Annotated in this window: 49 protein-coding genes, 1 other RNA gene and 1 pseudogene; 27 read left to right on the top strand and 24 right to left on the bottom strand. The window is 42.4% G+C overall.

Annotated features, from left to right (window positions below; genetic code table 11):
- Positions 1 to 119 precede the first annotated feature (119 nt).
- Both UYI_RS0108855 and UYI_RS0108850 read right to left on the bottom strand, forming a co-directional pair.
- Positions 120 to 980: a 3'(2'),5'-bisphosphate nucleotidase CysQ family protein gene (locus UYI_RS0108855; RefSeq protein ID WP_016866316.1), complete on the bottom strand. Its 861-nt coding sequence runs from the start codon at positions 978 to 980 to the stop codon at positions 120 to 122.
- A 292-nt stretch (positions 981 to 1,272) separates the two neighbouring features.
- On the bottom strand, positions 1,273 to 2,160 hold the full coding sequence (locus UYI_RS0108850) for a sugar kinase (RefSeq protein ID WP_016866315.1): 888 nt from the start codon (positions 2,158 to 2,160) through the stop codon (positions 1,273 to 1,275).
- A 144-nt stretch (positions 2,161 to 2,304) separates the two neighbouring features.
- On the opposite strand from UYI_RS0108850, the gene rsmI reads away from it, so the two are divergent.
- Both rsmI and rpsU read left to right on the top strand, forming a co-directional pair.
- Positions 2,305 to 3,159, top strand: coding sequence for a 16S rRNA (cytidine(1402)-2'-O)-methyltransferase (rsmI, locus tag UYI_RS0108845; RefSeq protein ID WP_026085834.1), 855 nt, complete (start codon positions 2,305 to 2,307; stop codon positions 3,157 to 3,159).
- 190 nt (positions 3,160 to 3,349) lie between these two features.
- On the top strand, positions 3,350 to 3,529 hold the full coding sequence (gene rpsU / locus UYI_RS0108840) for a 30S ribosomal protein S21 (protein WP_009459242.1): 180 nt from the start codon (positions 3,350 to 3,352) through the stop codon (positions 3,527 to 3,529).
- A gap of 323 nt (positions 3,530 to 3,852) precedes the next feature.
- Here rpsU and pth read toward each other — a convergent pair whose 3' ends face one another.
- The 3 genes from pth to psbH form a co-directional block, all read right to left on the bottom strand.
- Positions 3,853 to 4,503, bottom strand: coding sequence for an aminoacyl-tRNA hydrolase (gene pth / locus UYI_RS0108835; protein WP_016866313.1), 651 nt, complete (start codon positions 4,501 to 4,503; stop codon positions 3,853 to 3,855).
- A 79-nt stretch (positions 4,504 to 4,582) separates the two neighbouring features.
- Positions 4,583 to 4,831 carry a TatA/E family twin arginine-targeting protein translocase gene (locus UYI_RS0108830; protein WP_016866312.1) on the bottom strand — a complete coding sequence of 83 codons (249 nt, stop codon included), beginning with the start codon at positions 4,829 to 4,831 and terminating at the stop codon, positions 4,583 to 4,585.
- A 240-nt stretch (positions 4,832 to 5,071) separates the two neighbouring features.
- A complete protein-coding gene (gene psbH, locus UYI_RS0108825) occupies positions 5,072 to 5,275 on the bottom strand; it encodes a photosystem II reaction center phosphoprotein PsbH (RefSeq protein ID WP_009459237.1) in 204 nt (67 codons plus the stop codon).
- Between the two features lie 85 nt (positions 5,276 to 5,360).
- Here psbH and psbN point away from each other — a divergent pair, with 85 nt between their 5' ends.
- The gene (gene psbN / locus UYI_RS34660; protein WP_016871838.1) at positions 5,361 to 5,492 is read left to right on the top strand and encodes a photosystem II reaction center protein PsbN; all 132 of its coding nucleotides are present in this window, start codon (positions 5,361 to 5,363) and stop codon (positions 5,490 to 5,492) included.
- A 262-nt stretch (positions 5,493 to 5,754) separates the two neighbouring features.
- Here the strand turns inward: psbN and UYI_RS0108820 are convergent, their stop codons facing one another.
- Together UYI_RS0108820 and UYI_RS0108815 are read right to left on the bottom strand one after the other, a co-directional pair.
- The gene (locus UYI_RS0108820) at positions 5,755 to 6,504 is read right to left on the bottom strand and encodes an SDR family oxidoreductase (protein ID WP_016866311.1); all 750 of its coding nucleotides are present in this window, start codon (positions 6,502 to 6,504) and stop codon (positions 5,755 to 5,757) included.
- 131 nt (positions 6,505 to 6,635) lie between these two features.
- On the bottom strand, positions 6,636 to 9,965 hold the full coding sequence (locus UYI_RS0108815) for an alpha-mannosidase (protein WP_016866310.1): 3,330 nt from the start codon (positions 9,963 to 9,965) through the stop codon (positions 6,636 to 6,638).
- Between the two features lie 359 nt (positions 9,966 to 10,324).
- Here UYI_RS0108815 and UYI_RS0108810 point away from each other — a divergent pair, with 359 nt between their 5' ends.
- Together UYI_RS0108810 and UYI_RS0108805 are read left to right on the top strand one after the other, a co-directional pair.
- On the top strand, positions 10,325 to 11,917 hold the full coding sequence (locus UYI_RS0108810) for a hypothetical protein (protein WP_016866309.1): 1,593 nt from the start codon (positions 10,325 to 10,327) through the stop codon (positions 11,915 to 11,917).
- Positions 11,918 to 12,118: 201 nt separating this feature from the next.
- Positions 12,119 to 12,616 (top strand): DUF427 domain-containing protein, encoded by a 498-nt coding sequence (locus UYI_RS0108805; RefSeq protein ID WP_026085833.1) that lies wholly within the window; start codon positions 12,119 to 12,121, stop codon positions 12,614 to 12,616.
- Between the two features lie 312 nt (positions 12,617 to 12,928).
- Here UYI_RS0108805 and UYI_RS0108800 read toward each other — a convergent pair whose 3' ends face one another.
- The 5 genes from UYI_RS0108800 to UYI_RS0108775 all read right to left on the bottom strand — a co-directional run bounded on the left by UYI_RS0108800 (position 12,929) and on the right by UYI_RS0108775 (position 18,178).
- On the bottom strand, positions 12,929 to 13,942 hold the full coding sequence (locus UYI_RS0108800) for a metal ABC transporter solute-binding protein, Zn/Mn family (RefSeq protein WP_016866307.1): 1,014 nt from the start codon (positions 13,940 to 13,942) through the stop codon (positions 12,929 to 12,931).
- Positions 13,943 to 14,435: 493 nt separating this feature from the next.
- Positions 14,436 to 14,678: a hypothetical protein gene (locus UYI_RS0108795; protein WP_016866306.1), complete on the bottom strand. Its 243-nt coding sequence runs from the start codon at positions 14,676 to 14,678 to the stop codon at positions 14,436 to 14,438.
- A 184-nt stretch (positions 14,679 to 14,862) separates the two neighbouring features.
- Positions 14,863 to 15,402 (bottom strand): phosphate-starvation-inducible PsiE family protein, encoded by a 540-nt coding sequence (locus UYI_RS0108785; RefSeq protein WP_016866304.1) that lies wholly within the window; start codon positions 15,400 to 15,402, stop codon positions 14,863 to 14,865.
- A gap of 192 nt (positions 15,403 to 15,594) precedes the next feature.
- Positions 15,595 to 17,346, bottom strand: a complete 1,752-nt coding sequence (locus UYI_RS0108780) for an ABC transporter ATP-binding protein (protein ID WP_016866303.1) — start codon at positions 17,344 to 17,346, stop codon at positions 15,595 to 15,597.
- A 181-nt stretch (positions 17,347 to 17,527) separates the two neighbouring features.
- Positions 17,528 to 18,178, bottom strand: coding sequence for a hypothetical protein (locus UYI_RS0108775; protein WP_016866302.1), 651 nt, complete (start codon positions 18,176 to 18,178; stop codon positions 17,528 to 17,530).
- Between the two features lie 302 nt (positions 18,179 to 18,480).
- Here UYI_RS0108775 and galE point away from each other — a divergent pair, with 302 nt between their 5' ends.
- Positions 18,481 to 19,479: a UDP-glucose 4-epimerase GalE gene (galE, locus tag UYI_RS0108770; protein ID WP_016866301.1), complete on the top strand. Its 999-nt coding sequence runs from the start codon at positions 18,481 to 18,483 to the stop codon at positions 19,477 to 19,479.
- Positions 19,480 to 19,727: 248 nt separating this feature from the next.
- Here the strand turns inward: galE and UYI_RS0108760 are convergent, their stop codons facing one another.
- Together UYI_RS0108760 and UYI_RS0108755 are read right to left on the bottom strand one after the other, a co-directional pair.
- A complete protein-coding gene (locus tag UYI_RS0108760; RefSeq protein WP_016866299.1) occupies positions 19,728 to 20,318 on the bottom strand; it encodes a hypothetical protein in 591 nt (196 codons plus the stop codon).
- A gap of 78 nt (positions 20,319 to 20,396) precedes the next feature.
- Positions 20,397 to 21,590 (bottom strand): FtsW/RodA/SpoVE family cell cycle protein, encoded by a 1,194-nt coding sequence (locus UYI_RS0108755; protein WP_026085832.1) that lies wholly within the window; start codon positions 21,588 to 21,590, stop codon positions 20,397 to 20,399.
- A gap of 809 nt (positions 21,591 to 22,399) precedes the next feature.
- Between UYI_RS0108755 and UYI_RS0108750 the strand changes: the two genes are divergently transcribed.
- The 3 genes from UYI_RS0108750 (at position 22,400) to UYI_RS0108740 (ending at position 28,699) form a co-directional block, all read left to right on the top strand.
- On the top strand, positions 22,400 to 23,020 hold the full coding sequence (locus UYI_RS0108750; protein ID WP_016866297.1) for a cysteine hydrolase family protein: 621 nt from the start codon (positions 22,400 to 22,402) through the stop codon (positions 23,018 to 23,020).
- 291 nt (positions 23,021 to 23,311) lie between these two features.
- Positions 23,312 to 24,775 (top strand): PAS domain-containing sensor histidine kinase, encoded by a 1,464-nt coding sequence (locus UYI_RS0108745; RefSeq protein ID WP_016866296.1) that lies wholly within the window; start codon positions 23,312 to 23,314, stop codon positions 24,773 to 24,775.
- 135 nt (positions 24,776 to 24,910) lie between these two features.
- Complete coding sequence (locus UYI_RS0108740; protein ID WP_016866295.1) at positions 24,911 to 28,699, top strand: carbamoyltransferase C-terminal domain-containing protein; 3,789 nt, start codon at positions 24,911 to 24,913, stop codon at positions 28,697 to 28,699.
- Positions 28,700 to 28,877: 178 nt separating this feature from the next.
- Here the strand turns inward: UYI_RS0108740 and UYI_RS0108735 are convergent, their stop codons facing one another.
- The 4 genes from UYI_RS0108735 to UYI_RS0108720 all read right to left on the bottom strand — a co-directional run bounded on the left by UYI_RS0108735 (position 28,878) and on the right by UYI_RS0108720 (position 34,259).
- Complete coding sequence (locus UYI_RS0108735) at positions 28,878 to 29,081, bottom strand: phycobilisome linker polypeptide (RefSeq protein WP_009457010.1); 204 nt, start codon at positions 29,079 to 29,081, stop codon at positions 28,878 to 28,880.
- 226 nt (positions 29,082 to 29,307) lie between these two features.
- The gene (gene apcB / locus UYI_RS0108730) at positions 29,308 to 29,793 is read right to left on the bottom strand and encodes an allophycocyanin subunit beta (RefSeq protein ID WP_016866293.1); all 486 of its coding nucleotides are present in this window, start codon (positions 29,791 to 29,793) and stop codon (positions 29,308 to 29,310) included.
- A 65-nt stretch (positions 29,794 to 29,858) separates the two neighbouring features.
- Positions 29,859 to 30,344 carry an allophycocyanin subunit alpha gene (gene apcA / locus UYI_RS0108725; protein ID WP_016866292.1) on the bottom strand — a complete coding sequence of 162 codons (486 nt, stop codon included), beginning with the start codon at positions 30,342 to 30,344 and terminating at the stop codon, positions 29,859 to 29,861.
- 501 nt (positions 30,345 to 30,845) lie between these two features.
- Entirely contained in the window at positions 30,846 to 34,259 is a 3,414-nt protein-coding gene (locus UYI_RS0108720; protein ID WP_016866291.1) for a phycobilisome rod-core linker polypeptide, read from the bottom strand.
- A 581-nt stretch (positions 34,260 to 34,840) separates the two neighbouring features.
- Between UYI_RS0108720 and UYI_RS0108715 the strand changes: the two genes are divergently transcribed.
- The 11 genes from UYI_RS0108715 (at position 34,841) to ssrA (ending at position 42,979) form a co-directional block, all read left to right on the top strand.
- Positions 34,841 to 36,031, top strand: coding sequence for a class I SAM-dependent methyltransferase (locus UYI_RS0108715; RefSeq protein ID WP_016866290.1), 1,191 nt, complete (start codon positions 34,841 to 34,843; stop codon positions 36,029 to 36,031).
- 179 nt (positions 36,032 to 36,210) lie between these two features.
- The gene (locus UYI_RS0108710; RefSeq protein ID WP_016866289.1) at positions 36,211 to 36,669 is read left to right on the top strand and encodes an ATP synthase subunit I; all 459 of its coding nucleotides are present in this window, start codon (positions 36,211 to 36,213) and stop codon (positions 36,667 to 36,669) included.
- 98 nt (positions 36,670 to 36,767) lie between these two features.
- A complete protein-coding gene (gene atpB, locus UYI_RS0108705; RefSeq protein ID WP_016866288.1) occupies positions 36,768 to 37,523 on the top strand; it encodes a F0F1 ATP synthase subunit A in 756 nt (251 codons plus the stop codon).
- Positions 37,524 to 37,638: 115 nt separating this feature from the next.
- A complete protein-coding gene (gene atpE / locus UYI_RS0108700; RefSeq protein WP_009457001.1) occupies positions 37,639 to 37,884 on the top strand; it encodes an ATP synthase F0 subunit C in 246 nt (81 codons plus the stop codon).
- A gap of 34 nt (positions 37,885 to 37,918) precedes the next feature.
- On the top strand, positions 37,919 to 38,089 hold the full coding sequence (locus UYI_RS36675) for a hypothetical protein (RefSeq protein ID WP_016866287.1): 171 nt from the start codon (positions 37,919 to 37,921) through the stop codon (positions 38,087 to 38,089).
- Positions 38,082 to 38,513, top strand: a complete 432-nt coding sequence (locus tag UYI_RS0108690; protein ID WP_009457000.1) for a F0F1 ATP synthase subunit B' — start codon at positions 38,082 to 38,084, stop codon at positions 38,511 to 38,513. Before UYI_RS36675 ends, UYI_RS0108690 begins: the two co-directional genes overlap by 8 nt.
- A gap of 156 nt (positions 38,514 to 38,669) precedes the next feature.
- The gene (locus UYI_RS0108685) at positions 38,670 to 39,221 is read left to right on the top strand and encodes a F0F1 ATP synthase subunit B (protein ID WP_016866286.1); all 552 of its coding nucleotides are present in this window, start codon (positions 38,670 to 38,672) and stop codon (positions 39,219 to 39,221) included.
- Positions 39,218 to 39,772 carry an ATP synthase F1 subunit delta gene (atpH, locus tag UYI_RS0108680; RefSeq protein WP_016866285.1) on the top strand — a complete coding sequence of 185 codons (555 nt, stop codon included), beginning with the start codon at positions 39,218 to 39,220 and terminating at the stop codon, positions 39,770 to 39,772. The genes UYI_RS0108685 and atpH overlap by 4 nt, the downstream gene beginning before the upstream one ends.
- Positions 39,773 to 39,879: 107 nt before the next feature.
- Positions 39,880 to 41,400, top strand: coding sequence for a F0F1 ATP synthase subunit alpha (atpA, locus tag UYI_RS0108675; RefSeq protein ID WP_016866284.1), 1,521 nt, complete (start codon positions 39,880 to 39,882; stop codon positions 41,398 to 41,400).
- 100 nt (positions 41,401 to 41,500) lie between these two features.
- Complete coding sequence (locus UYI_RS0108670; protein ID WP_026085831.1) at positions 41,501 to 42,448, top strand: F0F1 ATP synthase subunit gamma; 948 nt, start codon at positions 41,501 to 41,503, stop codon at positions 42,446 to 42,448.
- 142 nt (positions 42,449 to 42,590) lie between these two features.
- Positions 42,591 to 42,979, top strand: a transfer-messenger RNA (tmRNA) gene (ssrA, locus tag UYI_RS34650).
- A gap of 241 nt (positions 42,980 to 43,220) precedes the next feature.
- On the opposite strand, the gene UYI_RS0108665 is transcribed toward ssrA, so the two are convergent.
- From UYI_RS0108665 to petB, 3 genes are all read right to left on the bottom strand, one after another.
- Positions 43,221 to 43,664 carry an ATP-binding protein gene (locus UYI_RS0108665; protein ID WP_016866282.1) on the bottom strand — a complete coding sequence of 148 codons (444 nt, stop codon included), beginning with the start codon at positions 43,662 to 43,664 and terminating at the stop codon, positions 43,221 to 43,223.
- A gap of 635 nt (positions 43,665 to 44,299) precedes the next feature.
- The gene (gene petD / locus UYI_RS0108660) at positions 44,300 to 44,782 is read right to left on the bottom strand and encodes a cytochrome b6-f complex subunit IV (RefSeq protein WP_016866281.1); all 483 of its coding nucleotides are present in this window, start codon (positions 44,780 to 44,782) and stop codon (positions 44,300 to 44,302) included.
- Positions 44,783 to 45,054: 272 nt separating this feature from the next.
- Entirely contained in the window at positions 45,055 to 45,702 is a 648-nt protein-coding gene (gene petB, locus UYI_RS0108655) for a cytochrome b6 (protein ID WP_009456992.1), read from the bottom strand.
- A gap of 545 nt (positions 45,703 to 46,247) precedes the next feature.
- Between petB and ctpA the strand changes: the two genes are divergently transcribed.
- On the top strand, positions 46,248 to 47,495 hold the full coding sequence (ctpA, locus tag UYI_RS0108650) for a carboxyl-terminal processing protease CtpA (protein ID WP_016866280.1): 1,248 nt from the start codon (positions 46,248 to 46,250) through the stop codon (positions 47,493 to 47,495).
- Positions 47,496 to 47,605: 110 nt separating this feature from the next.
- Here the strand turns inward: ctpA and UYI_RS0108645 are convergent, their stop codons facing one another.
- Complete coding sequence (locus UYI_RS0108645) at positions 47,606 to 48,292, bottom strand: MBL fold metallo-hydrolase (protein WP_016866279.1); 687 nt, start codon at positions 48,290 to 48,292, stop codon at positions 47,606 to 47,608.
- Positions 48,293 to 48,446: 154 nt separating this feature from the next.
- On the opposite strand from UYI_RS0108645, the gene UYI_RS0108640 reads away from it, so the two are divergent.
- On the top strand, positions 48,447 to 49,937 hold the full coding sequence (locus tag UYI_RS0108640; protein ID WP_016866278.1) for a site-2 protease family protein: 1,491 nt from the start codon (positions 48,447 to 48,449) through the stop codon (positions 49,935 to 49,937).
- Positions 49,938 to 49,963: 26 nt separating this feature from the next.
- On the top strand, positions 49,964 to 50,305 hold the full coding sequence (locus UYI_RS34645) for an HIT family protein (RefSeq protein WP_235147924.1): 342 nt from the start codon (positions 49,964 to 49,966) through the stop codon (positions 50,303 to 50,305).
- On the opposite strand, the gene UYI_RS0108635 is transcribed toward UYI_RS34645, so the two are convergent.
- A complete protein-coding gene (locus tag UYI_RS0108635) occupies positions 50,254 to 51,213 on the bottom strand; it encodes a hypothetical protein (RefSeq protein WP_016866277.1) in 960 nt (319 codons plus the stop codon). The two genes, UYI_RS34645 and UYI_RS0108635, sit on opposite strands and share 52 nt — an antisense overlap.
- 186 nt (positions 51,214 to 51,399) lie before the next feature.
- Here UYI_RS0108635 and UYI_RS0108630 point away from each other — a divergent pair, with 186 nt between their 5' ends.
- Together UYI_RS0108630 and UYI_RS38810 are read left to right on the top strand one after the other, a co-directional pair.
- Positions 51,400 to 51,885: a gluconokinase gene (locus UYI_RS0108630; protein ID WP_016866276.1), complete on the top strand. Its 486-nt coding sequence runs from the start codon at positions 51,400 to 51,402 to the stop codon at positions 51,883 to 51,885.
- A 110-nt stretch (positions 51,886 to 51,995) separates the two neighbouring features.
- Positions 51,996 to 52,091, top strand: a pseudogene (locus UYI_RS38810) (DNA-binding protein); the annotation flags it as partial.
- 273 nt (positions 52,092 to 52,364) lie between these two features.
- Here the strand turns inward: UYI_RS38810 and UYI_RS0108615 are convergent.
- A complete protein-coding gene (locus tag UYI_RS0108615; RefSeq protein WP_016866273.1) occupies positions 52,365 to 53,345 on the bottom strand; it encodes a carbohydrate kinase family protein in 981 nt (326 codons plus the stop codon).
- Between the two features lie 456 nt (positions 53,346 to 53,801).
- Here UYI_RS0108615 and pedR point away from each other — a divergent pair, with 456 nt between their 5' ends.
- Positions 53,802 to 54,068: a photosynthetic electron transport-dependent transcriptional regulator PedR gene (gene pedR / locus UYI_RS0108610; RefSeq protein WP_016866272.1), complete on the top strand. Its 267-nt coding sequence runs from the start codon at positions 53,802 to 53,804 to the stop codon at positions 54,066 to 54,068.
- An 804-nt stretch (positions 54,069 to 54,872) separates the two neighbouring features.
- Positions 54,873 to 55,529: a DUF6391 domain-containing protein gene (locus tag UYI_RS0108605; protein ID WP_016866271.1), complete on the top strand. Its 657-nt coding sequence runs from the start codon at positions 54,873 to 54,875 to the stop codon at positions 55,527 to 55,529.
- Positions 55,530 to 55,553: the final 24 nt, after the last annotated feature.

Genomic DNA, 55,553 nt, shown 5'->3' with positions numbered 1-55,553 from the left:
CGTCCAAGACTGCGACTCCCTCACCGCTGTTGCGTCTACACACTCTCCATCTCCCCATTGCCCCCCAACCCCACAAAGTGGGGACCCCTAGCCCCCCATCTCCCCACCTCCCCATTACCCTAACTCTTGACTCTATCCCACTCTGCTAAAATCCTTTCTCCTTCCCGACAAAGTATTTCATGAAATTGACCGTTACTAGCTAATAAACCACCCCACTGATTAATATCTCCGGTGTTGTATTGTAATGGTCTGCCATCGAAGTGGGTGAATTGACCACCAGCTTCTGTTAGGATTAATTCAGGTGCGGCCATATCCCAATCTTTGGGTGCAGATTTACCAGAAAGAGAAATATAAATATCTGCTTGTTGTTCAACAATAGTGGAAATTTTACAGCCGACACTGCCAACAGCTTTTTGATTTTGGCAAGGTAGATGTTGCAGCAAATATTCAAGTCTATCGTTGCGGTGGGAACGACTGACAACGAGGGTTAAATCTTCAATGCGTTCTCGTGATGATACTTTTATGGGAGTAGTTTGGCGATCGCGAGTTTCTACAAATGCCCCGCCACCTTTAGTTGCATAGTACAATTTATCTGCCTCGGGAACTGCGACCACAGCTAACACTGGACGATGTTCCTGTACTAGGGCAAGGTGAATGGCATACTCACCAGTTTTTTCGATAAAATCCCGTGTACCATCTAGAGGATCAATGATCCATGACCATTGACAACTTGGATGCTTGGCTTGTTCTTCTTTATAAGTTTCTTCACTAATGTAAGCAAAGTCTTCATGACCCAAAGCTGCTTGCAATTTCTCCAAAATATAGTGATTGACAGCTAAATCAGCAGCCGTAACAGGGTCATTATCTTTATACTGGACGTCGAGATTTTTTTGAGTTCCATTGTAGTATGATTGCAGTATCTCTGCTGCACCCCAACCAACAGAACGAGTGAGTTCGAGAATGTTTTGTAAGTCTGGCATTAATTTTGTCCTATATTCTACTAGTTTGAAAAGAAGGCAGAGGGCAGATGGCAGATGGCAGAAGGGGTAATAATTTTCATGGCAAGGTTGTGTACCAACGTTCATGAATAGCTAGCTTGAAAATGGGTGTGGGGGTTTAAGGGTGTAGGGGTGTAGGAAGATTGATATTTTCATAGCCAGGTTCGTGGGATTTTCCCATGATTGACTGTCTTGAAAATAAAAATTGGGGATTAACTTAACAGCCAACCCATAATCCATCGCCTTGCACGGTGTTCATCTGTGTTCGTTTCCTTTAACTTTTTCCCGGACTTCTCATCCAACGACGTGTGCCAAAAAATTGACAGGAAAAAGCAGCTATTTTTGCTGCTGATGCTAGTGCATCAAGAAAATTTTCCCGTAATACGTAATGACAAAAAGCACCATGGAAAATATCTCCGGCCCCCAGTGTATCAACAGCAGTAGTTTTTGGCACGTCTACAAAGCCACTTGCACCCGTTTCCTGTATGAGATACTTAATCGGTTTTTCACCGTGGGTAATGGCGATGTGAGGAATACCAAATTCACTGAGATAGGTAAAGACTTGTTCCTGAGTCTGGCAATTGGGAGGATGGAAATTGGCAGAACAAATGGCGTAATCTACAAAAGGTAAAAGTTGATCAAAACCAGGTTTCCAGCTACCACCATCTATGACTACTGGGATATTATTTGCTTTTGCTGTTTGGGCTATTTCTATCCCTACTGTCATTTGATGTCCGTCTATTAAGACAATATCAACATTTTGTAAAATGTCTGGTGGGATAGCCTGGCTATTGGCTTGAGTTTTGACAGCATTGATGGAAATGACTGCCCGTTCGCCACTGGCTTGGGTAACAATAATAGAAGAAACTGGCGGTGGATTGGTTGTAGCGGGATCAAGGTCAGTAATTTCTACTTGATATTTTTCTAAGTCTCCACGAATTAACTGTGTCATCGGGTGAGAACCTACAACACCTAATAACCTAGAGACGCGCCGTGGCGCGTCTCTACAAGACAAATGGCTAAAAGCAACAGCAGCATTGGTAGCAGGGCCACCAGCGGCAACAGTATAGTCAGCAGCAACTATTTTTTGATTGTTTCTCGGGGGAGATTGGGCGAGGTAAATTAGATCGAGGGTTACTAAACCGACAAATAAGCCTTTCATTAGTTGTTAGTTGTTGGTTGTTAGGTGTTAGGTGTTAGGTGTTAGGTGTTTGTTGTTTGTTCCAAGCAACCACCAAGCATCAACAATCAACCATCAACAATCAACCACCAACCATCAACCACCAACCACCAACAAAGTCCTTTCATGCAAACTGATCCAAAACCAGGAATACTTTACATCGTCGCTACACCAATTGGGAATCTGGAAGATATGACTTTCCGGGGAGTGCGAATTTTACAAACGGTGGATCTGATTGCGGCGGAAGACACACGTCATACGGGTAAGTTGCTACAGCATTTTCAAATCAAGACTCCACAAATTAGCTACCACGAACATAATCGTAACAGTCGTATTCCAGAATTATTAGAGCAGTTGGGTGAGGGTAAAGCGATCGCTTTGGTAACAGATGCGGGTATGCCAGGTATTTCTGATCCTGGCTATGAATTAGTGAAAGCGTGTGTTGCAGCAGAAATTTCTGTAGTGCCAATTCCTGGTGCGAATGCTGCAATCACGGCATTGAGTGCAGCAGGATTACCAACGGATCGGTTTGTGTTTGAAGGATTTTTACCAGCGAAAACTCAAGGGCGACGAGAACATTTAGAATTTTTGAAGACAGAACCCCGTACATTAATTTTCTACGAATCTCCCCACCGTTTACCAGAGACTTTACAAGATTTAGCAGATATTTTTGGCAGCGATCGCCAAATTGTGTTGGCACGAGAGTTAACTAAATTGTATGAGGAATTCTGGCGGGGAACCCTTGCACAGGCGCTTGCTTATTGTAGTGATAAGGAACCTCAAGGAGAATACACGTTAGTTGTGGCAGGAAGTCCACCCACCCAACTAGTGCTATCGGAAGTAGAATTAAAAGCTGAGTTAACAAAACTCATTACTCAGGGAATGTCGCGATCGCAAGCCAGTAGAGAGTTAGCAAAAGTAACTTCCCTACCCCGCCGCCAACTTTATCAACTGGCTCTTAGTATAGAGATTGGGGATTAGAAGGGAGATGGGGCAATGGGGACGATGGGGGGAGTGTGAGGAGAATAAATAGTGACCAATGATAAATGACAAATGACAACTAACCACTAACTACTAACAATTGACAATTGACAATTGACCAATACCCTATCCTGATACCCAATACCCAATACCCATTACAATGGATCATAACTGATAATGAGGACAAAGAATGACCCAGGTGGTTTTAGGAGAGAATGAAGGAATAGAGTCAGCTCTGCGGCGCTTTAAGCGTCAGGTTTCTAAAGCTGGCATTTTAGCTGATGTTAAGTATCATCGGCATTTTGAAACACCATTAGAAAAGCGCAAACGCAAAGCAGTGGCTGCTAGACGGAAGCGGCGTTTTAAATAAAAAATCGGCACTGACGTTGCTTGACAAGATTAATGTTAAAACAGCTACAGAGCCTCCGTTATCATTTTGAAAAAAAAATAAGCAAGAAGAACCACCCCTCAAATAGGGGTGTAAAATAATTGCCTTGCCAAGTTACGGAGCGCGCCGAGTGTCCGATCATGGTTAGATGGAGCAAGCTAAATTGCTGCCCATCAACCTAATTATAAAAAAAGACAGAAAAAGACTGTGTTTAGCACAGTCGAATATTTTTAAAATTAATTAAAAATTTTCGGTCTTGTTGTGGACAAATACGTAAAAAATAAGTAACATTATTTACGTAATTCTTATTTGATAGTCCCAGGCTCAGGATAGACAAGACCATTGCTATTACAACGATTCATTGCTTTTTCAACTCCTTGCTTGAGGCATAATTCTACGCATTCGCAGACAAACTTTAATACCTCAGAGACAAACTGAGTTTCGGTTGCCGAAAACTTTCCCAGCACATAAGACACAGTATTTTCTTCACCATTACTAGCACCTTTAGGTCTACCAATACCGATACGTAGGCGAGGAAAATTTTGTGTTCCCAAATGTGCGATCGCGCTTTTCATACCATTGTGTCCACCAGCCGAACCAGACAAGCGCAGACGAGTTTTCCCAAGAGGCAAATCCATCTCATCATAAATAACTAATACAGATTCGGGCGGTAATTTATACCAATTAGTGACAGCTTGTATAGCTTGTCCGGAGCGATTCATATAAGTGAGTGGTTTGAGCAGACGAATTTTATCGTTGGTAGGTGCAATACCTTCACCATACTCACCTTGAAATTTGCGATTTTCTGCCAGAGGAATCTGCCAAGAACGGGATAGAACATCCAAAGCGGCAAAACCAATATTATGGCGTGTTTGATCATACTTTGGTTCTGGATTCCCCAACCCAACAATTAATTGGGGAATCACCAAAGTTGTTTTGGCAGTAGCTTCTGTCATTTGAAGTATGAAGTGTAAAATGAGCAAATAGTAAACAGTTATAAACTGATAACTGATAACTGGTAACTAATAACTGACTTCACACTTCTTCCTTTTTAGGTGCTTCTAATTGCTTTGGTTCCAGTTCAGCAGTAGTTTTTACAGCTGCTTCTATCTGAGCTGCTTCTTTTTGAAACTCATTTTGAAATTCCTTAGAAGCATCTTGAAAACCGCGAATTGCTTTTCCCATGCTCCGACCAATTTCTGGCAATTTCTTCGGGCCAAATATTAACAGTGCCACTATCATAATTAAAGCCATTTCCGGCAGACCAATACCAAATACGTTCATTCGTCCTGTCTCCTGTCAACTCAAAAACTGCTACACAAACCCATAAATTTAGTTTAGACATAAGTTACTGGTTGGTGGTTGATAGTTCTTTGTTGGTTGTTCATGGTTGTAAGAATAACCAACAACAAACAACCAACAACAAACAACTAACAACAAACAACTAACAACAAACTTAACAAAAAAACCCGGATTGACCGGGTGGGGAAGCGTTTTGACAAAAGCGTAAAACTTCTTTCTCAATTAACGTCCTAAACTCCGCCAATCCACACTAACGTCCTGGATAATTATTGACTTGTTATAGAGTTGCAGAATAATCAGCAGAAACACGAAAAATAGGCCCATAAAAACAGCCATCAGGGGAGTAGTACCCCAACCTGGGGCAACTTTACCATATTCAGAGTTCAGGGGTCTGAGGATATCTCCTAACCGCGTCCGTTGTGCCATATCTCACCTTAAGATAGTTGCCAAAGCATTTTTTAATCTTCTGTAATATTCTATAAGAATAGCACTCATAATCTATCCTTTTATGATGGAACCCGCAACAGTTCTTAGCATTTCCGTTGGCGCGATTGTGATCGTCATCACGGCGCTATCTATCTATACTGCTTTTGGCCCTCCTTCTAAGCAATTGAGCGATCCTTTTGAAGACCATGAGGATTAGACAAAAAATAGGGACTAGAAACTAGGGGTTAGAGGTGAGTGACTAGGGGTTACTGGCAACAGACTATTAAAAATTTTAATAACTAGTCACTTCCTATTTCTTATTACAGCTTTATGTAAAAGCGTAGCGATTTAAAACGCAAAGGGACGCAAAGGTAAACGCCGAGGAGCGCGGAGTCTTGGTGCTAAAATTCGCTATGAATTTATGCAAGTTTGTAGTTAGTTTCTAATTCAAGGGATGTTTAGGAGCAATCTTTTTTCACCTACCAAGGTACAGGCTGACCGAGATGGAAAAAGCCACCACTTACACCATCATCGGGAAGGGTTGCTAACTGCACACCTGTTTTTGCTCCCTCGGTAATGTCCATCATTGCGCCTTCACCTCCCAATTCGGTTTTCACCCAACCGGGATGGGCGCTATTCACCTTCACAGGTGTATTCCGTAACGCATGGGCGAGATGAACGGTAAAGGAATTGACAGCAGCTTTAGACGCATTATAAGCAAAGGGTTTGGAATCATAAATAAAAGAGTTTGGATCAGCATGAAGCGCTAATGACCCTTCAATACTTGCCATATTGACAATCCGACCACTTTGGCTCTTCAAAATCAACGGCAATAATGCCTGAGTCACTTCAACCAAGGCAAAAAAATTAGTGTCAAAGGTCTTGCGAAGGGTGTCCATGGAAACGGAACTCGCATTACTAATTGCCCATTCGCCATCAAGCATCACCCCAGCATTATTGATCAAAACATCCAGCTTGCCAAACTGATCGCCAATTTCTTGAGCAGCTGCCTGAATTTGAGCGCTGTCGTTCACATCAAGTGCGATCGCTTGAGCTTGCAATCCTTCATTTTGGAGCGTTGTTGCAGCTTCTTCTGCGGCTTGCAGTTTGCGGGCTGCAATCAGAACCATTAATCCATGTTGTGCAAGTTGGCGGCTCATTTCAAATCCGAGTCCTTTGTTTGCACCTGTAATCAAGGCAACTTTGCCGTTCGATTCGCCGTTGACCATTGATTTGCTCTCCTTTTGGTTAGGATTTTTACAACACTAGCAAATCTACCACGACACCAACCCTAGAAAATTGGCTAGTTTCTTACTTACTGTGCGATCGCTATTCATCTAATCTAGAAATTGAGTTGCAATCAAGCAGTTACAGAATCACTCACTTGCAACTTCAAATTAACAATTTTCCAGGGTTGAACATTAAATTTTTGCTCAATAGCTGTAGATGAGAATTCAGAAGTAGATAAAGGACGCTCCAACAAATCCACAGATTCCTCAAAACTCAGTCCCAGATTATTCTGCAAAGACGACTCGGCTGTTTCTCCGTGACATTCATAACAACGCAAAATCCACTTTTGGGGGTCATCTTCTGCTTGTTTAAATGCCATTAAGATTAAATTTTCTGCTGATAAATTTAAGAAACTCACCCCTAACCCATCTTCTTCAATCGAGAAGGAAAAATTGGATGATTTATGATAGTTAACCGGACACACCATTACTTGCAAAGGTACATTTAATTCATACCCACGTCGGACTGTGTGGGCTGATTTCCAATCACCAGCATGGGGATACAAAGCGTAGGTGAATTCATGTACACCTCTATCTGCTTGCTGATCGGGCCATTTAGGACTTCTTAAAAGTGTTAGCCGTAGTTGATTTGGTTGAGCATCATAACCGTACTTACAGTCATTTAGTAAACTTACACCGTAAGGATTTTGGATTTTGGATTGGGGATTGGTAAAAAGTTCTCCCTTGTCTGGTTTGTCCCCCATTTCTTCCGTCAAATCTGCCCAACGCAAAGCGGGGACTTCCCATTTTGCCTTTTCTGCTGGGGTTTGGGGTTTGGTTGGACGACGAATTGCACCACAGGGAATTTCGTAAGTAGCAAAGTCCGCTTCAAGATTAAGAGGAAAGGCTGCTTTCACCAATACATGCTCTTGTTGCCAATCTACCTTCATGGCAATTTTCAGCATAGGTGAAGTTGTTGACAGAATGTATTCACAGCAAAACTCTGATTCACCAAGTTGCTGCACCACACGCAAGCGATGTTGTACTGGCCCTTGTTCTAGCCATTGGATAGATTTCAGAGTAGCTGGTGGTAGAGGGTGCTGGGCATAATTAGGATCAATATTCCATGCATCCCAATATTGACCAATATCTTGAAAAGCTTGTAATAGATTTCCACCTGCTTGATTGAGAACTTCTCTATTATTAACCTTGTCAAAAACACTAGATAAATTACCAGTTTGCTCCTCAATAATGACTCGCAAAAATTCATTTTCCCAAGTCAATCTTTCTCGGGAAAATTGTTCTTGCTTTTGCAAACCCAAATTGGTATAATCAGACTGGGTTAAGTTATGTCCATTTTTAGGCAGAGAAGAACACAGCCAAAAAATACGGTAGCCAACAGGCGGAATATCCCTAGCCAAAAACAGCAGTGTAGAAGCTTCACCTAACTGGGAAACAATTTGGTTGCCAGAGTTATCGTAAATCTGCCATGCCTGATTAAGTGCAGTCGTAGAGGGTAAAGGAACAGTAACGACCTCAGAACGCTGCCAGTTCAGAGAATTGAAGACAACCACAGGTAAACTATCCGACTGTGGCGGTGTTGGGAAAGAAATTTGAGCTGCGATCGCTCGCAACGACTCCTCCAATATTTCCGTACCAACCTTTTCCACTTCCTGCCACTGTGGTAAGGCATCCTCATAAACTTCAGTAATAGAGGAACCAGGCAAAATATCATGAAACTGGTTAAATAAAACTTGCTTCCAAGCAGCTTCCAATTCCCCCTTTGGATAGCTTACCCCGCATCTGATAGTGGCGATCGCTGCAAACAATTCCGCTTGGTACAACAAATTCTCACAACGACGATTCCAACGTTTTTGATCACCGTGGGTAGTATAGCAACCGCGATGGAATTCGAGGTAGAGTTCGTCATCCCAGGTGGGGAGGGGGGAGTGTGGGGAGGTGTGAGGAGTGGGAGGGGTGTGAGAATTAATAGTTGATCGAAGGTGTTGGAGGTACTTTTCAGCAGTCGTAAATTCTAACTCTGGGAAGAGAGGCGATTTTTGCCAGCGTTGGGCAGTTTCTAACATATCACGGGTGGGGCCGCCGCCGTGGTCGCCGACACCAGGAAGCCAAAGCGAGTCCGTCAATCCAGTTTGAGTTTGCCATTCAATAGCATAATCAGCCATTTTCACCGGATCGATACCTTCACCCACAGGCGCAGACATTAAACTCAATATTTTACTGCCATCCGGAGAACGCCACCAAAACGCACTGTAAGGAAACTTTGTTGTATCATTCCAACGTAACTTCTGCGTGACAAAATACTCAATTCCTCCTTGCCCCATAAACTGCGGCAAACTCGCGCAAAAACCAAAAGTATCAGGAACCCAAACTACACTCGCCAGCTTGCCAAACTTTTCTTGCACATAACGCTGACCATACAGTAACTGCCGCACAATCGATTCACCAGCAATCAAATTTAATTCCGGTTCCACCCAAAAACCACCAACAACCTCCCAACTTCCCGCCGCTACTTTTTCTTGAATAGCCCTAAATAAATCCGGGCGATTTTCCTCCACCCAAGCATACAAAGCCGGCGTCGAATGACAAAAAACTAACTCCGAAAAATCTGCCTGTAACTGCAAAACCGACTCAAAAGTACTCTGCGCCGCCTCCCAAGTTTCACTTACACGCCACAGCCAGGCCATATCCAAATGAGCATGACCCAACAAATAAATTTTGGATTTTGGATTTTGGATTTTGGATTGAATTAAACTATCCCGTAATGACACCAGAGAATTCTCAACCCCTCCCCTCTCTTCCTCTGTGTCCTCTGCGCCTCTGCGGTTCATTACTTCTTCTACCACCGCCGCCAAACTATCCAACCTCTCAGGCGCAAACCTTTCCAAAAAACGCTGCGTCACAGCCAACTCATCAGCCACAAAACCAGGATCAGGACACTGCTCATCATTGGATTCATAAATTAAAAGCGATCGCATCAACGCCCCATCACAATGTCCCGGACTCACTAAACGTATAGCTATGAAAAATTCTTCCCCTGGCGTTACCGCTTGACTAACTAAAATCCGAGGCGAACAATCAAACAAATCTCCTTCACCCACTAACTCACCATTCACATAAATTTTTGCAGAATTCGCCCACCAAACCAACGCCAGTCGTAAAGACAACCCCTGTAGTGCATAACCTTGTAAATCTTGGGGAATCACCAATTTCTGCGCTAACCACAAAACTTTTTGTCCCCCAGCCCAAGCAATATTTCCCATAGCATTGATTTGAACAGATGCCCACTCAGACAACGAAGATGTACTGACATCAGTCACAGCCAAATCACCTGCAAAACAGCGCCAATCTGGGAGAATATTCGCTTGACAAAAAGAGCGCAATTTCTCAATTGCCGCTAAGATAATTTTGGTATTAGATGGCGATACGGGAGAGGTCATTCGATTTTAGATTTTGGATTTTGGATTTTGCGAAAAGTTTGAGCTAGGGCTTGGGACGTACTCTACCTTGAAGCCGCCCTACGGGCGTCTACAAAGCAACGTCCCGGAGGGAACTTCAAAGCTTTTCAAGACGGATTGACTCCACAGATAAATCTGGAGGCTTGTACCATCAAAAATGTATCTGTCATATTTTCGCTATTCTATTATTGATAGCGTAAATATAATGTATTTCTCTTGTAATGTTACCTGTAAGGTTAATGGATAATAGTAGTTAGTGGTCAATTACTAACTACTGTACAGGCGAAGCATTTGGATTACCAACAACCAACAAACAACAACCAACAACTAAATTCACTACCATGCCTTCTGCTTTCTCTGAACGCTATCAAAGCAGACTTTTTAACTTCGTTCACAAACAATCTCGACGTTGGAGTGAAGGAGTAGGACGCACCTTTCGTCATCTACAGGTTGCTGCTAGTTGGTCTTTAGAAGCACTAGTCTACCCCGTATTTATGCTGGTTCAAAAAGCGCGAGAGTCAGCTGGAAAACAACTACACACCAGTAGACAGCCAACACAAAATCCACAATTACAGGCAAATTATACCGATTTCCAACCAGAAGCACCACCAGTAGCCGATATCCCCATTCAGCGAGTGCTAAAGGTTGTAGAGAGTCTAAGCATCAACCCCTCACACTCCCAGACGCGCCATGGCGCGTCTCTACATTACTCCTCACACTCCACCCTCCGGGAAGGCGCGCAAAGCGCGTCTACACCCCCCCACCTATCACCAAACATCCGGGGAATTGCCTCCCAGCTATGCGATCGCCAACTGGTACTCGTCAGTTCCAAAAATGAAATTTTGGATATATTAACACCTCAGCAAAAGCACAAATTAGAAGATCGAATTATCACAGAAATTGCTAATTATTGGCATCAATGGCGCTTATCCCAATATAAGGAAGAAAAAAAGCTAGTCGGTGAAATTAATTGCTTACTGACAAAGCTAACTGGTAGTCATGGTGAAAACAAAACACCAGCACTACCATTTGGGAATACAGAGCAAAATACAGAAGAATTATCTTTACTAAATGCGAAGCGATCGCTAGCTTTGTTAGATGCAATTGTTGCAAAATTAGAGTCTAATGCTTTAGAGCCAATTTCTCATACTAGCCGTGAACTTATCCAAGCCTTGCAAACTCAGTTACAAATATTTATTTATGGAAAAGAGCAAATAGTAGCTAGTAAACAAACAACAACCACTCTTAAGAATCTCGAAAATCCAACATCAAAGATTCAAAATTTGATTTGGGCAGCACTGAATTTCTTTTTTAGAGACCACCAGAGTAAAAAATTAAATCAGTCTATATCCACAAATAAACTTTCTCCAGTTTTACCAATCACTCAAAACAAAAAACAATGCTATACACACCATAAATTACTGAAAACTTCTAAGTTAAAAAGTGAAGAATTAGTAGATTTGTGGCTGAATGAGAGTGATGTCTTTGGTGATGTTCAAGTCATAAGCAAATCTATTCATCATCCAAACAATACAAAGAAAATAATTAGCAATTCTCCAATTTCACACTCAGCTCTTCCTAGCAGTCAAACAGCAAATAATCCGTTACACAACCTAATTCATCGCTTGAGAAGTTTTACATTACAACCCCAAGGAAGATTAGTACAAAAACAAAATTTAGTTACAAATCTCACTTCTACTCAAACAATATCTGTTGCAGCAAAAACATCATTTTCTATTTCTCAGCAGCAACACTACCAAACTGCAGAAATGGAAGCAAAACCAGAATGGATTGAAACAAAAGCCAAAATCATTGGTTATGAAAAACATCCATTAGAGCAAATTTTGGCATGGTTAGATGGTGCTATGCTGTGGCTAGAAGAAATGATTGTGAGAATATTTCAATTATTACAGCGTCTATGGCGTGGAAAATAAATTTTAGTTAGTAGATATTGTTCTTTGTTGTTGGTTGTTTGTTAATTGAAAAACTTCAAACAGCCAACAACCAACAATCAACAACCAACAACCAACAACCAACAACCAACAACCAACAACCAACAATCAACAACCAACAACCAACAACCAACAATCAACAATCAACAACCAACAATCAACAATCAACAACCAACCAATAAAATGATTAAACCCCAACGTATTGAACCTGGCCCCGGACAAGAATCAGTCTGGGATTATCCCCGTCCTCCTCGCCTTGAGGAAACAAATAAGCATATTCAAATAATATTTAATAATGTCGCGATCGCTGACACTCACCACGCCAAACGTGTCTTAGAAACTAGTCATCCACCTGTCTACTACATTCCTCCAGAAGATATCAAAATGCAATACTTAATTGCATCACCACAATCTAGTTTTTGTGAATGGAAAGGGAGTGCAAGTTACTACACAGTAAGGGTAGGCGAAAAAGAAGTACAAAATGCTGCTTGGTATTATCCAAATCCCACACCTGCTTTTGCATCCCTCAAAAATCATGTAGCATTTTATGCGCATTTTATGGATGCTTGTTATGTAGATGGCGAAAAAGCACAACCACAACCAGGTAATTTTTATGGTGGCTGGATCACAAGTGATATTGTTGGGCCTTTCAAAGGTATTCCTGGTAGTTGGGGGTGGTGATACCGTTTCACTATAAGTTTGATAATTTGGCAGCCAGGGAGACAAGGAAGACAAGGAGGAGAATTTGTATCAAGATTTTTGTGAAATGGTATGAGAATACGCCCTTTGCACTACTAAAATTTGCCAAATCCAATCTTGTTTAACTTTCCGAAAACTCCTTTCTTGAATGTGAAGTAGTGATAAAGCAAAGCCAAAACACACGATTTGACTTTAATAACTACAAGTGATAGATACTAATTTTTTTTGTAGGGTCGTACAGTTGTACGCCCTTACTTATGTATTTGTATCATCAAAAAAGTGAAATTGTATAACTTAAATTTTATTTGCAAAAGCTTGCGGTTCAAATATCAGATATGTTCCCCCCAATCCTTCAACTATTGTGCGGGTATTAGCAGTTAACAACTTTTGGTAAGTATCTCCATAGTTACCTGGTTTATTCAAATTATCAGTCAAAAGTTGCCTTGCAGAAACTTTTACGTTTGCCTGTTTGGCAACTGTATCAATAACATTAGAGTTAGTTCTACTGTCTACAAAAATTGTCGGCACTTTTGATCTTCTAATTTCTCTAACTACAGCTTTAATTCTTATAGGTGTAGGCTTAGCATTAGGATTAATTCTTTCTAAAGCATTTATAGATGCAATATTGTAGGCTTTAGCATAATAAGCCATAGCATTATTAGTTGTAACTAGTCTACGATTATTAGCAGGAATACTATCAATACGTAACTTGATCCATACATCTAACTGATTTAATTCTTTTTTGATTTTTTGAGTATTCCTTCCATATAAAGTAGCATTTTCAGGTATGGCTTTACTTAAGTTTCTGCTAATTACCTCTGCCATCTTGATCCCATTTTTAGGATCGTGCCAGACATAAGGATTGGATACTAACTTACCATTCTTTTGATATTTCAATGCTTTAGGAACAGCACGTTGAGCAACTGCTATTTTTGCTGCACCGTTTTTACTAGCTTTAATTAATTTGAATAAACTTGGTTCAAAGTTATATCCATTAAAAAAAATAACTTTTGCTTGTTCTATTGCTTGACGATCTTCTGGTTTTGGTTGATAACGATCTGGATCTACACCGGGTGAAATCAAGCAAGTCAGATTAATTGTATTTTCTGCCACTTGTTTAACTAGGTCACAAAGTACACTAGTAGTAGCAACAACTTTGGGCAGATTGTTGTTTGATTCGCTTGAGGATACAGTAGTTGGAGAAGAGGGGCCTACTAAATTACCAGCATAATTACACCCAACAATTCCAACAGTGAAGGCAACAAAGATAATACGCAGAGATTGAGATAATAGCAATTTTCTTGACATACATGCTGAATGGCAGTTTATCATTGCTGACCTGAAACCAGAACTTTCAGGTAATCAGCTTAATAATATACAGTTAATATACAGTTTTGTTGTAGTGGCAAGCAGCTGTTCGCCACTACAAATAATTGTGATTTAAACAAATTAAAATTACTGTAAGCTTTTACAACAAATTTCAAAAACTGACATTAGTGGAGCGATCGCCTAGACTCAATATCTTGTAAGTAGTTCAGCAAAATTAATTTATTCGTGAAGATAGGGAACAGGCAACTAGAAGTCGCGGCTGCAACATACAAAACCCACTTGCGTGGGTTTAAAAGTCTTGATTTTGGGTTAGTCCGTGTTGGCTTTGGGGTTAAGTTTAGAACAAATAGCCCAGGCTCTAAACTTAACTGTAGAGCCAGTCTAACAAGCAGCAGGTCATCAATCTAGCAAATAGTGAAGCGATCGCTTTTTCCTCTACAAATTAGAAAGCGATCGCTTCATCCCGCCAAATTTACATCTTACCTTTCTGCATTACTTCCTGAAGATGGCGGCGGATCTCCTGTGCTTGTTCGATGTCAGACTGACGTAGTTTTTGGAACAATTCTACACAAGGCTGAGAACCAGCTTGTTGTGCATCTTGGATATAGGTGTCGTAAGCCTTAATCGCTTCACCTTTATTGTGCAAAACAGTCAAAAAGTCGTACTCTAGGTCGCTAATAGGATTTTGAGATTGTCTTTCTGTGGTTTGAGTCATTGATTCACCCTCCTTTAGGCTTTCTATATTCACTTCTACTTGCCCTCAAAGAGGTGTTCATCTGTCCAGAAGGGTATAAGAGTAGGGTGGGGAGGTGGGGGGAGTGTCATATTTCCCTTGTCCCCTGTGTCCTCCTTGTATCCCTTGTCTGGTTTGTCCCTCGTGTCCCCGTCTCCCCTTGTCCTCATCTCCTTTTTTGCATTGATGCGGATCGCTCAAATTCACACTCTTGTTGCAGTTGATTATCCTCAAAATACACTACCGGACAAGATTTTGTATTAGCGCTAATGCAATCCATATGCGGTGTTTTGGCACAAACTATTAGTAATGCACCAAGAATTAACAATAAAGCACAAATTGACGCACCTTGAATCCAAGAAATTTCTAACGCTCCATGCACAACTACTTCTCGGAGTACTGATACAATTGTGACTTCAACTGCCACACCTACAGCAATACTATGTTCTTGTAAGTAAATCATCAACAATCGAAATAATTCCACCAAAATCAAAATGAATAAGATTTTGGCTGTGACTAGTTTATATTCCAGTTGTTGTGTGAGGGCAATAAATATCGACCATAATTGCATCAGCATGACGCCAAACAAACTTAAACACAGGATAACCACAATCAAATCTTGGAAAGCTTCCATATTGCGGACTATCCAGTGTCGATCAAACCAGCGATCGCAAAACAAAAATTGACTTTTGGGGCGCTTTCTCATGAAATTTCCATTTTGGTATTGGGACAACTGTTGACACACCAGCCAGTCCACCCAATACTTTTATTTTGGCAGAACTAGGGATTAAGGGGACAAGGCAATACGGTTCGGTTAAGGGGGAAAGGGAAAAGGCAGATAAAGAATGCTTATCCGAACTGTATTAGCGTCCATCCTATACTTGTTCGCTGTTCTCTCCTAATGTAATAATTCCTCGACTTGATGTTGACTCCACAATGTTCTGTAAAGACCTGGTTGTTGCAATAATTCTGTTTGTGTGCCTGTTTGGACTATTTTGCCTTTATCCATGACAAAAATTCGATCAGCAACAGCTGCGGCTGAAAGTTGGTGGGTGATAAAAATCACTGTTTTGCGTTTTGTACCACCAGAGAGGTTGTTTAAAATTGCTGTAGCTGTTTGATTATCAACGCTGGAGAGGGCATCATCTAATATTAAAACTGGGGCATCTACTAGCATTGCCCTTGCTAAAGCTGTACGTTGTCGTTGACCACCAGAAAGAGTAATACCGCGTTCACCAACTATAGTTTCGTATTGCTGCGGGAAATTTAATATTTCTGGGTGAATTTGGGCACTTTTGGCGGCTGATTCTACTTCTTGCTGTTCTGCTAAGGGATCGCCATAGCGGATGTTATTTTTGACGGTGGTGCTGAAGAGAAAACTATCTTGAGGAACGTAGGCGATCGCACTGCGTAAGTTTGCTAGGGCAATTTTAGTAATATCTACTCCATCTAAAAATAACTGTCCTTCTTCAATATCCAACAGACGAGGCAAAGCATTAGCCAAAGTTGATTTCCCTGAACCAATTGCCCCGACAATTGCGACTGTTTCTCCTGGTGAGATACTAAAGTTGATGTTATCTAAAGCGCGAGTGGAAGCACCGGGGTAGGTATAACAAAGGTTCTTTGCTGTCAATTTGCCTTGTATTTCCCCTATTGGCAAATGAATTGCATCTGGTTCATCTTTAATTTTGGGTTTGACAGTCAAAATTGATTCGATGCGATCAACACTCACTTCACCCCGTTGGTAGGCGGTGATGGTGAATCCTAACAAAGCAGTGGGAAAAACCAAACGCTCTACATACAACAGTAGTGCGACAAAACTACCAACATCAAGGGTTCCCGAAGCAATGCGTGTTGCTCCCAGCAAGATGATCACTAGAGAACTAACATTGGCTAGTCCACCAACTAAGGGAAAGAGTGTATTGCGGCTTTTTGCTAGTTTGAGGTTAGCTCGTAATAATTTCTGATTCTTCTGGGCGAAAGCACGCCGTTCGTTTTCTTCTTGGGCGTAAATTTTGATTAAAGCAATACCACTGATATCCTCTTGAATCAAATCGCTGATGTCAGAGAGTTGATTTTGTACTGCTAACTGTTCATTGCGGAGGCGATCGCTAAACAGATGCACCAAATAAAACATCAAAGGATATACTGCTAACGCCGCCAGTGTCATGTCTACACTAATTGAGAGCATGACTGGTAATGTTAAAACATAAGCAAATACGGTATTTGCCAGACTCAACACTACAAAACCCAATAATCGCCTGATGTTATCTACATCGTTGGTGGCGCGACTAATCAAGTCCCCAGCTGTGTTGGTAGTAAAATAGGATGGTTCTAGCTTCAGTAAGTGTTCAAAAATTCTTTGTTTGAGTTCAAATTCTACTTGACGACCTATACCAAATATCCAGATGCGCGACGCCATCCGAATAAACCACATTGCTGAAGTCAGCAGGATGATTGGTATTACGTAATTGGATAACTGATTTAAGCTAAATGTAACTGAGAGTTTGTCAACTGCTGAGCGAATTAACAAAGGAATGTAAACACCTAGTCCATTGACAGTCAATAGAGCGACAATACCCAATGTCGCTTCCCGCCAGTGGGGACGCAGGTAAGTAGCAAGTACAGCAAGGCGTCGTGTTTTTGCCATTCCAGCAATTTGCAGCGATTGTGATGGTAGAATGTGCCAGCCAAAATCTGGCTATCGGTGAGATTGACAGTTCAAATCAGTGAAAACTGATAACTGATAACTGATACCTGATAACTGTTAAATAAGGCCAGTCAGCTACAAATGTAGCATTGTGGCCTCTTGAATTGTAGTTTTCTTTGTTTTATTGCTGACCACCACGCAAGAAAAAGTAAATCTGATTGAGATAACTTTCCCAAACTCTTGTTGTCAGCGCCAATGTGTCCGCACTGGGTACAAAATCTTCCAATTGCAACCCACGTCTGCGAACTTCAGTTGGAGTTTGCAACAGATACGAGTTTAATTGTGCCTGTGAAAGAATGCTATCACCCACTACATCTGACACGTTCGCTACAGTGGAGTTTTGTTTAAATGCCACCAGTGTTCCAGATGTGGGTGTTGCTAGAGCCATATCTGGATTAGCAAATTTGGCGATCGGTGACTGAACTAAAAAATAGGCGACTGCTGGCGTACTAGCCAGCAGCAAAATCGTTAATGCCCAAGCGACATATAATCCTCCTGGCTTTGCAATTCCACCATCTTTTAAATTCTGGGCAGCAAAAATCATTAATAAAATTGATGCTCCTAAAGGTTTGAGTGGAAAGGATACTACTCTCCACAAAGAAGCAATGGCTGGTTCTGTAGGGTTAACAAATGACAGAAGTACAACAGCAGCCAAAATCACTAGAAATAATCGCCCTACAAAAGTTCCTTTCGGATAAAATCTCTGGAACAAAGAGACTAGAACCGCTAAAAGAAGCAGCCAAAGAAGAACCCGGCTTAGAAGTACAAACATAAGTGAACTCTCAAATCTTCTGGTGCGGTCAGCCTAGCATTTTTGGGCATTTGAGTTATTTTACCGTCAAATAAGCAGTATTGCACTGTTACTTGACCGAAAATCCCTCAGCACGCCACTTCCCAGGGGCAGAGATATATCTCCACACTGGGGGGTGACTCCCCCTCACACAAAGACCACCGTCGTAGTGATTTTAGAGCAAATTTTTTCAACTGACCGCAGTTTTTGTAATTTTCCAGATCAGTAATTGGGTTTAAGTAGATTAATTTAATTAAGTAGTTGTCTCAAAAAAAGGAAGAACTATGTCGCCTGGAAAGCCCACCATTTTGGTTACGGGAGGGGCTGGATATATCGGCTCCCATGCCGTACTAGCCCTATTGCAGGCTGGTTATGAAGTGTTAATTCTGGATAATCTGGTGTACGGACATCGCGATTTGGTAGAAAAAGTTTTACAAGTAGAACTTGTAGTTGGTGATACAAGCGATCGTGTTTTGTTGGATCAATTATTTCAAAGTCATGATATTGCGGCAGTGATGCATTTTTCTGCTTATGCCTATGTGGGCGAATCGGTTACTAACCCTGCCAAATACTACCGCAATAACGTTGTCGGAACCCTCACCTTGCTAGAAGCGATGCAGGCAGCTTCTGTAAATAAATTTGTATTTTCTTCTACTTGTGCAACTTATGGAGTTCCCCAGGTCATACCCATTCCCGAAAATCATCCCCAAAATCCAATCAATCCTTATGGTGCTACTAAGTTGATGGTGGAGAAGATTCTGTCTGATTTTGATACTGCCTATGGTTTCAAATCAGTCATTTTTCGCTATTTCAATGCTGCTGGCGCTGATCCTCATGGGAAGTTGGGAGAAGACCATATTCCAGAAACCCATTTAATTCCCTTGGTACTACAAACAGCTTTAGGTAAGCGCGAATCAATTTCTGTTTTTGGTACGGATTACCCCACAGACGACGGTACTTGTATTAGAGACTACATTCATGTCAATGATTTAGCTGATGCTCATGTTTTAGGCTTGGAATATTTGTTAAGAGGTGGTGACAGCGAAGTTTTTAATTTAGGAAATGGCAATGGTTTCTCAGTCAAAGAAGTGATTGAGACTGCTAAGTCCATAACAGGTCGTAATATTAAAGTTGTAGAATGCGATCGCCGTCCTGGTGATCCACCTGTGTTGATTGGCAGTAGCGACAAAGCCAGAAAAATCTTAAACTGGCAACCAAAGTATTCATCCCTCAAAGAAATCATCACCCACGCCTGGCAGTGGCATCAACAGAGACATAAGTAATAGGGGATTGGGGATTGGGGAGGAGGACAAACCAGACAAGGGGGACAAGGAAGACAAGGGAGATGGGGGAGTGTGGGAAGTGTGGGGAGAAAACAATTCAAAATTCACGCATTAAGACTTTTTGACTTGTTTGCCCTAATGAGCAATGACTTTTGACCATTGACCATTTGACCATTAACAACCAACAACCAACAACCAACAACCAACTACTAACTACTAACCACTAACCAATGACAATTGACAATTGACTAATCCTTATTCACCCGTTGCACGACAAATAGCAACATGCCCATGCCAAAAAAACCTAAAGCTGCGATCGCCCAAATAGGTACTCCCTGGGTTTGTTCTTGAGTAACATTTTGGTTGACATTTTTAACAGCTTGTGGTGCTGATTTTGTTTGTGCTGTTCCAACCGCCACAGTAACCCTATACTTCAACTCAAATGGTTTAAATTTAGACCCTGCTGTTGGTTTTCCCTGCAACAGCAGTTGATAACTACCTGGTCTGGGAAAAGTAATATCAGCACCAGGTATTCCTTTGTAGCGTTCTGCCGAGATTGATTTTAAGGTTGGTTCCAGCAGCGGTGGTTCTCCAGAGGCATGAGGTTCGGCATAAATAAGCAATTGACAATCACACTGTGCTAGCGGAATCACCTTACCACCTTTACGCGTGAGAGCAAACCACGCTCTTGTTACTTCTCCAGCACGAGGAGTATCATTTGGTTCAATGTGTAGGGTTGCACCTACATCTGCTGTTGTTTTGACTTTGTGAGCAGAGGCAGGGTGAATTCCAAAAAAGAAATTAACAAAAATAAACAGTAATAATAAATAATTAGACATGGCTCAGCGAGGCGAAGAAATAGCTTGACAGCAGTTTTATTTGGTTAACGTGAGTCTCCGTTGGAGACTCACGTTTAATTAAAATTTTTTTCGGTTTGTCAATCTTTCTGGCCTATTTCTCCCTCCTCCTCGTAAAGGTATCACCTCAGCTTCACTGCTTTCTCTTGCTACCCTAATCAATAATCCAGCTGCGACTAAACTGGCAATCATAGAATTACCACCATAACTAAACATCGGTAACGGCAAACCAGTAGTTGGTAAAGCACCTGTGGCAACACCTATGTGGAGTAATGATTGTCCTACCATCACAACTGTTACACCGATCGCGATTAATCTATATGTAGGATGGGTTGTCTTGAGAGCAACTATTAACCCCAAGGTTGCGAATAAACCTAACATTACCAACAGCACAACACTACCGACAAAACCAAATTCTTCCGCAAATACAGAAAAAATAAAATCTGTGTCCTGAATTGGTAAATAAAATAGTTTTTGTTGAGAAAGTCCAAAGCCAGCACCCCAAGTATTACCGGAACCCACCGCTAGCAAACTTTGCACCAACTGATAGCCATTCCCAGTTGCATCTGCCCAAGGATCGAGGAAAGACATCACTCGTTTACGTTGATACTCTCGGAAGCTAACACTGAGTAAAGCTAACAGGACTCCACCAATAGCTGTTCCTCCCAAATACTTGTAAGGCAATCCAGCTGCTAAGGCAATTAGCCAAATAGTCATACCGCAGAGTGAGGCGGTACTTAAATTTGGCTGTGCCAAAATCCCTAAAATCACAAGACAAAAAATACCCAACCAAGTCAAACGTACACGCCAACTCAGTTGTTCCCATTGCCCAAAAACTCTAGCACTTTGCAGCACCAAAAAGGGTTTAATTAACTCTGAAGGCTGAATCGGAACTGGCCCTACTAACCTACGAGCTGCACCAAGCTCATTCTTTCCCACTCCTGGAATCATAGTGACGAAAATTAACCCCAGTAGCAAAAACATAAACCAATGGGACATCCCTAAAAACTTACGTAAGGGTAAGTTCACAACAATATTGAAGAGTATCAAAGCAACTAATACCCAAAGAAGTTGGCGTTTAAAGTAGTACAGCCCATCATCATGACGAACGTCAGCAACGGCATAAGACGCAGAAAACAGCATGATTAAGCCGACGAATAACCAAACCAACGTCAACCAGCGTAACAAGCGTGCCTCTAGTCCCCACTCAGACACGGAGTCATCAAATAACGGAATAAAACGGCGTAGGTTCACGACTTCGATTAAAGATGTAAATTTTGTAGTTAGTAGACGCGTACTTCCCTAGAAGTTCCCCTACGGGCATCTATTAGAACTTCTATGGTGTACGTCTATATAGTAGTTAGTAGTCAACAATAACAAACAATAATCAAAAAACAACTCTCAATTCATAAACTCCTTCATGCAGCCCCAATGCCAGTTGAGTGCAGAAAGGCAATTAATACCTATTTGGAAAAAGAATCCAACACATGAATAGTATCAGACCCCTCCCCAACCCTAAGCGAGATCGCTTAGGGTGCCGTTAGGCGGGTGGGGTTATCTACCTTTAAACATGTTTTGAATTGGTATAAGAATTTAGTCCTGTTGTACATACGAAAATAATTTTGACAGAATTCCTACCTTGAGAAGATGCGATCGCATTCCCATACTCTAAATCTTTGTAAGTTCATCCTCTGTTGTCTTGAATGTTGCCAAACTTAACAAAATTTCCCCAATAGTAATTTGGGATGTAATAGACATCTTTCTACTGAACAACTATTGCCTATCCATAAACTTTTCATATATAAGTCATCTCAGTTTATAGATGTATTTAGCTTCTCTTCATACAAACTTTCAATGAAGATAGGCTAACTTCAAAGAAATTACTGATTTAAATAATTAAAGATGACTAGTAAAATTTTATGCATCAGAGGCTACTACTGTTGCATTATTAACTGCATCGCAAAACTCTGTATTTATTAACACGCCCAACTAATTGCTATTTCCCACTACGACAGCAAAATAACTTATTTTCTCAAATTTACATTAATCAAACATATACACACATGGAATCTCAAAATACAGCACTTATCTTAATTGGATATCAAAATGATTATTTTTCACCCAATGGAATTCTATATGGAGTAATTGAGGAATCATCGAAGGTGACAAACGTGATAGCGAATACTGTTCATCTTCTTCAGTATCTTGCTTCTACACCCGTACTGATTATAACGACGCCTATATTCTTTACACCTAACTATGAAGAATTAATCGAGCCGATTGGTATTCTAAAAACGATTAAAGAAGTAAACGCTTTTCAAATGGGAACTCCAGGTTCAGAGACAATTGAAGTTTTACAGCCTTTTCAAGACAGAATTCTAGAAGTACCTGGTAAACGAGGATTTAATGCTTTCATCAATACCAACCTTGATGAAATTCTCAAACAGCGAGGAATCACAAATATTGTTCTAGCTGGTGCAGTAACATCCATCTGCATTGATTCCACTGGAAGATCTGCTCACGAAAAAGGCTATCACGTGACAATTTTATCTGACTGCACTTCAGCCCGTACTGTATTTGAGCAAAACTTTTACTGTACCAGTATTTTTCCGCTTTATGCAGATGTCATGACTCACACAGAACTACTGAGTCGTCTAGAAATAAGAGTTTTACAAAAACATTAAGTTGGTTCCATGATGATTTTTAATAAAAATTATTTCTTGAAACGTTAATTCAATTGAATAAAATCTAAGTTAGGTTTTAGTATTTTTTAACTCTTTCTTATTTTTTTACTGTTTTTTATGATACTAAATATACTTTAGGCATAATAGTTAATAAAAAAGCCCTTTCAACTGAATTGAATGCTTTCTTTGAGAAAAAACAGTTATTAGGACACGAATTTTGAAATAGAGATTGAATTTTTATTACTGTCATATCATCCAAAAAAAGCTCATAGAATTTTATGAAACAAATTTATGAAGCCAGAGTTTTTAGTTGATAATGAATTACACACACAGATTCAGTACCGTTTAATCGAGCAAATATCCGAATCAGAACGACGTTATCGGGAATTGGTCGAGAATCTGCGTGAAATTGTATTTAAGTGTGATAAAGCAGGGAATATTACACTTCTGAATAAAGCCTGGACACTTACCTTAGGATATAGTGCATCAGAATGTTTGAATCGCCCAATCGATGATTATCTCCATGCTGAGGATCGAGAGCTTTGGCTGAATTTTTTAACTCAGATAGATACTAAACAGGATCTTGCTTGTTGGGAATTACGTTTTCATCATAAAAATACAGAGATTATCTGGTTAGAATTAGCCGCCCGTTCCGAAGATCCAGGAGAAATATGTGGCTCTTTAACAAATATCACTGATAGAAAACGGGCGCAGGCTGCTTTGAAAGAGGCAAATGAAGCGTTACAGATGCGAATTGAGCAGCTTCGTGTTGAGAATCGTGAACGCAAGCAAACAGAAGCAACACTTCTCCAATCAAGAGAGCAATTGAAGCAGCAAAAACAGCAGCTAGAAGCAACTTTAAAAGAACTGAAACAAACCCAAGCTAAACTGATTCATGCCGAAAAAATGTCAGGTTTAGGCATGTTAGTTGCTGGAATTGCCCATGAAATTAATAACCCAATTAACTTTATTTACGGCAATATAATTCATGCAAATGAGTATGTCAAAGACTTATTGGATTTAATTTACCTTTATCAGCAGCACTATTCTACTCCTGTAGAAGAAATACAAAAAAAGATCAAGAAGATCGATTTAAATTTTCTACTAGCTGATTTGCCTCAAATTATGTCTTCCATGCAAATGGGGGCGGAGCGGATTAGCGAAATTGTACTGTCACTTCGTAATTTCTCCCGTTTGGATGAGGCGGAGATCAAACCTGTTGATATCCATGAAGGAATTGACAGTACTTTAATGATTTTACAAAGTCGTCTGAATGGAATAAACCATATCCCCATTCAGGTGATTAAAGAATACGGTGAATTGCCACGAGTAGAGTGCTATGCAGGACAACTAAATCAAGTATTTATGAACTTGCTCAGCAATGCAATCGATGCAGTTTTGTATTATTGTGCCAGCGAACTAATTAATGGGGAAATTCAGCATCAGGTAATGTACGAGGGAGATCAAGAACAATCTTCTTTTACACCTACTATTAAAATTCACACCGAAGTCATTGCAGATGAGCATGTTGCAGTTCGGATTATTGATAATGGAATTGGCATGACAGAAGAAATTAGAAAGCAAATATTTGACCCATTTTTCACAACTAAACCTGTGGGTAAAGGAACAGGGTTAGGTCTTTCTATTAGCTATCAAATAGTTGTAGAGAAGCATGGTGGGATGTTGGAGTGTTCCTCGGAGTTAGGCAAAGGAACGGAGTTTTTGATTAAATTGCCAGTCTCGCTTTCCCACTAAAACCTGATTTTGACATAGGGTCAATTAAAACTATTAACTCTACTTGTAATGGTAGTCCGATAGAAATCTTTTGCTGGAAATGTTTTGGCAGAAATATCCGATTGAGTGATGGTTCTTGAGTGAGGAAGTAAAGCAATGACACAATACCAATACCATATGGGAATTAATTTAGGACATGAGCGATCAGTCGCGATCGCGAAAGATGGTGAAATTGTGGTCGCAATTGAGCAAGAAAGGCTCGATCGCCACAAATATAGTCCTGGATACATGCTCCATGCTCCTGGTGTGGCTGCACAAATGCAAATTCCGGCGGAAGCAATGCGTTACTGTTTGGATGCTTGCAACATTACCCTGAGTGATCTGGCAACAATTACCGCAAATATGCCTGGTCACGATTGCGCGCCTGACATTCTCCGCCGGGTGTTGCCTGCTGAAATCGTAGATAAAGTCATACGAATTCCCAGTCACCACTTGGCTCATGCTTACTCAGCTTACTGGCCTTCTGGATTCGATCAAGCCCTGATCTTGGTAGTGGATGCTTCAGGCAGTACTACCCCTGCTCATTGCACTGAATCTTATACTCTATACGAGGGACGGGGACAGACAATTACAACGCTGCATAATGAGACAGTTGCGGCTCACTTGGCTCAACTCTCAACCCTCGGTTTTGTTTATGAGTACATCACACGTAAAGCTGGCTTTGTCACCCAAGTTGGTAATCAGATTCAGCACGCGGAAGCAGGAAAACTTATGGGTTTGGCTCCTTTTGGAGGAGAACAACCGAACTGGCATCGCTGGATTCAGACAACCGAAGAATCTTTTAGCCTGAAAATTTCTGCCTACGATATCTTTTTGGAAGTTGCTGCACTGGAAAAACGCTATGACACAGGAGAAGGCAAACCTTATCTCCGCCCCTATCTGGTTGACCTAGCATATAAGGTGCAGAAAGAACTAGAACAAGCATTGTTGCATATTGTCAATTTAGCAATTAAGCGCACAGGACTGCGAAAACTCTGTATTGCTGGTGGTGTGGGCTTGAACTCTGTTGCTAACTACGAATTATTACGGCAACTCCAACTAGATGATATCTTTATCTTTCCAGCAGCAGGTGATAGTGGGATTGCTGCTGGTTGTGCCTTATGGGCATACAACACGATCAGCGCTGGACAGAAGCGAGTACCCTTAACTCAAGCAACCCTTGGCCGTCGTTATGACTTTGATCAAGTCTGTCAAGCTATTCGGCACTTCCAAGACTCTATTGAAGTTGAGGAGTTAACCCCAGATGAGATGATTGCTCGTAGCGCTCAAGTGCTGGCACAAGGCAGTATTGTGGCTCGCTTTGAAGGAGGTGCAGAGTATGGGCCGCGAGCATTGGGACATCGGTCGATTATGGCTGACCCCACTTTCAAACGCATGAAAGATATTTTGAATATGAGGGTAAAATTCCGTGAGGCATTTCGTCCCTTTGCACCTGTCATTCCTCTAGAAGCCGTTTCCCAGGTATTTGAACAAAATGTGGCTGCACCTTTTATGCTGCTCGTATCGCCGATTAAGCCCGAGTTTCACGAGCAGATCCCAGCCGTGACTCATGTGGATGGGACAGGACGAGTGCAAACAGTGACAGAGCAGGACAACCCATACTTTTATCGACTATGCTACAAATTAGTGGAAGAACGACAGGGAACACCTGTATTACTTAATACAAGCTTTAATGTTGCAGGACAACCTATTGTGGAAACGCCCTTGGAGGCGATCGCTACATTCTTAGGAACAGATATTGATTATTTAGCGCTAGAAAACTTCTGGATCTGCAAACGTCGTGTTCCCATTCGTAGTTACGAGGATCACTTGGCAAAAGTTGGTGATGTTGTGCTTCCCCATGGACTTCCTCTAGGTGTCCCCGATGTCACTGATTTAATGGCAAAGCTTGATCGGGCATTATTCTTCGGCCAAACCGATGGCTGTCCTTGGTCTCCAGAAGAATTACAAGTACTCTCTGCTAAGGGCGCTCAATATAAAGAAACAAGTTTGCTCTTCCCTGAGACACCTTTTTACGGTTCCTTCCAGACAAAGCTTTCCAGCGATGTAATTTTATTACTAAATCCTTTAGGTAAATCTACTTTAGTCGATCTCAAGCAGCAAGTACCACCCTCAACCTACACCTTTGAGGAAGTCAAGCTGTTGCTAGCTGTTTTCAATGCGCCCGAGAGTTGGCTAGAACAAATGCGAATCGATTTGCGTTTGACTCACTTTGAATTTACCCAACGCATTGAATGGGCAAAGCAACAACTCGGTATCTACAGATTAGAATCTGCGTACTCCTACGTTAAACCATTACCTCAAGATTCCCCATTACCCTCAGCCTCAGACCAAACCTTTGCACCTTTTGAAAATGAAAACTTCTCTGCCCGACGCATTCTAGGCAAATTGTATGAATTTTTACATCAAACGGGCTATAACGAAGCTAATATTTGCAATTTGTTGGGTGTTTCTTCGCAGCAACAAATTGAGCCGACATATTTACACTACTATGATCGCTACCGTCTACCCCAATCCATACTAGGAGACCTAATTCGTCTGTTTTTACTGCGGTGTGCATTGACAAAATCCAGACTACAAGAAATTTTTGGGAATGAGTTATTCTCAACTTTATGTAGCTTGGGCATGTTAATTCAGCGTGATCAAGATTGGGCTTCACAAGTCGATTTATTTGCCGTTGCGGGACTGTATGTGGCTACGGATCATCGCTACATGATACTGGCAGAAGATCACTTTGATGAAGATGTTGTCATGTACGTAGGTATGGACAGCATGGGATTGGTTTACACAGCTCCCCAATATCCAGCCAATCGAGTTTTGGATCTCTGTTGTGGCAGTGGGATTCAAAGCTTAGTGGCAAGTCGTTATGCCCAAGAAGTTATCGGAGTTGATATTAACCCACGGGCAATTCGCTTTGCCCGATTTAATGCTCAACTGAATGGGATATATAATATCAACTTTTATCTAGGAAATCTTTACGAACCAACCGGAGGTTATTTCGATACAATTCTGGTCAATCCCCCCTTTGTTCCTAGCCCAAGTCAGGAATGTTGCTTTCGCGATGGGGGTATGGGTGGTGAAGAAATTTTGGCTCGAATTATTACTGAGAGTGCAAACAAACTTGCACCTCAAGGTAGGCTGTTTATTGTTACAGACTTAGTGAATCTCCAAGAATATGAATCTAAACTAGAACAGTGGTGGCAAGGAGAACCAGCCCACAAATTGGTACTGAATACTGCCGATCGCAATGACATTCTTTTCTCAGTTCCCCACTGCCACACGGCTTTTAATCAGACGTTGGAGGAATACAACATTAAGTTAGACCAGTGGCTGGAGAATTTCCATAGCACGGGTTTAAAGGCAGTTAACTTTGGTTATATCCTCATCTGTCAGGTTGGTGCTACTCATAAAGGCTCCTATTACAGCCGCACAATCCACAATCCCAATCAGCCAATTCACCAGCAAGTGCAGGAGTATTTCCGCCAACGGCAGTTATTAGAAGAACAACAGATTGATGATTACTTTCTGGCGCTGTCTCCTGATTTGCGATTCAGACTGGAGACTAACCCCAGAACAGGAGAGCGTCAAATCGAGTTATTCTCTCCGAATAACCCCTATTTCACTACTTACCCCATCAGTGAACAAATGTACCGTCTGTTGCAAGATATCAATAAATGCCAGCCTAAATGGGCAGCCTATGCAACGGCAATTAATCAAGATTGGCTTCATAAATTGATTTACAAGGGCATCCTCTACTTAACTTCTGAAACCCCCAATGTAAACATGAATCGGCGATTGAATGATCCGCCTTCCACAGAAGGATTGAAAATAGAAGAATTGCAAACCAAAACAACCCCAACCTGTATTTCGTCCTATCTACGCTAGTGGTCTTGATCCTCTCTTTCTCTTTCTCTTTCTTTTCCTCTGCTGTCTCTGCGTCTGGTGCGGTTTTTTATTTAACCTCTCAAAGTTAGGTTGCAGACCACTAGCAAAACAAAAAAGAGGTCTATCTGACCTCTTCACAACTCCCTACAATCAATAGTTTGGTCAATTAGGAATTAAATTAAGCTAAACCAGTATTTGTTCCTTGCTTGCCAGTAGCTAATTCTACTTTAACGATTTTACCACCCATTTTTTGAATACGTTGCTGCTCACGGAACCAGTTGTCATAGGGAACTAATTTAGTGAAGAAAGTATTTTGCAATTCCCGCTGAGTACGAATTCTAGTTTGGCTAGGAACACAAGCAGTAATTTTAAACATCCTCATAGTCTTAAATCTCCAGTGGCGAAGGTGAAAACTTTTTTATTTCAAAATTCTGAGTGCAAAACTATCTTTATTCACTCCAAGTCTGGAAATCAACCATCAATACCAGATCGTTAATACTCATCATTCATTAATTTAGCTTGATAAGCAATAAAACGCCCTAGCACTCATGATCGATTTCCAGACCTTCACTTAAGTTGCACCTAAATTATTAAGCGCAAACTAGCTCCTAGCTCAAGCCAGAGCAGATATAGTCTAAGTAAACACCCATTTCTTTGCCAGCGTCTGGACCAACCAAGCTAGCGGTTACTTCCTTCATAGCTTGGATAGCTTGTACGGTAGCACCAATGGGCACACCTAGGGAGTTGTAGGTTTCTTTCAAGCCGTTCAATACACGCTCGTCGAGGATGGAGGGGTCGCCAGCCAACATAGCGTAGGTAGCGTAGCGCAGGTAGTAATCCAAGTCACGGATACAAGCTGCATAACGGCGGGTGGTGTACATGTTACCGCCAGGACGGGTAATGTCAGAGTACAACAAGGACTTCGCTACAGCTTCTTTCACGATCGCAGCAGCGTTAGCAGCGATGGTGGTAGCAGCACGTACGCGCAGTTCGCCAGTTGAGAAGTAGCTCTTAAGCTTCTCGAGGGCTCCGGTATCGAGGTACTTACCTTGAACGTCCGAAGAGTTAATTACAGCGGTAATTGCGTCTTGCATGTTGTTATTTCCTTATTTCCAACCGTATTGCAATACTTCTGTTTCCAAAGGAGAAACAGCTTCACCTACGACATAGCACCAACGAGGTAATCGAAGTAAGCGCCAGCTTCAGCAGCGTCTTCACCAGACAACAAAGAAGCAGCAACGTTCTTCATTGCGTTTACACCACTTGCAACAGCATCGATAGGAGTTCCGAGAGATTTGTACATTTCACGAACGCCTACAACGCCGATTTCTTCGATGGGGGTAACATCACCAGAAACCACACCGTAGGTGATGAGGCGGAGGTAGTAATCCAGGTCACGCAAGCAGGTAGCGGTCATTTCTTGACCGTAAGCATTGCCACCAGGAGATACAACGTCAGGGCGTTTTTGGAACAGCTGATCACCAGCTTGCTTAACAATCCGCTCGCGGTTGTCGGTCAAAACTTGAGCAATACGCAGACGGCGCTCACCGCTGGTAACAAAGCTCTTGATCCGATCCAGTTCGCCGGGGCTGAGGTAGCGGGCTTCTGCATCTGCATTCACGATCGCTTTCGTGACGATACTCATTAATGGATTCCTCCAGTACTAATGAAACCAGAATTTAGATTACACTGGTGCGACTTTACGGTTTGATAGTAGCTTTGTTTTTTCGTCCTCTAGATTCAACAGTCAAATAACTACTGAAGCTATTATGTTTTGAGACTGCCTGAGTAATGGCAATTACACAAGCTTTGTAACTCAGCTACCTTCCGGAATTATTTTCGGGCATTATGCTGAGCAATTATGACTGCTTTTAACAGTTTGTAACATTCTTTTTCATGTTTGCTTCCATAATTACAATCTGAAAACAATGTTACGAAAGATTGAGAAGAAGAATCAGGAGAGAAAATTTTCCCCTGATTCTCCCTCTTAACATGCTCAGTTTTTTTAAGCGGGCAAAAGGGTAAAGTTTGACAGTTATCAGTTATCAGTTATCAGTAAAGAACACTGACCAATTGGTAGAAAGGGTTTATGGCGCTAATCCCCAGCATACGCCTGTTCACTGATAACTCTTCACTGGTCACTGATTTAACTTCCCTGAGTGTAACGTCCAGTTAGCACGGAGGGTGACAGACTAGACCAAGACTGCTTGACTAAGTCAGCTGCCGCCTTAACACTACCGAGGTAGTTACCCGCAGGTAGGGATGGGAAGCGCTGATAAGGCACAACATCCTCACCAAAGTAACGAGCATACTCTGGACTGTTGACCATTGCCTCTACAGCCGCTCTCAAACCACTATCAGCCAGTAGTTTATTGTACTGACGAATTTCGGCTTGAGTTGCTGGCGCACGCCCTAATAGGTGACGGAACAAGAATTCAATCACCTTGGTGTTGGGATACGGAGTGTAGAAGCGCTTGCGATAAATTTCGGAACTAGCCAAGTCACGCACAAACTCGCGTACGGAGATTTCCCCATTACGCAGTTTGCTTTCCAGATCGCTGCGGCGGAAATACTCAGGCACCTGACCGCTAAATACATCCATTACCTGAACGTAGATAGCATTAATGACCTGTTGTATTTCTGCTTGGTTTGCTCCTACAGTTATCCGGTAAATCCGCGCAGGTTTACGACGAGTTGTACCTACACCCACTTCTACCGACTGTCCACGACCATCGTTGTAAGAACGACCTAGTTCAATAAACAGTGGCTTGCTCTTGTCAACAGCCCTAGCTTTCGCTGCCATGTCTGCGATCGCCTTCGCCATAATTGGCATGTTAGCGGCATCCATACGCGGCTTGGTCGACTCAAAGCTGGGAACAACAATATCCTTGCTTTGCTTGGTCAGTTGATTGTACAGCTTTTGAGTATTTGGGAAATTAGCTGCTGGCAAGGTTGTAAAGCGGTTGTAAGGAACCGTATCTTCACCAAAGGCTTGGAGATACTCTGGGGTATTTAACATTGCCCGGATGAAGGCGCGTATACCCTGGGTTGCGAGAATCTGGTTATACTTCCTAATCTCTGCTTGATCTAAGGGGGCACGTCCCAGAAAATGCTTAGTACCTAGCTCAATTACCTTGGTGTTCGGGTAGGGTGTATAAAACTCCTTCAGGTATAAACCAGAACAACCTAACCCTTCAATGAATTCCTTAACAGTGATTTCACCATTACCTAGCTTGCTTTCCAGTACTTTAAATTCTCTGGAAGAAGCAACGTAGGGCGCGATATCCCGCTCGAAAATCTGCCGATAGGCAGCACTGATGACGTTTTGAACAGCAACTTTGTCGCCAGTACCAGCCACCAACTTGAAGATTTTTCTTTGTTCGCGCTTCTTGCTGACGCCTTGGTTGATGCGCGATTGAATATCTGGTTCTGTCCGTGTGGCGGTAACAGCACCCATTTGTACAAACATGGGTGTTTCTTGCTTGTCGACTCTTGCACCGACATCTTCACGGATGCTACCGACACGCAGTTTCCGCAATGCTACGCCACCAGGAGTCAGATAGCGTTCGTAAGGAACTGTATCTTCACCAAATGCTTGGCTGTATTCTTCGCTGTCAATAATGGCGTCAATCAGTGCATAAAAGCCTTTTTTAGAACAAATATCAAAGTATTTGTTATTTTCTTGACGCCCATAGGTCGGACGACCTAATAGACGACGGTGAATGTACTCGATCGCCTTACACACATAATAAGGTGTCCAGTAGAGCTTGCGGAATAGATCCGACTTCGCCAAAGCACGAATAAATTCGCGTACGGAAATTTCGCCGTTTTCCAGCTTAATTTCCTGAACTTTTAAGCGCTGACCTTCGTAGACATCACGACCAAATACCTGTAGGTAAGCCCCACGAATTACCGCTTGGGTAGAGCTTTCGGAGTATTTGACACTTGATCCTTTGCCAGTTCCTTTGCTCAAGGTTCTGGGAATTTGATCTAAGCGGAAGACTTTTGGCCCCAGAGTACCAGGGAACTCGCCACGAGCCGCCGGGTTACTATTTTGGTTATTAATTGCTGGTCCTTGGTGAATCAGGATGCGCTTGGTATCCTTACCAAAAGGAGCAGGACGGCTGCTGGGGTTACGAGTTTCTTTCGGGAAAATCGCCCCAAATTGAATTTCCAGTGGATCGTTACCAGAACCGTAGGGATGCTGATCAGGTAGCGGCTGGTTATAGTCTGCAAAAGTTGTGAGAAATTGGGGTACTTTGCGGAAAGGCGCACTGTATTTGAACAGGTCTTGCTGTGGACCCCAGTTCCGACACTCTTGAGCTTCTTGACCCAGACCCCGAATGTAGGGTACTGTTTCCTCACCAAAGTAGTCTGAGTACTCATCAGAATCTACTAGAGCATCAACTAATGCCGATAAACCACCACGGGAAACAATATCAAAGTACTTTTGTACTTCTTCCCGGCTGCTTGGTCCCCGTCCCAATATGTGACGGAAAGCAAGTTCTAGGGCGCGGCTATTTATAAATGGTTCGTAAAATTGTTTCCGGTAAAGTGGAGATTTAGCAAGGCGACGGACAAACTCTTTCATTGAGATGTCGCCATTTTTAACCTGGGATTCTAGATAAGAAATCGACAAACTGTAAGCGCGGGTGATATCACGCTCGAAGATTTGCCGATATGCTGCTTTGACTACCTCGGTTTTCTCAGCAGCAGACAAACCAGGCTTCATCACAAATTTTTGACGCCGCTCTGCCGCATTAAAGTAAATTTGGGGCAACTCTAACCCTTGTTGATCTCCAGAAGGACGTTGCCGCAGTTTGTTAGAAGGGGTGGGTGCTTTGAATTCTGTAATCAAAACATCCATGTACTGAGACACAATATCAGCTGCCTCAGTATCTCTACGGAAATAGGAAAGCGCAGCAGCTTTCAATTCCTGTAAAGCCACAATTGTTGCTTCACCAGAGCAAGCGTTTTCAATGATTTCTCTCAGACCACGCGTATTAACAGCGATGATGTTGGGATCACCAGCGACGATCGCATAAGTAGCGTAGCGCAAGAACCATGATAAGTCCCGCAAGCTCTTCGCCATGTTGGCTGGACCATAACGGGCGATGTTAATTGGCCGGAAACCTGGTGGAACAGGTCCACTAGGTGAAGAGTTAAATATTGAACGTAAGTTTTCTAGGAACCCACCCCGAGTTTCCACGTAGGTAACAGTTCCGAGTTTCATTGCGTCTCTGACATCCGAGGTAGATGCAGCTGCTGCTACCGCCATCGCCAATTCTGGCTCTCTGGGCTTTTCCAAAAAAGCCATTGGCGAACCACCAACAAAAATCCGGTTGGCAGCTCGAGAAACAATAATTTCGGAATTGTCCGTGAGCGTCTGGGCAATTTCTAAACGTTTTGCACCAGATGCAAAATAGTTTGCCAGTTCATTTAGCTCCCCGGCTCCCAAAAAGCGGTCTTGCTGCTCCGCCTGGGAAATTGTTGATACAGCTAGGGTTTGATATAGTTGCGGACGCGCAACTGAGCTTCCACCACTTGCCTTAACACTCATCGGATTTGTAAAACTCCCATCATATGCGTTTATGTGTTAAGTCTGGGTCACTTTAGGGCTTGACACATCGGTATATTCATGCTCCCCCTGTGTCGCCTGCTAAGTTGCCAGAAAAAATTAACCCAGTCAGCTTTTAGATTAGAACGTTTTGGGATTTATCAGGGGCTTTATTAAGAAGTATGTAGAAACTGGAGCGTTGATGTATCAAATCTTGAAGGTGAGTGTTTTGGTTTTCTGAGAAAAAATCTAAGTTTTGTATCTGTAGGTAACGAACCCCCAAAATACAAAGATTTTGTAGGAGATATGAGTTTTGAAGAAGAAGGCAGGAGGCAGTCCCGATGAAAAAATTTTACTACCAACCATGAAAGTGTTGTTCTCCCCTACAACGCCACGTGACGCCACGTACTACAACTGTTGGAACCCCCAAGGGCGCAGTGGCTCCTTTATGCCGGGAAAGGAGTCCACCGCAGTGGCTCCCCCACACCTTTACATGCCCACACCCATTTTCAAGCGATAAAGTACGCGATCGCATTTGACAACCACAAGCGTTAAACTCAAAAATGCTGCCATGAAAGCTTGTTATGTCCGATTCCCAAACTGTTAGTACTGCTGTCGCGAAACTCTACGATACCTATCCTTTTCCACCAGAACCGTTGCTGGATGAGCCACCTCCTGGCTACAACTGGCGCTGGAATTGGCTAGCCGCTTATAATTTCTGCACTGGGCAAAAACCCAAAAGGCAAGACATCCGCATTTTAGATGCTGGTTGTGGTACAGGAGTAGGAACAGAGTATTTAGTTCACCTCAATCCTCATGCTTCTGTAGTCGGGATTGATCTGAGTGCTGGTGCTTTGGATGTCGCCAGAGAACGCTGCAAACGCTCAGGAGCGAATCGTGTCGAGTTCCATCACCTCAGTCTTTACGATGTGGCACAGCTTTCGGGTGAGTTTGATTTAATTAACTGTGTGGGTGTACTGCATCACTTGGGCGACCCGATTCGCGGTATTCAAGCCTTGGCGAGTAAACTAGCTCCAGGCGGCTTAATGCATATTTTTGTGTACGGGGAACTAGGACGCTGGGAAATTCAACTCATGCAAAAAGCGATCGCCCTGATTCAAGGTGAAAAACGCGGTGACTATCGTGATGGTGTCCAAGTAGGGCGACAGATATTTGCCTGTCTACCAGAAAACAACAGAATTGTCAAGCGAGAAAGAGAGCGTTGGTCTTTGGAAAATCAGCGAGATGAATGCTTTGCTGACATGTATGTCCATCCTCAAGAAATTGATTACAATATAGACACGCTGTTTGAACTCATCGACGCTTCCGGATTAGAGTTTATCGGCTTCTCAAATCCTGGTTTCTGGCAATTGGAGCGACTTTTGGGCAAAGCACCGGAATTGATGGTCAGGGCAGGTGAATTGAGCGATCGCCAACGTTACCGTCTCATAGAATTGCTAGACCCAGAAGTCACCCACTACGAATTTTTTCTTGGTCGTCTACCCATCACCAAAGCCGACTGGTCAAATGATGATTCTTTAATGGCAGCAATTGCTGAGCGTAATCCCTGTATAGATGGGTTTCCGAGCCAGTGTGTATTCAATTACGACTACCAAATCGTACACTTATCGGAATCCGAATTAAAATTTCTGCAAGCCTGTGAGGGGAAGAAAACAGTAGCAGAAATTTTGCGGGATGATGTTGTTGTGCAGCTAGATTTAAAGCAAGTGCGATCGCTCCTAAAAGACCAATTGCTCATGCTAACACCAACCTGAACAATATCTAGAGGTGATGATTGTTGTTTGTTGTTTGGAACAGTTAACAACCAACAACCAACAACTAAACAAATGACTAAGTTAATTGTTTTTTTCTAAAGTATTGTTACCTGATCGTGATATGATTTAGCTGGCTGAATGTGCAGTCAACATAATTAGCTGTACTGGTTTCAAGTCCCGTGAGCTTGTCTGATCAATCAACTGATCCCACACCGACAACACGACAAGATTCAATGCCTGGTTTTGAGGACACAGAACCAGTAAACTCTATGCAAGAGTTTTATAAACTCTATCAAGAGTTTTTGCTAATCACGCTTGTCTTGACGGGGATTGTTTTTATCTCTGTGTGGATTTTTTATTCCCTAAATATTGCCCTCAATTATCTTCTTGGGGCATTTACGGGTATGCTTTACATGAGGATGTTGGCAAAAGATGTTGAGCGCTTAGGCCCACAAAAGCGGCAGCTGAATAAAAATCGGTTTGCCCTGTTAGTAGTGATAATTCTGCTGGCATCCCGGTGGAATGAACTGCAAATCATGCCCATATTTTTGGGATTTCTGACATATAAAGCCACGCTCATCTTTTATGTAGTTAGAGAAGCTTTTATCTCTGGCTTGCCAAATATTCCAAAACCTTAAAAAGGCTCAATGTGAGTTTGCCTTCAGTAAATCCACACCAGGCTTCTAGTTTCTGTTCTCCAGCTTAACATTGGAGAATTAGTTGATTTGGGAAGAAAATGCTCAATTTTCTGAACTTCTTCAATTCCTTCACCCTTGCCGAATTAGAAGTAGGACATCATTTCTACTGGCAATTGGGTAATCTAAAACTACATGGACAAGTTTTTCTTACCTCCTGGTTTGTGATTGCCATTTTAGTAGTGGCTTCAATTGCCGCTACTAGAAACGTCCAAAGAATTCCTAGTGGCATACAGAATTTTATGGAATATGCCCTAGAATTTATTCGGGATTTGACTAAAAACCAGCTAGGTGAGAAAGAGTATCGTCCTTGGGTGCCTTTCATCGGCACATTATTTCTGTTTATTTTCGTATCAAATTGGTCGGGCGCTTTAATTCCTTGGAAGCTCATCAAACTGCCATCTGGTGAATTGGCCGCTCCAACCAATGACATCAATACGACAGTAGCACTGGCGTTATTGACTTCTTTAGCTTACTTTTACGCTGGTTTTAGCAAGCGCGGTCTGGGTTACTTTAAAAAGTATATCGAACCAACACCGGTTCTATTACCAATCGCGATTCTAGAAGATTTCACCAAACCTCTTTCCCTAAGCTTCCGTCTTTTTGGAAACATATTGGCGGATGAATTAGTGGTGGCGGTACTAGTTCTATTAGTCCCTCTATTTGTTCCTCTGCCGGTGATGGCTCTTGGTTTGTTTACCAGCGCCATTCAAGCCCTGGTTTTTGCTACCCTTGCAGGAGCTTATATTCACGAGGCAATGGAGGGACATGGTGGGGAAGAGCATGAGGAACATTAGAGTCCTCAGTTGATGTAATGATTAGATGTTGAAGACTGGAAATTAAATTCAGTTCCAACTCTAAGAAACAAAATCGCAAACCGTTTGTTTTTTACTTAAGGTAAGGAAAATCAACATGGATCCATTGATTTCTGCTGCTTCAGTTCTCGCTGCCGCTTTAGCAATTGGTTTAGCTGCTATCGGTCCTGGTATTGGTCAAGGTAATGCCGCAGGTCAAGCAGTAGAAGGTATCGCCCGTCAGCCAGAAGCAGAAGGAAAAATTCGCGGTACACTGCTGTTAACATTGGCGTTTATGGAATCACTGACAATCTATGGTCTGGTGATTGCGTTGGTATTACTGTTTGCTAACCCATTTGCTTAATCTCTAAAACTTTTCCGTGATTTTTGGAGACGTGATGACTCATACCAATTTTGGATTTGAGATTTGGCGAAAATCTCAAAATGATACTAAATTATCCCAATTTGGTATCACGTCTCTGAGTCTAGATTTACCTTTAATCAAAGGTAAATCAATATTGCTAGCCACAAAAACTGCTGTTACAGCCAAAAAGGAGAGAAATGTTTGATTTCGATGCTACCTTGCCCTTGATGGCATTGCAGTTCCTGCTGTTGGCAGCTGTTTTAAATGTGATTTTCTACAAGCCATTGACCAAGGTACTGGACGATCGCGATAATTACATCCGAACGAATAACCTTGAAGCTCGGGAACGCTTGGCTAAAGCCGAGCGATTGACCAAGGAATATGAGCAACAGCTAGCGGAAGCCCGTAGGCAATCTCAAAATGTCATTGCTCAAGCTCAGACTGAAGCTCAAAAAATTACTGCCGAGAAAATCGCTGAAGCACAAAAAGAAGCTCAGGCGCAACGAGAACAAGTGGCTCAAGAAATAGAACAGCAGAAGCAGGAAGCTTTAAGTTCCTTGGAGCAACAGGTAGATGCCTTCAGCAGGCAGATTTTAGAAAAACTCTTGGGACCTTCTTTAGTCAAATAAAGTGATTGTTGACATCTGACAATATTAGGTTCCAAAAAGTACATGCGCTGCGGGGCTTTTGTCCGGTGAGCGCTGAATTAAGTGTCACGCATGGACACTTTTTTCCTTTGGGAAAAGTTCTAACTTACGATTAGCAAGGGAGCAGCGCAGTTGTAGATGGGTATTGTAGGAAGTGTCTTGTTATTAGCCACAGAGGCGGCAGAAGCAGAATCGCCAGGCGGTTTTGGTCTAAACTTCAATATTCTTGAAACCAATATAATTAACCTGGCAATTCTAATTGGTGTTTTATTTTACTTTGGGCGTAAAGTTATCAGTAACACCCTCAGCGAGCGACGCTCAAATATTGAAACTGCAATTCGGGAAGCAGAGGAACGTGCCAAAGAAGCAGCAGCCCAACTTTCCGACGCACAACAAAAGTTGACTCAGGCACAAGCAGAAGCGCAACAAATTCGCAAAGCTGCCGAAGAAAACGCTCGCTCAGCTCGTGAAGCAATTTTAGCGCGGGCAGCAGAGGAAGTGGAACGAATGAAAGAAACAGCCGCCCGCGATTTAGATACAGAAAGAGAGCGAGCATTTGCCGAACTACGGCAACGGGTAGTGGCAATGGCATTGCAAAAAGCCGAGTCGGAACTCCGCAGTGGAATTGGCGACGATGCTCAACAAAGATTGATTGATAGTAGTATCGCGCTACTGGGAGGCAACAGATGAAAGGCAATGCAGGATTAGGAGAAATAGCCCTGCCTTATGCAGAGGCTTTGATGTCAGTAGCCCAGTCCAGGAATTTGACAGAAGAGTTCGGCGAAGATATTCGTGCTTTGCTGAACTTGTTGTCTAGCAGTGATGAGCTACAAAAGTTTCTTAACAACCCCTTTATCCAGGCTGAAGATAGAAAAGCAGTTCTCAACCGGATTCTTGGTGAAGGTGCTAACACTTATTTCCGTAATTTTTTAATGCTGTTGGTAGATAGACGGCGCATTATGTTGTTGGAAGAAATTTGCCGACAATATTTGGCACTGTTACGGCAGCTCAAACAAACAGTGTTAGCAGAAGTGGTTTCTGCTGTTCCTCTGAGTGAAGCACAAGCCTCAGCAGTAAAACAAAAGGTCATTGCCATGACCAATGCTCGCGAAGTAGAACTAGAAACCAAAATCGACCCTGACATTATTGGTGGTGTCATTATTAAAGTAGGTTCTCAGGTAATTGACGCTAGTTTGCGGGGTCAACTGCGTCGCCTGTCTTTGCGCTTAACAAGCGCCTAAAAATTATGAATTGTGTGAATTGTGAATTATGAATTATAAAAATTTTGAGTATTCATAGTTCATAAGTTCTTAACTCCTGTTGTCTCACCAAAAAGCAAGATAGACAAATGGCAATTAGCATCAGACCTGACGAAATTAGCAGCATTATTCAGCAACAAATCGAGCAATACGACCAACAAGTCAAAGTTGCTAACGTTGGTACAGTTTTACAAGTAGGTGACGGTATTGCCCGTGTTTATGGTCTAGAAAAGGCCATGGCTGGGGAATTGTTAGAGTTTGAAGATGGTACAGTCGGCATCGCCCTCAACTTAGAAGAAGACAACGTTGGTGTAGTGTTGATGGGTGAAGGTCACTCAATTCAAGAAGGAAGTACCGTTACAGCTACAGGCAAAATCGCTCAGGTTCCTGTAGGGGAAGCCTTGATTGGACGTGTTGTCGATGCTTTGGGTCGTGCGATTGATGGTAAAGGTGAAATCAAAACCACCGAAAGCCGTTTGCTTGAATCGCCAGCACCTGGTATCGTTGCTCGTCGGTCTGTACACGAACCCCTACAAACCGGGATTACTGCGATCGACGCGATGATTCCCATCGGTCGTGGTCAGCGGGAATTGATTATTGGTGACCGTCAGACTGGGAAAACAGCGATCGCGATCGACACTATCATTAACCAGAAAGAAGAAGATGTAATTTGTGTTTACGTGGCAGTCGGTCAAAAAGCTTCTACTGTCGCCAACGTCATCCAAACATTGCAAGACAAAGGCGCCCTAGACTACACCGTTGTTGTTGCTGCTAACGCCAGTGAACCTGCGTCCCTACAATACCTGGCTCCTTACACTGGTGCGTCAATTGCTGAGTACTTCATGTACAAAGGCAAAGCGACCCTAGTAATTTACGATGACCTCTCCAAGCAAGCCGCAGCTTATCGTCAAATGTCCTTGCTGTTGCGTCGTCCACCCGGACGGGAAGCTTATCCTGGAGATGTTTTCTACCTCCACTCCCGCTTGTTGGAACGGGCAGCTAAACTAAGTGATGAATTGGGTAAAGGCAGTATGACTGCCCTACCGATTATCGAAACCCAAGCAGGTGACGTATCTGCTTATATCCCCACCAACGTGATTTCCATCACTGACGGTCAGATATTCTTATCTTCTGACTTGTTTAACGCTGGTATTCGTCCTGCTATTAACCCTGGTATTTCTGTATCCCGTGTGGGTTCTGCCGCTCAAACCAAGGCGATGAAGAAAGTTGCTGGTAAGTTAAAGCTAGAGTTGGCTCAGTTTGACGAATTACAAGCTTTCGCTCAATTTGCTTCTGACCTTGATAAAACCACTCAGGATCAGCTAGCACGGGGTCAGCGTTTACGGGAACTCCTCAAACAGCCCCAAAACTCACCTCTAGCAGTATATGAGCAAGTAGCCATTCTCTATGCTGGTCTAAACGGTTATTTGGACGACATTCCTACTGCTAAAGTCACAGCCTTCGCTAAGGGTCTGCGGGAATACTTAAAGACCAGCAAACCACAGTATGTCCAAGGTGTGCAAACCCAAAAAGCACTAGGTGACAGCGAAGAAGCAGCTTTGAAAGAAGCAATCAACGAATACAAAAAGACCTTCTTGGCAACAGCATAGGAAATGGGTAATAGGTAATGTGTAATGGGTAATGGTAAAACCTTTTACCCAATTACCAATTACCTTTTCCCCAATTACCAATTACCAATTCATAAAGATTATGGCTAATCTCAAAGCAATACGCGATCGCATTCAGTCGGTTAAAAATACCAAAAAAATTACAGAAGCCATGCGGCTGGTGGCTGCTGCAAGGGTGCGTCGTGCCCAAGAGCAGGTATTAGCCACCCGCCCCTTCGCTGACCGCTTGGCACAAGTACTCTACGGTTTACAAGCTCGTCTGCGGTTTGAAGACGCTAACCTACCCTTACTTAGAAAACGGGAAGTCAAATCAGTAGGGCTATTGGTAATTTCAGGCGATCGCGGTCTTTGTGGTGGTTACAACACCAACGTCATCAAACGGGCGGAAACTCGCACTAAGGAACTCAAAGCAGAAGGCGTAGATTATAAATTAGTACTGGTAGGACGAAAAGCTACACAGTATTTCCAACGTCGTAATCAACCAATCGATGCGGTTTATACTGGTTTAGAACAAATCCCCACCGCCACAGAAGCTTCTAATATTGCCAATGAATTGCTTTCCCTGTTCCTATCAGAAAGCGTAGACCGCGTCGAATTGATTTACACTCGCTTCGTCTCTTTGGTAAGCTCCCGTCCAGTAGTACAAACCCTGCTTCCTCTCGACCCCCAAGGTTTAGAAACCGCAGATGACGAAATTTTCCGTCTCACCACTCGTGGTGGTCAGTTTGAAGTCGAACGGCAGAAAGTCACTACTCAGACTCGTCCCCTACCCCGCGACATGATCTTCGAGCAAGATCCAACCCAAATTTTGGATTCTCTGCTGTCTCTGTATCTGACGAACCAACTATTACGGGCATTACAAGAATCCTCAGCTAGCGAACTGGCCGCTCGCATGACAGCCATGAGCAATGCCAGCGATAATGCTGGTGAATTGATCAATAACCTTACCCTGTCCTACAACAAAGCACGGCAAGCCGCTATTACTCAGGAAATTCTTGAGGTTGTAGGCGGTGCTGAAGCACTTACATAAGAAAAGATTTTAGATTTTAGATTTTAGATTTTAGATGGGAATTAGTACAGAATTTTCAATCCAAAATCAAAAATCCAAAATCTAAAATTCCAAGTGGTACATTTCAAAACTGCACAGTATAATAAGAGTATGTGAACTTCATGGGTCCGTACCGGTTTTGACAGGCTGGCGAAAGCTACCCTGTGATTCAGGTCGAGAGTGAGTCATCTCTCGTAAATCCAAGGCTCAAAAAAAAGTAAATGCGAACAACATCGTAAAATTTGCTCGTAAGGAAGCTCTTGTAGCTGCCTAATAGCCTCTTATAGGTTCGAGCGCTTCTAGTCTGACTCCGTTAAGGGCTAGAGGCAAACCCCAACGGATGCGCTGATAAGTTCCCTCTGGTGGACTTGTTAGCAAAGACTTTACCAGAGCATCCTACCGTTCGGGATAATGAACGTTCCCCGCCTTGAGGGTAAGAAAGGCTAAGCCTGTGAAAGAGCGGGGGGTCAATACCCAGTTTGGACAGCAGTTCGACTCTGCTCGGATCCACTAAATAATTAAGCAAATCCACCTGAATTATAGGTGGATTTTGTTTTATAAAATATTTGATTGCTGGCGATCGCTTCAATATTTATTTAATTTATATAAGGAATATTAAATAATGTTAATGGAAACTCGCAGTTCAAGATTTGAAAACACTCTTGTGCTGCACCTTATTTGCAGCGCTCGCCAAGTTTAAAGATTTATATGTATTTACTACTAACTATTTGAAATATAAAGTTAAACAAAAACCTTATTGCTGCCTTTGTAGACCATACTTAACGATCAGCAAGCAATTCCTACCATCTGCGCCACGTTCGTAGACAACTTGATCAACCAAGCGTCGCAGTAGGAACCATCCATACCCACCGACTTGCAGAGTACCTGGCTCTGGTTCAGTGATCGCATCAGGATTAAAAGGTTTGCCATAATCCCAGATTCTAATCTCTAGTCGATCCATCCATAGAGAAACGTCTATATCAATGGTTGTTTCTGGAGGGAGGGTATGATGAGCATGGCGGACGGCATTAGTAAAACCTTCTGCTAATGCTAGGTTAAGGCGATGAAGTTGACCTTCTGACCAATCAAGTTTAGATAAATGTTGCAAACAGAATTGTTCAAACCACTGTTGCACCCGGTTTAGAAGCTTGAGTTCGCTCTTCACACTCAAATGATCTTGCTGCACTATGCTAAGCATTGGCCTTGGCATATATGTATATGGCTGAAAAATGTTTGTAAGAAGATCAGCATAAATATGTTTTGTTTTTTTGTTAGAAATAACCCTACTTGTTGAAGCTTCCTTAAACGGATGGCATTTAGCGAAGAGCAACAACCGTAGTTTTTACACCAACATAAAGCCTCCCATAAGCGACTGCCGTAGGACGAACAGTGGCTTCTGTAAAAATGGTCTTCCGGCATAAGACACCTAGCATGGAAACCTCTTTTTCTGCGCGCTGGCTCACCAACAACTACCAACTTTCCTAGTTGCTTGTCATATGTTATTTAGAGACTCACCAATTACTAAAGACTATAAGGTCAAGTTTAACCATGATATTATTTAGTCCCAATAACGCAAGATAACCTGAAACCAGCTGCTATCATTAACCATGACATTTATGTTTAACTAGATTCCAGTTATTTATATCTACTATCATTTTATAGATTATAGATTTTGGAATAATATTGTAATCCAAAATTTAAAATCAGAAAAACTTACAAATCTAAAACGCAAACTAGATTATTAAAATTGACACCTGTAGACTTCTCAATTAAAGTACATCCGCACTTGTTGAGAAAACCCACAGGCGTCAAATTAGGTTTATGGTACTGAGTTTAGAACAATCCCAAAGTCAAAGATTTATCCAATGGGAAAGTAGCACCAATACCTAAGTAGAGGGTAACTAGAGTACCGAAAAGAAAAACTGCTGTTGCTACAGGACGACGGAAGGGATTTTGAAACTTGTTGACGTTCTCAATAAAGGGAACAAGGATCAGTCCCAGAGGTACAGATGCCATCAACAATACTCCTAAGAGTTTGTTGGGAACTGAGCGCAAAATTTGGAATACAGGGTACAAATACCACTCTGGCAAAATTTCTAGTGGTGTTGCAAAGGGATTTGCTGGTTCTCCAACCAAAGCAGGATCTAATACTGCTAGAGCCACAATGCAAGCGAAACTTCCCATGATTACAACTGGAAAGACGTAGAGTAGGTCATTGGGCCAAGCGGGTTCGCCATAGTAGTTATGACCCATACCTTTGGCTAGTTTGGCTCTTAAGGTAGGATCGCTTAGGTCTGGTTTCTTTAGTGTTGCCATTTTTTTATGTGCTCTCCTGCTGACATCGAGTTAAAGCATTTGTTTAAGCCTCGAGCTTCAGGCACTAGCTTTCAGCTTAAGATGCAACTGTTTGTTTTTTTGTCTTCTATGTGTCAATAAGCTTGTTATTTTTTATTTCAGTTTAAAACAAACAACTGAATCTGAAAACTGAAAGTCAGTACCTGATGACTTTATGGGAGAAGCATTCATGCTTTCAAGCTCTGTGGCTGGTAGGCTAACTGCCACAAAGAATGCTTCACCCCCATCTCAAATTACAATGGACCGGAAATCCCTTGCTTGCGAATCATCAAGAAGTGAAACAACATGAAGACGGCAATTAGCCAAGGCAACACAAAGGTGTGGGCACTGTAGTAACGAGTTAGTGTTCCTTGTCCAACGCTAGAACCGCCGCGCAGCAGTTCAGAAATCAAGGTGCCAACTACGGGAATTGCTTCTGGTACACCGCTAACGATTTTCACCGCCCAGTAGCCAACTTGGTCCCAAGGCAGAGAATAGCCGGTGACGCCAAAAGAAACGGTAATTACCGCTAGGATGACTCCACTCACCCAGGTTAACTCGCGGGGCTTTTTAAAGCCGCCAGTGAGGTAAACCCGGAATACGTGCAGAATCATCATCAGCACCATCATGCTGGCAGACCATTTGTGGACGGAGCGAATTAACCAACCAAAGCTCACTTCATTCATGATGTACTGCACAGAGGCATAAGCTTCCGTTACAGTTGGCTTGTAGTAGAATGTCATGGCAAATCCAGTGGCAAACTGGATTAAAAAGCAAGTGAGGGTAATTCCACCCAGGCAGTAGAAGATGTTGACATGGGGAGGGACGTACTTGCTGGTGACGTCATCAGCGATCGCTTGAATCTCCAAGCGCTCCTCGAACCAGTCATAAACGTTGGCCATACAATCTCAAGTTCCTAGAAATCGATCGCGGTTAATAAATCTCCCAACTTACCGGGGATTGGTGATTGGGGAGTAGGGATCAGGAATCGGGAATCGGGAGTCATCCGGCTTAGTTGCTAAGCCTCAGTCCGCTATCCCCCTAATCTCCTTTAGCAAAGAGGAGAAAAGCTCGTTTGTTGATGAGCCTTAAGAGTGTTAATAAATTTAAAAAAACTTAACACTCTGCAAAGATGGAATATATTGCGTTCTCTTTGCACCCAATCAAAAAATGCTGGACACAAAGTAGATTTTATCGTTTGTAGAGGGGGATTTGCACCGAATCAGGAGATTAAACCTCTTGATTTCCCAATCCACCACTTCTATAAAAAAAGTAACATAGTCGACAGATAGATTTCATATACCGATTGCAAAAGTAAGAGAGTAAAGGTTAAAGGGTAAAGATTCTTTGCCTTTTCCCCTTTCTCCTTACCCGACTTTTGTAAGAGGTCAAAATTAAGTTACTTGTGTCTAAACTAAGCAATTTTGGGTAAAAAGTGGGATTAAAAATGGGGTTAATGCATAAACAGGTTTTTCGGGTTGCATTGTCACTTTTTGTCGCGTTTTGGCTAGGATTTTGCAATTTTTGTCAACCAGCAATGGCTTTGACTCAAGAACAAAAGCTGGTATCAGAAGTATGGCGAATTGTAAACCGTACTTATTTAGATGACACGTTTAATCATCAAAATTGGGCAGCTGTGAGGCAAAAAATTCTTTCTGCATCTCTCCCAGACCAAAAAGCAGCATACACAGCAATTCAGCAAATGCTCAAAAGCCTTGATGACCCCTTCACTCGTTTTTTAGATCCAGAGCAATACCGGAGTTTACAGGTCAATACTTCTGGAGAACTGACTGGGGTAGGCTTGCAAATTGCTTTAAATCAACAGACAGGCGGTTTGGAAGTAGTAGCTCCGATTGCAGGCTCACCAGCAGAAAAAGCGGGAATCCAGCCGCGCGATCGCATTGTCAAAATAGAAGGTGTTGCTACACAAAACCTTACACTTGATGAAGCAGCTGCTAGAATGCGTGGCCCAATTGGTAGTTTAGTCACGTTAGTTATCGAACGGGACGGAGAAGGGCAGAAAGAGTTTCGAGTGATGCGCGATCGCATTTCTTTAAACCCTGTGGTCGCAGAGTTACAAAATACTCCAGGAGGACTCCCATTTGGGTATATTCGCCTCACTCAATTTAATGCTAATGCTGCTACGGAGTTGGCACACGCCATTAATAGTTTAGAAAAAAAAGGTGCATCTGCATATATTCTAGATTTGCGAAATAACCCTGGAGGCTTACTACAAGCAGGAATTGAAGTTGCACGTTTGTGGTTAGATTCTGGTACGATCGTGTACACAGCCAATCGTCAAGGCATTCAAGGCAGCTTTGAATCATTTGGCCCAGCACTCACAAATGATCCACTAGTTGTTCTAGTGAATGAAGGCACAGCTAGTGCTAGTGAGATCCTCGCTGGTGCATTGCAAGATAACGGTCGTGCCATACTCGTAGGCGAAACTACCTTTGGTAAAGGCTTAATTCAATCCTTGTTTGAATTATCCGATGGTTCTGGTTTAGCAGTTACCATCGCCAAGTACGAAACCCCAAACCATAGAGACATTAATAAATTAGGTATAAAACCAGACAAAATAATTGCCTCTGTGCCAATTACTCGCGAACAGATTGGTACAGAAGCTGACTTGCAATATCAAGCAGCAATGGAAGTGCTGACACAACACTCTGTGCTGGCAGGTGGGGCGGGTTAACTGGGGAAAGGGGAAAAGGAGGACAAGGGGGACAAAGGGACACTCTTTGACAGGGACATGGAAAATATTTTGATATATTCTTCCTTGTCTCCTCCTAATCCCCTATCCCTTTAAAATATGGCTTGCGTCTGCAATAGTGTTGCTAAATCTAGAGTGGCTAGGCGTTCATATGCATTATTTATTACACGTTTGCCTCGGAGAAAACCTGTGTTTGCTCCGGGGCAAATGTATTGAAGTGTTTCTGGAGTAAATCGTTCTAAAAGCATTTTGATGCTTTTGATTTGCCTATGCCAGTGAAAAGTCTTAGCTGTTCGTAATGGAACTGGCTCGCCTTGCTGGTTGGGAAGTAAGTGACGTCCAGAAAACAGCACACCTCCAAACTTACTATAATAAAGGCAAGATGAGCCGGGAGAATGCCCACAAGTCCAAATCACTTTTGTGATGGAATCAAGGACAAATTCCTGACTAAAAGTAGTTACAGTTAGCTCAGGCAAGAGATATGCTTCTTGCTCTTGAATTAAAACTTTACAATCGAAGGTTTGCTGATATTCTACTGTCTTACCAATAGCACCTCTGTGGGTGAGAAATAACCAACTTATACCACCATGCGATCGCATAAAATCTTGGTAAGTTTGGTCAAAAGCAGGACAATCAATCAGAATGTTGCCTTCATTTCCGACAATAAAATAAGCTGTTCCCCCTAGTGTGTCCCGATTTGGCGGAAATGCAAAAATATTATCTAGGACTTCCTGTGGTGGCTTGGCTGTATGATTTGATTCTTGAGACAAGGGACACATGAGAAAAACAATTTCCTTGAGGAGTCTTGACAAATCCGGTTTAAGTATAAAACTTCTCTAAATAAAAAAGCGGGATAGTGTCTATCTTGTGGCAATAATAGTGGTGCGGTTGACCACAAGTTTGGACTGACATTTCAAAATCAACAAAAATCACATGACAGTTTGGTTTCTGATTCTACTGGGACTAATTACTTATCTAATGGTGCAACGTAGTGTTGCTCGCCTCACCCAGACGCCCGTCTGGTTATTGTGGTTGGTATTAATGACTCCAGCAATATTGTGGACAGGATGGACAGTAATGTATGGAGAGAAACAACCACTACCGCGATCACTAATGATTTGGCCATTAGTCATTTGTCCTATTTTATACTGGGTGCTATTTCAATGGGGACGCCAACCGCAACAAGACAAACAAACTGAAGCTCAAGCGCCACAAACAGAACCCACAACAGTGCCCAGTCCAGAACCAACTCCCGTGCGTCCGATTCAGCCAAACGAAGAACAAAAACTGCGAGATTGTTTTCCTTGGTCTTTATATTACATCCAGAATATAGAGTATAGACCTCAAGCTGTAATTTGCCGAGGGCAGTTAAGAAGCAAACCAACCGAAGCGTACCAACAAATTAAAGAAAATATAGAAACAAAATTTGCAGGTCGATTTTTAGTGTTCTTTCAAGAAGGTGTCAATGGCAAACCCTTCTTTGTACTTGTTCCTAATACTCTAGTTACTCAGGCTAATACACCTAGACAAGAAGAACAATTAAAACAAATTGGTTGGGCATTGTTACTATTATTAGCCACTTTGGTAACAACTACTAAGGTTGGAGTAGAAATTGCTGGTCTTGATTTGACAATCCGCCAACTTCAATCTAATCCAAGTCTGATTTTGCAAGGATTACCCTACGCCCTAGCTTTGATGTTTATTTTGGGTGTCCACGAACTCGGTCACTATTTAATGGCGACAAGACGCTATAAAATTCGCTCAACTCCGCCTTACTTTATTCCCATGCCATTTTTCTTGGGAACTTTTGGTGCATTTATTAAGATGCGTAGTCCTGTACCAAACCGTAAAGCTTTATTTGATGTGAGTATTGCTGGGCCTTTGGCAGGTTTTGTGGTAACGTTACCGCTATTGATTTGGGGTTTAGCTCACTCTGACGTTGTGAATTTCCCAGAAGAAAAAACAGGACTATTAAATCCTGATGCGCTCAATCCCAAATATTCTATTTTGCTAGCACTGCTCTCCAAGCTGGCTTTGGGTAGTCAATTAACACCACAATCAGCTATTGATTTACATCCAGTAGCTGTCGCTGCTTGTTTAGGACTGATCGTCACTGCATTGAATTTGATGCCAGTGGGACAGTTAGATGGGGGTCACATTGTCCATGCAATGTTTGGGCAAAGAAACGCTATCTTAATTGGTCAAGTTGCGCGTCTGCTGTTGCTGTTGTTATCTTTAGTGCAACCAGGATTTTTCTTGTGGGCACTAATCTTGTTGTTTATACCCCTAATGGATGAACCTGCTTTAAATGATGTCACTGAACTGGACAACCAACGTGATGTTTGGGGATTGTTCGCAATGGCTTTGTTAGTGATGATTATTCTACCATTACCACAGGCGATCGCGAATTTGTTGCAGATCTAAATTTGCATATCAATCAGATCCAGATTATGAGTAAATGGGTAAATCCTGAAGAATGGCAGCGATTGAGAAGTAGCGAGTTCTGTCCAGTATGCCAAAATAGTAAGCCCTTTGGCATTGTTGCTGAATTAAAAGCATCATACCTAACTAGTGTTGAAGATGCTCCCATGAAAGGTCACTGCTGTCTAGTTCTCAAACGACATGTAATCGAAATACATGATTTGACTACTGAAGAGGCTGCTGCATTGATCCGAGATATGCAAACAACTTCCAAAGCTGTAGCTGAGATTATGCAGCCGATCAAGATGAACTATGAGATTCACTCAATCTCTTGCAGTAACCTAATATCTCCTCGCTGTTCCACTCCCTGACGAACTCGTTTCCACAGTTCCAAATCATTTTGATAAATACTCAAAGCAGCGATCGCATTCTGAGCGTCTACGTGTTTTCCTTCTGCAATAAGTGATATTAGAAACTCAAAAGCTGGTTCGTTTCGCAACATGGCGATCGCTAACAGTCCAGTTCGAGATAGTTCTGCATTTTTTGTTTGTTCCCACCAGCTTTTGAGAGTAGCAAATGCTGCATCCAATCTTGATTCACCCAACGCTAGGGCTGCTAATTCACAAACTTGCTCTTCTGGGGCAAATAGAAAACTAGCAACCAAAGGGAGTGACTGTTGGGGAGCAAGTTGCAACAGGGCTGTGAAACACTCACAGAGAACTTGAGGTGCTGGATCAGCAAGGCGGACTTTCAAACGCAATAATGGTACACCTTGGGAATTGTTACTGTAGGCGATCGCTTTTGCAGCCGCCACCCTAGCTTCTGGTTTGGGATCAGCCAGCAAATCTGCTAGTTCGTTCATCACATCAGCGTAGTTCATCCTCGCCAAACCCAAGGCACATATTCCCCGTAGATGAGCAGCAGTATCTTCTTTACCTCCCCAAACTGGTTCCATCTGCACATGCCTAATACCTTCCAAGAACAAGCTTTCGTCGCTGTATTCTAAGTAGTAAAGTGTTTGGGCAATTTCTTTTTTAGCTAAGCAACCCCCATCTGTCACCGTAGGATTGACCATCATGCGAGCAAAAGCTGCTACCAAATCGGGAATCAGCTCAACAATAGCAAACTTACCCGCTATCTTTGCGGCTCTGGCAATAGCAACAGAATACTTACTATTGAGGACTTGACGCAAGATAGCGATCGCTTCTTCAGTGGTAGGATTTTCTGGAATTTGAGAAAGGATAGAGAAGATTTCTTCCTTTTTGTGTGATTTAGCCATGTGTCAAGAAATAGGGTGTAGGGAAAAGGAAAGCACTTACACTCCCACAGCCTTACAAGGGGCTTAGTCTCTAGCTACGGATACTTTTAAGGACTATGTGTAATTTCTAAAAGTTTGTAAGCTTAGTAAAGTAAATTGTTTTTACTAGTATAAGTACATTAGTACCAGCAAGAACACAAACAATAAATGGTAATTCTTGTCATGGGTGTTTCCGGTTCCGGTAAAAGCACCATCGCTAAACTATTAGCAGATTCTTTGAGCTGGGAATTGAGCGACGCTGATAATTTCCATTCACCTCAAAATATCGATAAAATGCGGCGTGGTATATCTCTAGATGATGGCGATCGCTTACCCTGGCTGCAAGACATACAAGCAGCGATCAAAAAATGGTTGGAAGACAATCAAAATGTAGTACTGGCGTGTTCTGCACTCAAAGCTAGCTATCGTCAGTATTTTTTCATCGGTGATGAACGTATCAAGTTGGTTTATCTCAAAGGCTCGTTTGATTTAATTCAAAAACGCCTGAATCAGCGTCAAAATCACTTTATGTCCGAAAAACTCCTTAAAAGTCAGTTTGATACCCTTGAAGAACCTGTAGATGCTTTATATGTAGATATTTCAGCACCACCAGAGGTAATTGTGCAAAATATTCGGGAGAGTTTGGGGATTTAATCTATGTTAATAATTCCATGCGAACGGATATCACAAACAGCAATTGAATTTGCACAAAAGATATTGGAATTAGATCAAAGTAGGTTGCTAAAATTGCGAAACACCCTACCATGAAAACTCTATTTTTAGCTTGGCAATATCTAAAAAGTCGCTCTTGGTTTCCTATTGGTCGATTAACATTTGATGGTGAAAAATATCAGTTCCTAGTTTAGAAAACAGCTTCTTCCCCTCAAACTCTGAAGTAAAGTTAAGGTTAACAATCATGAATAATTCTTTACATTGTAGCGATCGCCACAGGAACAAACGCAGTATAAAAATATGAAACGAGAGGCATCACGGGATTCATTGCTTAACTTGGTATCATTACTGTACTAGTTGGGCTAGAACGGTTTGCCCTCTGGTTACTGGCATATCTGAGCCAGAAGTAAAACCAACCTTGATCAAGGCCTTTTAGAGGGGTGTAAGTGCTTTGCTTTCCCCTACACCCCTATTTCTTGAATCAAAAAAGCTTCCACTTCCTCTTTTGTTGGTTGAGATGCGATCGCTCCTGGTTTCATTGTGGTTAATGCTCCGACAGCACTGGCATAGGTGACTATTTGTTTAGCTTTTACTGGATCGCTCAAGCTTTTGATCCCATGCATAAGCACTTGATAGATGAACCCAGCAACAAAACTATCTCCTGCTCCAGTTGTATCAGCAACAGTAACAGCAAAGGCGGGTAACTTACCGTCGTGTTCTTCAAACGAGTAAGCACAACCGTGTTCCCCATCAGTCACTATCACACCCTCAACGGAGTCGAGACGGTTTAAAATTTCCCTGGGTTTTTTAGTATCAAACAACCATTCGGCTTCTTCTAGTGAGAGTTTGAGAAAATCGACTTGTTTGAATAAGGCGCGAATTGTTTGCGGTGCGATGTCAGGGTTAGTCCAAAATACAGGACGCCAATTTACATCCAGTAAAACCTTGAGGTTATATTCTTCCGCTAGTTCCAAAGCGCGGTGAACTGCTTTGCCACTTTCTGGATAAGCTAATTCCAAAGTACCTAAAACTAGAAAATCTGCTGCTTCAAATAGCTTGATTGGCAATTGATTAGCTAGCAAGCGGGTATCAGCAAATTCTGTAGTGTCGTACTGTCCAAAGCCGGCAAAATGGCGATCGCCTTCGAGAGAGCGAACCACGTAAACTTGTCGCGTCGGTGCTGTAGGATGGCGCTGTACACCAGTTGTATCTACACCGACTCTTTGCAATAAGTCTACCAGTTCATTACCTGGCTGATCTTCACCTACACAACCAATAAATCCCGTTGGTATACCTAGCTTTACTAAGGCACAGGCTACATTAGCTGGTGCTCCCCCCGGATAAGGAGTCCAGGACTCCACCTCCTCAAGCGATCGCCCCAACTGATCAGCTAAACAATCAAACAAAACTTCACCCAGGCACAAAACACGGGGATTACTCATCTGAATTCAAATTTTGGAAGATGATTTTCCAGTAAAAAATCTACAATAATTTCTATTATTTTGGCGGCGATATTTAATACAATTAAACAGCTTTTTTTTTGCTTCTAAATATGTTTTTGATGCGCTTGCTAAAAATACGTTTTTTCGGTATAATCACCATTTTTTATTATAAATTGTATCAAATCAATGACCTTTAAAAAAATTACTAACTGTCCCTTCAAAAAAAGATTTACAGAAAAAGGAGCTAGAGGGGTAGGAATTTTGGATGGACAAAGGGGTAAGGGGTTAAGTTAAATATAAATTTTTCATTCCTAATTGCTAATTCTACTTCCCAATTTTCTACACACTTTGTGAAAAGAGTATTAATACTAACACTCGAAACCCCCACCAGCAAAAGAATCTTCTAGAATGAGAAAGAGTGATTGAGTACATATACCAAGGAGGAAGAAATAAAGCATGGCTGGTGGCGAGTCTCAGACCCCTGTAAGTCTGTCAGACAGAGAACTGCAAATTATCGACTTAGTGGCCGCTGGCTTAACTAATCAGGAAATTGCAGCAAAGCTTGAAATTAGCAAGCGTACAGTTGATAACCATATCAGCAACATTCTCACCAAAACTGGTACAGACAATCGAGTAGCTCTTGTCCGCTGGGCTTTGCACTGGGGCAAAGTCTGCTTGAATGATGTAAACTGCTGTCCTTTGCCCAATCCAAATAATGAATAAACTTACTGGTATGCTGTCAAGCCCATTTTGATCGGTCTTTGTTCGTTTTCTCCTCACGCCTGATGTTAAGTGTGAACCTTTCAAAATTCAGCCCCACAGACTACTGGAAGATTGGTTAAGGTTAGGGACAGTTTTTAGCCAAGTATAAGAATAATATATGCCAGGTTAAGCATCCCGAATGTACGAGTGAGGGTATTGGACATGGGGCATTGGGCATTGGCATCGGGTATTGGGAATTGTGAATTACTATTACCTCTAGCCCCTAGCCCCTAGCCAATCAATTTTGGATTTTAGATTTGTGATTTGAGATTAACTGCAAACCTCAATCCAAAATCCGTCTTGAAAAGCTTTGAGGTTCCCTCCGGGACGCTGCTTTGTAGACGCCCGCAGGGCGGTGAGGGGGTCGCAGTCTTGGACGGCACGTGACGCCACGTGCTCTCTTGGAACCCCCAAGGGCGCAGTGGCTCCTTTATGCCAGGAGAAGAGTCCACCGCAGTGGCTGGGCTTCCCGTCACGTAGACGCGCTCATAGGCTTACGGTAAGGGTATGCGAACCCCCGTAGACGGGCGAAGCCCGGCTTCTCGTACGCCGTAAGGCGTGAGCGTAGGGTAGAGTACCCGAAGGCTTCAAGGTTAGAGTACGGAGGAAACCTCCGCACCCTTCGGGAAGCTACTTCGTGTCTACAAACTTTTCGCAAAATTCAAAATTGTCACAGTCAACAAAAATTAGCAACAATCTATAGGCTGAAAGGGTACATTTGAAAGAAATATATATTGCTCCATCAGCTTAGGGAGCAGTGTTCTTATGAATAATTTTGCTGAAGCCAAAATAGATGGGTTTCCCTTGGACTTGTTTAATTTTGATTTAACAGCACCTCAGCCCACGTTAGATGCTGAGTTACTTAAACAGCTATCTTTTATCCCAGGGTTGAAAGAAATTCTCATGCTCCGGCAGGTTCATGCTTTAGAACATGCTACAGTATGGGTGCTGAGCGAATCAAAAAGTACCCATCCTTCCACATTCACCTCCATTAATGTTCAGGTAGATAACAAATTCTTGGGTGGATTGTCCACAGAGCAAGGATTCTACCTTTATGGAGAGGTAAATATTAGCGACTTGCGGCGTGCAGCCACACTTGCCTTACATCGATTGATCAATGGGGAATGGCATTTAGCTATACATCCTCGCTGCGGTACAAATGCATCAGTAGCAATGCTGTTGACAGCAGGATTTGCTGTCGGTATGCATATATTGCTACCACCAGGCATAATAGAACAACTCGTAGGCTTAGGATTGGCAGCAACGACAGCAGCAGAATTAGCCCCTGATGTAGGTGCTTTAGCACAACGATACATCACAACTGCCATTCCCTTTAATTTGAAAATTGAAAACATAACGCGTACAACAGATGTATGGGGACAGGAGGCGTATTTTGTAAAAGTATGCTGGCGGGAGGAGTAGGAAGAGATGGGGAGATGGGGAGAT

The sequence above is a fragment of the Fischerella muscicola PCC 7414 genome, assembly GCF_000317205.1.
Lineage (GTDB): Bacteria > Cyanobacteriota > Cyanobacteriia > Cyanobacteriales > Nostocaceae > Fischerella > Fischerella muscicola.
Note: the sequence above shows the minus strand (reverse complement) of the source record. Positions and strands in the feature narration are given on the sequence as shown.

What these genes read in the sequence shown, in the direction of transcription:
- UYI_RS0108670 (WP_026085831.1), top strand. Translation starts at nt 41,501, where the DNA reads ATGGCTAATCTCAAAGCAATACGCGATCGCATTCAGTCGGTTAAAAAT.
- petB (WP_009456992.1), bottom strand. Translation starts at nt 45,702, where the DNA reads ATGGCCAACGTTTATGACTGGTTCGAGGAGCGCTTGGAGATTCAAGCG.
- UYI_RS0108715 (WP_016866290.1), top strand. Translation starts at nt 34,841, where the DNA reads ATGTCCGATTCCCAAACTGTTAGTACTGCTGTCGCGAAACTCTACGAT.
- UYI_RS0108735 (WP_009457010.1), bottom strand. Translation starts at nt 29,081, where the DNA reads ATGAGGATGTTTAAAATTACTGCTTGTGTTCCTAGCCAAACTAGAATT.
- UYI_RS0108800 (WP_016866307.1), bottom strand. Translation starts at nt 13,942, where the DNA reads ATGTCAAGAAAATTGCTATTATCTCAATCTCTGCGTATTATCTTTGTT.
- UYI_RS0108775 (WP_016866302.1), bottom strand. Translation starts at nt 18,178, where the DNA reads ATGTTTGTACTTCTAAGCCGGGTTCTTCTTTGGCTGCTTCTTTTAGCG.
- UYI_RS0108635 (WP_016866277.1), bottom strand. Translation starts at nt 51,213, where the DNA reads ATGGCTAAATCACACAAAAAGGAAGAAATCTTCTCTATCCTTTCTCAA.
- UYI_RS0108820 (WP_016866311.1), bottom strand. Translation starts at nt 6,504, where the DNA reads ATGGTCAACGGCGAATCGAACGGCAAAGTTGCCTTGATTACAGGTGCA.
- UYI_RS0108785 (WP_016866304.1), bottom strand. Translation starts at nt 15,402, where the DNA reads ATGAGAAAGCGCCCCAAAAGTCAATTTTTGTTTTGCGATCGCTGGTTT.
- atpH (WP_016866285.1), top strand. Translation starts at nt 39,218, where the DNA reads ATGAAAGGCAATGCAGGATTAGGAGAAATAGCCCTGCCTTATGCAGAG.
- UYI_RS0108645 (WP_016866279.1), bottom strand. Translation starts at nt 48,292, where the DNA reads ATGTGTCCCTTGTCTCAAGAATCAAATCATACAGCCAAGCCACCACAG.
- UYI_RS0108740 (WP_016866295.1), top strand. Translation starts at nt 24,911, where the DNA reads ATGACACAATACCAATACCATATGGGAATTAATTTAGGACATGAGCGA.
- apcB (WP_016866293.1), bottom strand. Translation starts at nt 29,793, where the DNA reads ATGCAAGACGCAATTACCGCTGTAATTAACTCTTCGGACGTTCAAGGT.
- UYI_RS0108855 (WP_016866316.1), bottom strand. Translation starts at nt 980, where the DNA reads ATGCCAGACTTACAAAACATTCTCGAACTCACTCGTTCTGTTGGTTGG.
- atpA (WP_016866284.1), top strand. Translation starts at nt 39,880, where the DNA reads ATGGCAATTAGCATCAGACCTGACGAAATTAGCAGCATTATTCAGCAA.
- UYI_RS0108810 (WP_016866309.1), top strand. Translation starts at nt 10,325, where the DNA reads ATGCCTTCTGCTTTCTCTGAACGCTATCAAAGCAGACTTTTTAACTTC.
- UYI_RS0108745 (WP_016866296.1), top strand. Translation starts at nt 23,312, where the DNA reads ATGAAGCCAGAGTTTTTAGTTGATAATGAATTACACACACAGATTCAG.
- atpE (WP_009457001.1), top strand. Translation starts at nt 37,639, where the DNA reads ATGGATCCATTGATTTCTGCTGCTTCAGTTCTCGCTGCCGCTTTAGCA.
- UYI_RS0108665 (WP_016866282.1), bottom strand. Translation starts at nt 43,664, where the DNA reads ATGCTTAGCATAGTGCAGCAAGATCATTTGAGTGTGAAGAGCGAACTC.
- UYI_RS36675 (WP_016866287.1), top strand. Translation starts at nt 37,919, where the DNA reads ATGACTCATACCAATTTTGGATTTGAGATTTGGCGAAAATCTCAAAAT.
- ctpA (WP_016866280.1), top strand. Translation starts at nt 46,248, where the DNA reads ATGGGGTTAATGCATAAACAGGTTTTTCGGGTTGCATTGTCACTTTTT.
- galE (WP_016866301.1), top strand. Translation starts at nt 18,481, where the DNA reads ATGTCGCCTGGAAAGCCCACCATTTTGGTTACGGGAGGGGCTGGATAT.
- petD (WP_016866281.1), bottom strand. Translation starts at nt 44,782, where the DNA reads ATGGCAACACTAAAGAAACCAGACCTAAGCGATCCTACCTTAAGAGCC.
- UYI_RS0108630 (WP_016866276.1), top strand. Translation starts at nt 51,400, where the DNA reads ATGGTAATTCTTGTCATGGGTGTTTCCGGTTCCGGTAAAAGCACCATC.
- apcA (WP_016866292.1), bottom strand. Translation starts at nt 30,344, where the DNA reads ATGAGTATCGTCACGAAAGCGATCGTGAATGCAGATGCAGAAGCCCGC.
- UYI_RS0108640 (WP_016866278.1), top strand. Translation starts at nt 48,447, where the DNA reads ATGACAGTTTGGTTTCTGATTCTACTGGGACTAATTACTTATCTAATG.
- psbH (WP_009459237.1), bottom strand. Translation starts at nt 5,275, where the DNA reads ATGGCACAACGGACGCGGTTAGGAGATATCCTCAGACCCCTGAACTCT.
- UYI_RS0108760 (WP_016866299.1), bottom strand. Translation starts at nt 20,318, where the DNA reads ATGTCTAATTATTTATTATTACTGTTTATTTTTGTTAATTTCTTTTTT.
- UYI_RS0108795 (WP_016866306.1), bottom strand. Translation starts at nt 14,678, where the DNA reads ATGACTCAAACCACAGAAAGACAATCTCAAAATCCTATTAGCGACCTA.
- UYI_RS0108615 (WP_016866273.1), bottom strand. Translation starts at nt 53,345, where the DNA reads ATGAGTAATCCCCGTGTTTTGTGCCTGGGTGAAGTTTTGTTTGATTGT.
- atpB (WP_016866288.1), top strand. Translation starts at nt 36,768, where the DNA reads ATGCTCAATTTTCTGAACTTCTTCAATTCCTTCACCCTTGCCGAATTA.
- UYI_RS0108830 (WP_016866312.1), bottom strand. Translation starts at nt 4,831, where the DNA reads ATGAACGTATTTGGTATTGGTCTGCCGGAAATGGCTTTAATTATGATA.
- UYI_RS0108720 (WP_016866291.1), bottom strand. Translation starts at nt 34,259, where the DNA reads ATGAGTGTTAAGGCAAGTGGTGGAAGCTCAGTTGCGCGTCCGCAACTA.
- psbN (WP_016871838.1), top strand. Translation starts at nt 5,361, where the DNA reads ATGGAACCCGCAACAGTTCTTAGCATTTCCGTTGGCGCGATTGTGATC.
- rpsU (WP_009459242.1), top strand. Translation starts at nt 3,350, where the DNA reads ATGACCCAGGTGGTTTTAGGAGAGAATGAAGGAATAGAGTCAGCTCTG.
- UYI_RS0108685 (WP_016866286.1), top strand. Translation starts at nt 38,670, where the DNA reads ATGGGTATTGTAGGAAGTGTCTTGTTATTAGCCACAGAGGCGGCAGAA.
- pth (WP_016866313.1), bottom strand. Translation starts at nt 4,503, where the DNA reads ATGACAGAAGCTACTGCCAAAACAACTTTGGTGATTCCCCAATTAATT.
- UYI_RS0108750 (WP_016866297.1), top strand. Translation starts at nt 22,400, where the DNA reads ATGGAATCTCAAAATACAGCACTTATCTTAATTGGATATCAAAATGAT.
- UYI_RS0108780 (WP_016866303.1), bottom strand. Translation starts at nt 17,346, where the DNA reads ATGGCAAAAACACGACGCCTTGCTGTACTTGCTACTTACCTGCGTCCC.
- UYI_RS34645 (WP_235147924.1), top strand. Translation starts at nt 49,964, where the DNA reads ATGAGTAAATGGGTAAATCCTGAAGAATGGCAGCGATTGAGAAGTAGC.
- UYI_RS0108690 (WP_009457000.1), top strand. Translation starts at nt 38,082, where the DNA reads ATGTTTGATTTCGATGCTACCTTGCCCTTGATGGCATTGCAGTTCCTG.
- UYI_RS0108805 (WP_026085833.1), top strand. Translation starts at nt 12,119, where the DNA reads ATGATTAAACCCCAACGTATTGAACCTGGCCCCGGACAAGAATCAGTC.
- UYI_RS0108605 (WP_016866271.1), top strand. Translation starts at nt 54,873, where the DNA reads ATGAATAATTTTGCTGAAGCCAAAATAGATGGGTTTCCCTTGGACTTG.
- pedR (WP_016866272.1), top strand. Translation starts at nt 53,802, where the DNA reads ATGGCTGGTGGCGAGTCTCAGACCCCTGTAAGTCTGTCAGACAGAGAA.
- UYI_RS0108850 (WP_016866315.1), bottom strand. Translation starts at nt 2,160, where the DNA reads ATGAAAGGCTTATTTGTCGGTTTAGTAACCCTCGATCTAATTTACCTC.
- rsmI (WP_026085834.1), top strand. Translation starts at nt 2,305, where the DNA reads ATGCAAACTGATCCAAAACCAGGAATACTTTACATCGTCGCTACACCA.
- UYI_RS0108815 (WP_016866310.1), bottom strand. Translation starts at nt 9,965, where the DNA reads ATGACCTCTCCCGTATCGCCATCTAATACCAAAATTATCTTAGCGGCA.